Genomic DNA, 50,598 nt, shown 5'->3' on the forward strand with positions numbered 1-50,598 from the left:
GGGCGCGCCGGAGGCGGACGCGCATCTGCGGATGTACCGGCCGTGGGGCTGGTACCAGCGGATCGACCTCGGCGAGCGCTTCCAGGTGAAGCGGATCCAGGTGGTGCCGGGCGGGCGCCTGTCGCTGCAGAAGCACTACCATCGGGCGGAGCACTGGGTGGTGGTGCGCGGCACCGCCGAGGTGACGATCGACGAGCGGGTGGTGCTGGTCCACGAGAACGAGGCGGTCTACCTGCCGATCGGCTCGATGCATCGCCTCGCCAACCCCGGCAAGATCCCGCTCGAGCTGATCGAGGTCCAGGTCGGCTCCTACACCGGCGAGGACGACATCATCCGCGTCGAGGATATCTACGGACGATAGCCGCCCGAGGCCGGGCGCCCCTGCGACCCGATCACCCGCATGCACGTCCGGAACATGCGGCCGCCCCGATCGATAGCCTAGCGCGTGGCCGCTCCGGTGCGGCCGCGCCGCAGCGTCGGGGATACCGCATGAAGCACAAGCCGCTCCGCGAGCAGGTCATCGTGATCACCGGCGCCTCGTCGGGCATCGGCCTTGCCACGGCCCGGATGGCGGCCGAGCGCGGCGCCCGGGTGGTGCTGGCGGCGCGCAGCGGCGACGCCCTGGCGCGCATCCGGGCCGAGATCGAGGGCGTCGGCGGCAAGGCGATCGACGTCGTGGCCGATGTCGGCCGGCGGGCCGACGTCCAGGCAGTCGCCGACCGGGCCGCGGCCACCTTCGGCGGCTTCGACACCTGGGTGAACGTGGCGGGCGGCTCGATCTACGGCCGGCTGCGCGAGATCAGCGACGCCGACCACGAGCGCCTGATCCAGACGAATTTCTGGGGCACCGTCTACGGATCCCTGGTGGCGACCGAACATCTGCGGCAGCATGGCGGCGCCCTCATCAACGTCGGCAGCATCGCCTCGGACCTCGCCTTCCCGTACCAGGGCATGTACGCGGCCTCGAAACATGCCGTGAAGGGCTTCACCGATGCCCTGCGCATGGAGCTGATGGACGAGAATGCGCCGATCTCGGTGACGCTGATCAAGCCGGCCTCGATCGACACGCCCCTGCCCCAGCGGGCACGCAACTACATGGACCGCGAACCGAGTCTGCCGCCGCCGATCTACCCGCCCGAGGAGGTGGCGAACGCGATCCTGCACGCGGCCGTTCACCCGCAGCGGGACATCTTCGTGGGCGGGGCCGGCAAGGCTTTCGTGGCGGGGAAGGAATTCGCCCCCGGCGCCTACGACTATCTCGGCCCGGCGATCATCGCGCTGCAGAAGCGCAAGAGCGCGCCGCGTAACCCGGCCGGTGCCCTGCACGCGCCCGTGGCGGCGGGCGAGATGCGGGGCGACCCGCCCGTCCCGGTCATGCGGACCAGCGCCTATACCCGCGCGACGCTGCATCCTCTTGCCGCGGCGGCCGGTCTCCTCGGCGTCGGCGCGGCCACGGCCTTCGCCGTGCTCGGCACGCCGTCCGGACGCCGGCGGCGCCTGTAAGTGGCCGTCGTGATGGAGACCCTGCCCGGCCCCACCCGGCCGGAGGCTGCGCTCGGTGGAGGGTGCGCCTGCCGGAACTACCGGATCACGTGTCAGCGTCGGGACCATCGGCCCACGCGCGACATGCACAGCCCGGATTCCGCGCTCCTGAATAAAATAGCCTCGGAAATGCAATGCCCCATGGACGGCCGAAGGGCGCGCGCAACAAGGCTACGGCGGAGATCAAGACGCTCTGCCAGGAGCACGGCCCGAAGATGGTCGCGCGCCTCGTGGCCATCGCCCGCAACGCGAAGACGCCGGAGGGCGCGGCGGTCGCGGCGATCCGGGAGATCCTCGACAGGGGCTACGGCAAGCCGACCCAGGCCCACGAGCACGGCGGCGGCGGCGGTGGTCCGATCGCGGTCGACCTGACGGGCGCAACCGATGAGCAACTGGCCGCGCTCGCAAGTCTCTTCGGTCCGCTTGCCGCCACCGGCGCAGCTGCTGACGGCGATCCGGGCGGAACAGGCGCGGCGTAGCGAGAGGGCCGAGCGCGAGCGGATCCGGGCCCGCACCGCAGCGCTCGCCGGCTTCGTCCAGGAGGCGTGGCACGTCCTGGAGCCCAACCAGCCCTACGTGCACGGCTGGCACATCGAGGCGCTCTGCGCGCATCTCGAGGCGATCACCCACGGGCGCTTCCTCGCTCTCGGGCTGGAGAACCGGCTGCTGATCAACGTCCCGCCGGGCACGATGAAGTCGCTCATCGTCTCGGTGTTCTGGCCGGCCTGGGAATGGGGGCCGTGCGGGCTCGCCGGCCTGCGCTACCTGACCACCTCGTACAAGGAGGATTTCGTCAAGCGCGACGCGCGGCGCATGCGCGACCTCGTGTCGAGCGCGTGGTACCGGGCGCTCTGGCCACACGTCGCCCTGTCCCGCTCTGGTGAGATCTCGTTCGCCAACACGGCGACCGGCTCGCGCGAGGGCATGCCGTTCGCCTCGCTGACCGCGGGCCGCGGCGACCGGGTCATCATCGACGATCCCCACTCGACCGAGACGGCCGAGAGCGAGACCGAGCGCGAGCGGACCCTGCGCATCTTCCGCGAATCGGTGACGACGCGCCTCAACGACCCGGCGCGCTCGGCGATCGTGGTGATCATGCAGCGCCTGCACGAGCGCGACGTCTCGGGCGAGATCCTGCGGCTCGGCCTGGGCTACGTCCACCTGATGCTGCCGATGGAGTTCGAGCCGGACCGCGCCTGCCGGACGCCGATCTTCGCCGACCCGCGCACGCTCGACGGCGAATTGCTGTTCCCCGAGCGCTTCCCGCGGTCGGTGGTCGAGCGCGACAAGGTCCCGCTCGGTGCCTACGCGGTGGCCGGCCAGTTCCAGCAGCGGCCTGCCCCGCGCGAGGGCGGGCTGTTCGACCGGGCGGGGTTCGGGATCGTCGACGCGCTCCCGCCGATCGAGAAGTGGGTGCGCGCCTGGGACTTCGCCGGCACGAAGAAGCGGCCCGGCGCCGATCCGGACTGGACCGTCGGCGTAAAGATGGGCCGCGGGACGGACAAGCGGTTCTACATCGTCGACGTGGTTCGGGTGCGCGAGACGCCGGGCAAAGTCCGCCAGAGGCTGATCAACACCGCGGGCCAGGACGGGGCCGCGGTCGGCATCCGGATCCCGAAGGATGCGGGGCAGGCCGGCATCGCGCAGGTGGAGGATTACGTCACGGCGCTCGCGGGCTTCATCGTCAGCGCTGTGGCTCCGACCGGCGCGAAGGAGGTGCGCGCCAAGCCGCTCTCCAGCCAGGTCGAGGTCGGCAACGTGCTGCTGCTGCGCGGGCCCTGGAACGAGACGTTCCTGGAGGAACTTGGCATGTTCCCGACCGGCGGCCACGACGATCAGGTGGACGCGGCCGCCGACGCGTTCAACGAACTGGCGGGCGTGCTGCCCGGCGAGGGGCTGATCGAGTTCTACCGGCGGCAGAGTGGGGTAAGTCCGGCGCCTGAATTGCCGCGCCACGGGTGGTCCATACCGAGCGGCGCCGGCGCCGGCGCCGGCGAGGGCTCGAGGATCGAGCTGTTGGCACCGGCGGGCACAGGAATGGTGATCGGCCTGTCGGGGACACGCTATACGCCTGATACCCATGGGCGAATCACGGTCTTGCGCGCGGATGCCGGGCCGCTGCTGGCCTCTGGGTTCAGCTATGAAGCCGAGGCAACCTGAAGGTCTCTCTTGGGTGGATTTCTGCCCGTCCGCTTCCGAGCAGCAAAGGCATCAGCGTGGACCCTCAAGCGTCGAACTGCGCTTCGACACGGCCCAGATGTAGGTAGTTCGGGGTGAACAGCGCCGCTCGCTCCAGAGCCTCCAGATCTGGAATGGTCAACCTGCGCCCCCTAAGCTCAACCAGCTTCTGCCTGCGCAGCGTCTGCAGCACGCGGTTGACGTGCACCGGCGTCATGCCGATCACGTCGGCCAGTTCGGTTTGCGTCAGAGGCATCTCGCAGCTGTCCTCCTGCGTCAGCCCGATTGCGCGCAGGCGGTAGAACACCTCGCAGAACAGATGGGTCAGTCGCTCGACCGCAACGCGCCGGCCGAGGTTCAGCACCCACTCCCGCTGCATCGCCGCGTTCACCAGCGACGCCCATCCCAGCGCCCGCGTCACGCGCGGGTGCACGGTCATCACCGCTTCGAACACCGCCGGTGGGATCTCAACCAGCGTCACGTCGTTGAGTGCACCGATCGAGTGATCCATCTCGGATAGCACGAACACGTTGTCGACGCACAGGTCGCCGGGCAGGATAAGCGCTACCACCTGGCGGCGCCCGTCCGGCAGTTGCTTGTAGCGGTAGGCCCAACCCGAGAGGACGAGCCGGATGGTCTGCGGGACGTCGCCCTCACACACGATGTCCGTGTCCGGCTGGTAGCGGCGCACGGGCTGGCTCGTCAGCGTGTGCAGAGCCCGCTGGTCCTCATCCGAGAGGCGTGCGAACTGCTCAAGCTTGGTGACGAGGGGGTTCTGCATAGGGATCCTCCACACCGTGAGCCGAATGCGCTGAGTGCCGCAGTATTTGCCCCGTCTAACGCATGTGAAGTTGGATCGTCCCAACGTGTGTTACGGCCGAGGATCGTCGCTTGCGTTGCACGGTCGCCGCGAGGCTCTGGTGCCCCTGTTCTTCTTCCATCTGCGCACGCCCGACGGCCTCGATCCCGACGAGGACGGTCTCGTCTTGGCAGACCTGGAGACCGCCTATCTCCAAGCCTGCGCCTCGATCCCCGACATGGCGGCCGAACTCATGCACACGGGCCACAGCCCGATGCCCTACAGCTTCGTCATCGCCGACGCCGCCGGCGAGACGCTGATGGAGGTGCCCTTCGGCGAGCGGCTGCGCAACCCGCGACGGCTAGCCCGGCCGAACCAGCATGCCCGTGCGCGACGGCTGTCCAGCGAGATCGCGGAGGCGATCGGCGCGGCGCGTGAGACGCTGCAGCACTCCCGCGAGATCCTCGCCCGCGCCCGCCGTGAGCCTTGAACGCAGCCTTGACCGGACGATCGACACGCGGCACCCCGCTGACCAGTGAGACCTTTTCCTCACCGACCTGGATCGTGCTGACCGCCTCCGCCGCGCCGCCGGGCTCCTCTCAACGAGATCGTAGACCCCGCTGATGGCCGACGACACACCCCGCTTCCCCATCGTCGGCATCGGTGCCTCGGCCGGCGGCGTCGAGGCGCTCGACACCCTGTTCTCCGGCCTCGGTCCCGACGGCGGCCTCGCCTACGTCATCGTCACCCATCTCAGTCCGGACCGCGAGAGCCTTTTGCACGAGGTGCTCGGCCGCTTCACTCAGTTGACGATCGCGGTCGCAGCCGACGGGATGCAGATCGAGCCCGGGCACGTCTACGTGCTGCCCGCCGGTGCCATCCTGGGCCTCAAGGACGGACGCCTCACGAGCCGCGAGCCCGACCCGATCCGGCGCGAGCGCAACCCGATCGATCTGTTCTTCAGCGACCTGGCCAAGGAGTGCGGCGAGTACGCGATCGGCATCGTCCTGTCGGGCGGCGGCTCGGACGGCACGCTCGGGATCAAGGCGATCAAGGAGCGCGGCGGCCTGACCTTCGCGCAGGTTGCTGACGGCACCAAGCCGCGCCACCCCGACATGCCACGCAGCGCCATCGCCACCGGGCTCGTGGACTTCGCGCTCCCCGCCGACGAGATCGGCGCCAAGCTCGCCGACTACGCCCGCAGCTTCGGGGTTATCGAGGATCTCGAAGGCTCCTCCGCTGAGGCGGCCACCGCCGAGATCTACGCGCTGCTGCGCGATCAGCTCGGCCACGACTTCTCCGGCTACAAGGCCAAGACCTTCACGCGTCGAGTGCAGCGGCGCATGCAGGTCGCCCGCATCACCCGGGTCGAGGAGTACGTCGAGCGCCTGCGCCGGGACGGCGATGAGGTCGCGGCGCTGTTCCGCGACCTCTTGATCAGCGTGACCAACTTCTTCCGCGACGCTGGTGCCTTCGAGGCGCTCAGGACGGAGGTGCTGCCACGCGTGTTCGAGGGCCGCGGGGCCGGCAGCACGATCCGGGTGTGGGTGCCCGGCTGCGCCACGGGCGAGGAGGTGTACTCGCTGGCCATGCTGATGCGCGAGTACATGGACGGCCTGCGCACCGTGCCGCGGGTGCAGATCTTCGCCACCGACATCGACGATCCGGCGCTGAGCGTGGCCCGCGCCGGCCGCTACCCGGAGGCGCTGCTCGACAGCGTCTCGCCCGAGCGGCGCCAGCGCTTCTTCACGGCCGAGGGCGGCTCCTACGTGATCACCAAGGAGGTGCGCGAGCTATGCGTGTTCTCGCCCCACAGCGTGATCCGCGACCCGCCGTTCTCGCGCATCGACCTCGTCTCGTGCCGCAACCTGCTGATCTACTTCGGTCCGGACGTGCAGGCGCAGGTCATCCCGATCTTCCACTACGCCCTGCGCCCGCGCGGGCACCTGTTCCTCGGCACGGCCGAGAACATCAGCCAGTTCACCGACCTGTTCACGACGCTCGATAAGAAGCACCGCATCTTCCAGGCTCGGGAGACCGACCGGCTCGCCGGACCGCTGCCGCTGGTGGTCACCGGCACGCAGCCCGCCCCGTTCGGCCGCACCTCGTCCTTCAGCCGCGGACTACGGCCGGTCTCCCCGAGCAACGAGGCCGGCCCGCCGCTGCGCCAGGTCGTGGAGAGCCACGTCGTCGATCGGTTCGCGCCGCCACACGTCGTGGTCGACCGCGACGGTGACGTGGTTCACTACTCATCCCGCACGGGCAAGTACCTGGAGGCGTCTGTCGGCCTGCCGAGCCGGCAGCTGCTGACACTGGCGCGCCGCGGGCTGCGCCTCGACCTGCGCTCGGCGCTGCGCGAGGCGATCGAGACGCGCAGGTCGGCCAAGCGCGAGAACCTCTCCGTCGAGGGCGAGGAGGGGCGGGTTCAGGTGGTGTCGGTCACGGTCGAGCCGCTGCCGCAGGGGGACGGCGCCGAGCCGCTGCTCCTGGTGCTGTTCCACGACCAGGGCCCGTCGCTGAGCCGGGCGGAAGCCGAGCAGCGCGACGCGCGGCTGCACCCGGACGCGGACGCGATGCAATTGGAGCGCGAGCTGCGCGACACACGCGAGCGGCTGCAATCGATGATCGAGGAGTACGAGACCGCGCTGGAGGAGCTGAAATCGTCTAATGAGGAGCTGATCTCGGTCAACGAGGAGCTGCAATCGACCAACGAGGAGCTGGAGGCATCCAAGGAGGAGCTGCAGTCGCTGAACGAGGAGCTGCAGACGGTCAACCATGAGCTGAGCGGCAAGATCGACGACCTCGACCGGGCGAATGGCGACCTGCGCAATCTGTTCACCGCCAGCGGCTTGGCCACGGTGTTCCTCGACCGCAACCTGGTGATCCGGACGTTCACGCCGGCGGTGGCGCGGTTCGTCCCGATCCAGGAGGGTGACCGCGGCCGGCCGCTGACCGACTTCGCCGTGCGTCCGGCGTATCCAAGCCTCGCGGAGGATCTGCAGAGCGTGTTAGCCGGCGGACAGGAGATCGAGCGCCGGATCGAGCAGCCTGAGCAGGAGGCTGGCCAGCACCACCTCGTGCGGATCGTGCCTTACCGAATACAGAAGAATGCGATTGAAGGCGTGATCGTCACCTTTGTGGCGGTATCGTCGGTCGGGTGAAGGAGTCCGTAAGTCGCCACTGCGCGACGGGGCCTCAGGATGGGCCGCTTCAAAGGGCTTGCCGACGATCGAGAGCTTTGGCGCGAAGGTCGGCATTCCACCCCGAGTGGAAGATGCCGGAGGGCTGACGAACGGCTGCTTTGGAGAAGCGCCGACGGCGCTCCGAACGACCGGGTTGGGTCGCAAGCAGACAGCCCTGATTCTCGGCCTTCGATCGCAGACTTAGCGCTCTCCAGGCCCCTCTTCGCGCTCCGCCAAAGGGCAACCGCACTTGGCCTCACCCTCACGCGGCGGCGTACCGGGCATCTCGCTCGCCCCGCTGGCCTACACCCTCACCTATGGCAGCGCGGGCTCTGGCTCGACGGCTGGCCAGGGCTTCGGCTGGTTCGGCCCGTCCGCGCCGATGCGCCCCTCCGCACCCGCAGAGATCGCCGGCCGCCGCTTCGACTACCCGACCGGCTACAACCTCAACACCACGGCGCGTGCCCACGAGCCGGTCTCGTTCGGGCAGTTGCGCCGGCTCGCTGACGGCTACGACCTCCTGCGGCTCGTGATCGAGACCCGTAAGGACCAGGCTGCCCGGATGAAGTGGGCAATCAAGCCGCGCGACAGCGGGAAGCCGGCTGCCGCGAAGGCCGCGGCAGTCACGGCTTTCCTCGCCGAGCCCGACGGCATCCACCCCTGGACCGACTGGCTGCGCATGGGCCTGGAGGACGTGCTCGTCCTCGACGCCTGGACGAACTTCAAACAGCGCTCTCGCGCCGGCGATCTCCTCGCACTGGAGCCGATCGACGGCGCCACCATCAAGCCGATTCTTGGCGAAGACGGCCGCGTGCCGATGCCGTGGGTGCAGAGCGGCGAGACCGTCTGGCCCGAGGCCTACCAGCAGATCCTCAAGGGCCTTCCGGCGGTGAACTACACCGCGCGCGAGCTGCTCTACCGCCCGCGCAACCTGCGCACCGACCGCGTCTACGGCTTCTCGCCGGTCGAGCAGGTGATGACCACCGTCAACATCGCCCTGCGCCGGCAGGTGATGACCCTGGAGTACTTCACCAGCGGCACCGTGCCGGACGCGCTGATCGGCGTGCCCGAGACCTGGGGGCCGGACCAGATCGCGACCTACCAGACCTACTGGGACTCGCTGTTCACCGACAATCTGGCCGCGCGGCGGCGCGCCCGCTTCGTCCCCGGAAAGGTAGCGCTCCACCAGACGAGCGAGCCGCAGCTCAAGGGCGAGTTCGACGAGTGGCTGTCGCGGGTGGTGTGCTTCGCCTTCTCGATCTCGCCCCAGGCGCTGATCAAGCAGATGAACCGCGCCTCGGCCGACACGCAGAAGGAACTCGCCGAGGAGGAGGGCCTCGCCCCACTGCTCGACTGGATCAAGGGCGTCCTCGACGAGGTGATCGCCGACGACCTCGCCGCGCCCGAGCTGGAATTCGCGTGGCAGGCGGACGAGCAGATCGACGAGGCCGCGCAGGCCGAGCGCCTGCGCGGGCTGACCGCGGGCGGGCTGATGCGCGTCAACGAGGGCCGCAAGATCCTGGGGCTCGATCCCGACCCGAGCCCGGCCGCCGACGTCCTGATGGTGATGACCGGCGCGGGCCTCGTGCCGATCGAGGCGAACACGCTGGCGGGCAAGAAGGCGGCGCTCGACGCGTTCGGGCCGCCCAGGGCGAACGGATTCGGTAGCTCCGGGCAGGACGCCGAGGAACAGGACGACGGACTGTCGGAGCCGATCGCCAAGTTGCTCGGCAAGTTCGACGAGACCCAGCCGCGGGATGCGCGCGGCCGGTGGACCGACGGGAGCGCAGGCGGTGATGCGGGCGAGGCCGCGGAGCGCGCCGCGTTCAAGCGCACCGTCCTGCGCACCGCGATCGGCGGGGCGGTGATCGCCGGGGGCGCGATCGTCACGGCCGCGTCCGGCGGCACCGTGCCTGCCGCGGTCGAAGCTGCGGTCTGGATCGCCGAGAACTACCTGCTCGGCGACGCGCTGGTCACGGCAGGCCGCCACATCGGCGCGCACCTCGGCTACGACGACGACGAGGTCGCGCGCATGCTCGACCACCTCGCCGGCGCGGTCGGGTTCGGCAAGGCGGCTGGGAACGCCGCCGCGGGCGAACGGATACGGGACCGGCTCAGCGAGGTGGCGGGCGCCGCGCTCGACGCGATGATCGCCGCCGTCCGCGACGGCGGCCTCGACGCCGCCCGCCGCAGCGCCATCGCGGCTGCCCTGGAGGATCTGCGCGGCCGCCTCACGACGCAGATCGCGTATCTGCCGGCGCCGACCCAGAAGGCCGCCGGTGCGGAACTCGCCAAGCGCCGGGTCTGGAGGCCGGCCGATCCCGTCCCTTTCGACCGACCGGCCACGCGCCGGGCCATGCGGGCGATCACGAAGCAGCTCACGACGGCGCTGGACGCTACCCGCTCTGAGGTGGTCGAAGGCCTGCGCGGGCTCGGCAAGCTCGCCAAGGCCGGCCCGGATCCCGACAACGCCGACGCGCTGCGCCACGCGCTGGACGCGTTCCTCGACGAACTCGACTTCGCTGACCTGCGCGCGGTCGCGCCGGAGGTGGCCGACGAACTCGAGGCCGTCGCGGCCGATGCCGGTCGTCGCGCGCTGGCGCAGGTGGGCGCCGCCAGCCGCGCGGAGCTGGTCGATCGCGTGAACACCCGGGCGGTCGCCGCGGCGCGGGCCCGCGCGGCCGAGATGGTCGGGATGCGCTTCGACGCCGACGGGCGGCTCGCGCCGTCGGCCGATGCGAGGATGGTGATCACCGAAGCGACCCGCGACCGGCTGCGCGAGACCATCGCGTCCGGGCTGGAACGCAACCTCGGCCTCGATGCCATCGCGGAGGCGATCGAGGCGGACTACGCCTTCTCGGAAGAGCGCGCCGCGCGCATCGCCGAGTACGAGGTGGCCAGCGCCAACAGCGCGGCGTCGCTGGAGAGCTACCGGGAGGTGGTCGCGGACGGCATCGCGGTCCGCAAAGCCTGGTGGGCCGAGGAAGGTTGCTGCGCGGTCTGCCAGGCCAACGCGGATGCCGGCGCGATCGATCTGGAGGACGCGTTCCCGAGCGGGGACGAGGCGACACCCGCGCATCCGTCCTGCCGCTGCGTGGTGGTGCCAGCCGTCGAGGTCGGCGAGTCGATCGGCAAGGCGTTCGATCCGTCAAAGCACCCGCGCGGCGGTGACGGTCGGTTCTCCGGTGCCGGTGGTGCGGATCGGCGGGCGCGCCGCCTCGCCCAGCGCGCCATCGCGGATCGGCAGCACCTCGACAACGTCGATCTCGGGCGCGTGCCGGGGCACCGCTTCTCCGCTCATGCAGGCCGGGATGTCGATGGGTGGCGCTTCGAGTTGGACGGGGTTGGCGCGCGGCACACCGACAACCATCACGGACCGGACAGCAGCGATCGAAACCCGATCCAGGCCGCCGATTTCGAGCGGCTTCGGCGCGTTCTCCAGAGGGGGATCGTGAGGGCTGGTGAAGGCCGCACGAAGGCGGAGAATCTGCCCGTCGTGACCGTCGATCACACGGTGCGGGGCGAGACCTACCATGCCGTCCTGACGGTCAGGAAGCGGTACCGGACACTGCGCCTGCACAGCTTCTCGAAGCGCGGCACGTAGGGCGTGAGGAGCGCGGGCCGTGACGACCGCGTGCCGACCACGTGGCCGACCTTGGGCGAAACGTCCGGGACGCACCACGGTCCCGCGCTGACCGAAATCTAGACGGTCGCGGGCTCCGGTTCAACGACCGCGACACCCACCAGCCCTGACCTCAGCCACGGTGCGCCACCGCGTCTCCGTCGGAGCCCATCATGCCCGAGCTGTCCCTGTTCCTGCCGCTGACGAAGGTCGATGCGGCCAACCGGCTCGTCTACGGCCTGGCGACCGCCGAGACCCCTGACCGCGCCGGCGAGGTCTGCGACTACGCCTCGACGAAGCCGCTCTACGAGAAATGGTCGGGCAGCATCGCCAAGGCGACCGACGGCCGCTCGCTCGGCAATCTGCGCGCGATGCACGGCAAGGTCGCGGCCGGCAAGGTCACGCAGATCGCGTTCAACGACGACGCCAAGCAGATCGAGATCTGCGCGAAAGTGGTGGACGATGCGGAGTGGAAGAAGGTCGAGGAGGGCGTCTACACGGGGTTCTCGCAGGGCGGCGCCTACGCCAAGCGCTGGCGGGGTGAGGACGGCCTGATGCGCTATACGGCCGATCCGAGCGAGGTCAGCCTCGTGGACCTGCCCTGCCTGCCCTCCGCGACGTTCCAGGTGCTGAAGGCAGACGGCGCGGCCGAGATGCGGGCGTTCGCGGAATCGGTGCGGATCGCCCCGCCGCCCGAGCCGACCAATGCGGACGTCCTCGCCAAGGCCGAGGATCTCGCTGCGGCCGCCGGCCGGCCGGGCGAGATCGGGGACTTCGTGGCGCCGGCGCGCGAGGCCCTGATGAAGGCGGTGGAAGCGGCGGCGCTGGCCGAGGCGCATTCCGTCCTCGAGCCGTCGAACCCCGCGCCGCCGAGTGATGGTGAGGTCGAGCAGGTCTGGAAGGCGAAGGACGGCAGCACCTTCGCCAAGAAGGTCGACGCGCTCGCCCACAACGCCCGCACGGAGGCCGAAGCCTCCGCCAGGGTCGCAGCCGGGCCGGTGCTCGACGCCCTGTCCGATCTCGGCAAGCGGCTCGGGGCCGCCGACGGGGCAGCGACCGCCTCCGAAGTCGAGGCGCAGACGGGACGGCCGCGCAGCCGCCCGCGTGCCGATTTCGGCAAGGCGACCGACGGATCGGATCTCGCGAAGGACCTCTACGGCGTGTCGCGGCTCGCGGTGCTGCTGAGCGAGATCAAGAGCATGGTCGGCTCGGCGGTGTTCGACGTGGTCTACGCCAATGGCGACGCGGCGCTGCCCCGGCAGATGAAGGCCTGGGCCACGCAGGGCGTGGCGCTCCTGCAGGCCATGGTCGCGGCCGAGATGGCGGACCTGATGGACGACGCGCCGACCGACACCGCGATGGCGCTGGCCGCGGGACCGCTTTCCGACGCCGCCTACGACGCGCTGGTGAAGGCGGTCGCGCCCGACAGCCCCGCCGGTCGGGCGCTCGCCAAGGTCGGCGCACGCAACAGCCGGGCGGACCAGGAGCGGATCCAGCGCATGCACGACGACGCCTGCGGCCTTGGCGCGACCTGTGCATCGGCCGAGAAGGCTGCCGGCGCCGACCTGACCAAGGGCGGCGATGCGATCGAAGCAGTGCGGGCCGAACTTGCCAAGATGACCGGCCAGCGCGACGCGCTGCAGAAGACGCTGACCGACGAGGTGCTGCCGCAGATCGCGGCGCTCGCGAAGATGGTGGGGGATCAGCCCGTGCCGCGCCATCTCGTGGGCCGCGCGGTCACGAAGGGCAACGAGGGTGATTCCGGTTCATCTGACATCCCGTCCGCGGACGCGATCCGCGACCACCTGGCCAAGATGAGCCCGGAGGCGCGCGCGGATCTGCTGATCAAGGTCTCACACCAGACCCCGCAGCAGCTCGCGCTCGCCCGCTGAGACGGTCAGATCGGCTGCATGCGTAAGGTCACTCGCGACCGCTTGCGACCCAAATCGGCCGAAGAAACGTATCAACGCTCTTCTCGAAAGCGGACGCGCTGGGGAAATCGTTAATGCGGCCATAAGCGCCGACATCGAAAAACAATCTATGTCCAGGATGGCACAATTTAGTACTCGCTAACGCTCCGCGCAGTAAATTACGCAGCCAATCAGCGGGGTCGCAAAATTCATTCTCTAGAGATTTGATTTGCATTATGAGCTCCCCATTCCAAGGGGTCTCCTTGGGATACCGAAGAGGACAACCCCTGTGGCATCAGCATACATGTTCGGCGGGATCTTAGTGATCGGCGCGCTCACCGGCGCGGCAAATGGAGCAATAGCTGCTTGCAACGTTCAGTTACATATCGCGAACACTTGTCTGGGAAATTTCAAGTCCGCGACCGGTCGTGGCAGTGATCTTCTAAAATCGACGGAGGAGCGCATCGGCGCCGATGTGAAGATCGGGGCTTGTTCATCCACTGACCGGGCCGAGATCGGCCGCGCTTCGTGGAACGCTGGAGAGCGGGCAATGCAGCTCTCTAAAGATGGGCAGCTCAAGTCGACCGGAGAGGTCCAAGAATTTTGTCTAAATTCTGCTCGAAAACTCCCCAACTAGATCGTTTGATCCAGAAGTTAGAGTGATTGATACGTGTTCTAAAGACGACGAGTTGTTTGATTTATGGGATTTTGTTATGGATGATGACTGTAAATGGACCATTGGTTTCCTGTCCCCGGCGCGACAGATTTTCTGGTTTACAAAATTCCTGGCATCTCGAGGCCATTTCAGTGACCGTTAACGCGTTCGCTGAAGGCAGGCGGTCGCACGGCTGGGCCGAGGCTCCTGACGTCTATGGTCCCCTTCGATACCTACGGCTTGCTGTCGGAAGCATTCAGGATGACGTGCAACTCTGACGGCCGAACCGTCGCCACGCCAGCACCGCCGAGCGGCCCGACAAGCCGCGCCACATCCGCGTCAATCTGCCAGTGACCGGGTAGAAGCCCGTATGCTGCCAGCCGTGCGCCGGCGCTCGGTTAGATAGAACTCGTCGAAGCCTCCGCGCGGCTCATCGCCAAGGCGCACTAAATGATCTCCCGGCTTCCGCCGAACATCCGCGACCAAACCCCACCTGCGATAGCGGACTTGTCGAGGTCGTGGATGTCCTGGCTGTAGCGGCCTGTGTAGAGCTTGACGATCATGCGGTCGCGGCACTCGCCTTCGAGTTTGAAGCTGAATTTTACGCTGACGGGCTTGCTCGCCTTGGGACCCGCGACCTTCTCGACTGTGCAGCGCAGGTGCGGGAAAGCGTCCATCTCGACCCACATGTGGTCACCGGTCCGCAGGCCTGGAGGCGTGGCGAACTCAACTATGCCCCCTTCCAGCGAGAGACTGACAATGCGCGCCTCGCGGTAAGTCTCACTCACATCGAGCACGAGTGCGCGCTCGTTCGTGGAGAAGGACTCTACGAGGGGACGTGGCTTCTCGAAGCAGATCAGTGCCGCGATCATCAGAACCACGATGTTGACCACGGCCCAATAGGCCGACACCACCGAGAATTCGCCCTCACCGATGCGCGACCATTCGGGTACGATGTTGACGATGAGACCGAGTGACGTGATCGCGATCAAGGAAGCGATCCAGAAGAACGTGTAGGCGTCGAACTCGGACTCCTCGTTGCCCGAGCCCTTGGGCGTCACCTTGAAGGGCACGCCGAAAGGCTTGATCAGGCTGGAGAGCACGACGGGCAGCATGCGGAAGGTCGCGAAGGTGCCGACTGCCGAGGAGATCAGGGGCAGGTACCGCGTCGGCGTGAGCCAGCCCATTAGCAAGAAATAGCCGACCAGCACAGGAAGCTGGTACCGCACGATATCCTCGGTGCCGGTGAAGTAGAGCGGAGCCGCGCCGGTCCACAGGTAGACCGCAGGCACGATTAGGATGACAAAGCGGACGGTGTACTGAACCAACCAGGATAGAGGTATGAACATCACCCGCTGGAACAGGTTGAGGCCAGGACCACGCAGCGGGCCGTTATGGAGGTAGATCGTCTGGATGCCGCCCCGGCACCAGCGCCCGCGCTGCACGAAGTAGCCCTTAAGGTTCTCGGCCGCCAAACCCATCGACAGTCGCTCGTTGAGGTACCGGGTCTTGTAGCCCTTATTGAGCATCGCGAGCGTGGTGAGCAGATCCTCAGTGATTGAGTCGTGCGGGAAGCCGCCGATCGCGTCGATGGCGGCCCGTCGAGCGATGGAGCAGGAACCACAGCAGAAGCTAACGTCCCAGGCGTCGCGCGATGTGGCCATCTCGTCGAAGAACAGCCGCTGCTCATCGGGCCAGACCTTCTCGAGATTGAGGTTCGACTGTACCGGGTCCTTGTTGAAGAAGTGCTGCGGCGTCTGAACGATGCCGATGGTCGGGTCCCGGAAGAAGGGCAGCGTGCGGCGCAGGAAATTGCGGTACGGCACGAAGTCGGCATCGAAGATCGCGACGAACGCACCCGAAGAGACCTTCAGGCCGTTGTTCATATTGCCTGCTTTGGCGTGGCTGTTGTCCGGGCGCGTGACGTGGATCGCCCCCTTCGACTCACAATAGGTGCGCAACCAGTCGCGGCGCTTGTCGTCGAGGACATATACTTTCAGCTTCTCTCGCGGATAGTCGAGCGCGAGAGCCCCAACGATGGTCCGTTCCAAGACATCCAGAGGCTCGTTGTAGGTCGGAATGAACACGTCGACGGCGGGCAGGCCGTCAGGGCAGGCGGCGAAAAACGAGCGCTCTAGGCGGTCGGCCTCGGCGTGCCGATCCACATAGCGGCTCATCGCCACCAGGAAGAGCAGGATGTCGGCGAAGGCGCCAATCTCGACGAAGAACACGAACCACGTCCAGAAGAAGCCGAAGCTTCGATCCGCCGGGTAGGGCAGGACGGTGTGGAAGAAGCGCCACCAGAGATAGCGCACGGCGACGAGCAGCACGAAGGCGCAGGTAACCGCGCGCGTCCACGTGCGGTCTCTGGGCCAGTTCAGGGCGAAGATAAAGAAGAAGGCCGCAACGAAAAGCGTCGGCCCGAGGCTTACGAGATGCTGAACCACAGGCCCTTCACCCAATTCACGACCGGATCGAGGGCGGTTTGAAGGGACGACCCGGCACGCGCGAACCGAACCTGAACCGTGCGACCGACCTGGCAGAAATTGGCGTAATCGGTTTGCATATCGCTCGGGTCGAGCGCGACCCGGATGCGGGCATTCTTGCCCCGGCTCTGCGGCGGGATAGCTGCCAACACCACCTCTTCGACGGCGGCGGCCGACCCGCGCACCGATAAAACCCGACCACCGATCACCTGGGACGTTCCGAGTAGCCGCACATCGGCGCTATCGCCCGGCTTGATCTCATCGTAGTTCACCTCGTCCACGAGGATATCCACGAATAGGTCGCGACAGTCGAGCAGGCGCATCAACTCGTTGCCGACCAGCACGTTTGAGCCCGCCACGACGTTATTGCGCCAGATGACTCCCTTGAACGGAACCTGCACTGCGGCGAAGGAGAGCCGGTCGTTGCGGGAGCGCTCCAAAGAAAGTTGGAGGCTCAACTGCTGGGTGCGAGCTTTCTCGATCCGGATCTGAGCCTCGACGTTGGCAAGCTGGATCGTGACCTCGTCGGTACGCTGCTGCGAGTAGGGCACGTCATTGCGACCCTCGCCGACGAAGGTGCCACGCTTGAGCGCATCCAACTGGCGCTGGAGCCGCTCCAGCTCGGCCTTGGCGATGTTCTGCTCGCTGCCGGCCCCGACCGAGGCAGCGCGGGCTTGCTCGACCGAACTCCCTGCCACCACGCCAGTCGCGCCCAGCGTCTGCTTGCGCGCAAGGTCCGCCTCGGCGGACGTCTTGTTCGCCTGCGCTGTCGCAATGCGCTGCTGACGGATAATGATCTCTTGCTGGATGCTCACTATGCTCGCCTGCTGGTATTCTTTGAGGCGACCAACGAGATCGGTTTTCAGTGCGGATAGATCCTTCGCCTGCAGCTCGAGTGCCCGCAATTTTTCCTTGGATGCAGCCAAGTCAGCATCTAATTGCGCTTCAGCGGTCCGGGCGATGCGGCCGTTATTGATGAAGAACACCGAGGTATCCTCGGGCAGCGCCGTGCCGACCTTAGGCGGCGTATCGGAGACGACGCCCTCGATGGGCGCTGAGACGACGGCGAAGCGTGCGTTCACGGTGCCGTCGAGGCTGGTGTAGCCTGTGAAGCTTGGAAGGACCGCTAGGATGGCAGCACTCAGAAGAAGCACGCCGACCAGCACGCGCATCCAGCGACTGTTCCAGGGCATTCGGCGCCTCAGGTTTGTATGATTGTCGGCAAATCCGGTATGGTTTCTGTCCGTATCGAGCACAACTACGCGAGTTCGGCGACGGTTCCGGCTCGAGATACATCTGGCAAGCTTGCAATGTCACTCCGGATTGCCGGATTTGCTATAGTTAACGAATTATTATTTTGGGGCTTTAATCGATGTGGCGAACATTGCGAGCCTTTGAAATGACTATCAGCACCCCGAAGCGAACACGGAGGCGACGTCCGCTTCAACGCATTCGCCCCCGAAAGCGGAACAGCGGATATCCACCCAATGCAGACCGTTGGTATTGAGGCCGGCAACTTGACGTAGACCGACCGGCACACCGCACACTGACCACTCTCGACGCGCCGCGGGTCCGGGGACGGATCACGCACGCCGTCCCGTCGGGCTCGCATGGCCCACCATCCCCATACGTCCGATGTCGAGCGCCCCGGGGACGGGTCAGCGCCGGCGCGGCCGTGCATCCGCACCGGATCACGCTCCATGACCCAGCACGTCGACGTCCTCGCCCTCCTCAAGGAGGCGCAGTCCAAACCGCTCACCGACCCGATCCTGGCCCAGCTCGGGATCGACCTGCAGAAGTCCACCTTCGCGCAGGGCACCTCGCCGACCTCTGGCCTGACCTTCTACGACCTCGAACTCGGCGCGAAGTCGCTCTACCCGGTGCTCACGCCGCTGCGGAACGCGATCCCGCGCGTCTCGGGCAAGGGCGGCATACAGGCCGCGTGGCGCGCGATCACCGGCATCAACGTCTCCGGGATGCGCATCGGCGTCTCCGGAGGCAACCGCGGCGGCGTGCAGGTCGTCGCCACCGCCGACTACACCGCCAGCTACAAGGGCATCGGCATCGAGTCGAACGTCGAGTTCGAGGCGCAGTACGCCGCGCAGGGCTTCGACGACGTGCGCGCCATCGCGGCGCGCACCGGCCTCCAGAGTCTGATGCTCGGCGAGGAGGCGATGCTGCTCGGCGGCAACACCTCTTTGGCGCTCGGCACCACGCCGACCCCGACGCTGTCCGGCTCCGCCACCGGCGGCGCGCTCTCTGAGCGGACCTGGTCGGTGGTCGCGGTCGCGCTCGCCCTCGACGGCGTGATCAACGGCACCGTCGCGGGCGGCATCCAGTCGACCATCACCCGCACCAACGCGGACGGCTCGATCGACGTGTTCGGCGGCGGTGCGGCGGCCCGCTCTGCGGCCGCCACCGTGGCGACCACCGGCGCCACCGGCTCGATCGCCGCCTCGGTGACCCCGGTGCCCGGAGCGCTCGGCTACGCGTGGTTCTGGGGCGCGGCCGGCGCCGAGGTGCTCGGCGCGATCACCACGATCAACTCCGTCCTGATCACGGCCGCGGCCGCGGGTACCCAGACCGCCGCCTCGCTCGGCACGGTCGACCGCTCGACCTCGGCCCTGTCCTTCGACGGGCTCCTGACGCAGGCGTTCAGGCCCGGCTCCGGTGCCACCATCGTCACACTGCCCCCGGGCAGCGCGGGGATCGGCACGCCGCTCACCGCCGACGGCGCGGGCGGCATCGTCGAGGTCGACGCGGTGCTCAAGGCGATGTGGGACGTCTACCGGCTCTCGCCCGATACGATGTGGGTGAACAGCCAGGAGGCGCTCAGCATCTCGCGGAAGATCCTCACCGGCAACGCCAGCTCGGCCTACAAGTACGAGATCGCGGTGACCCGGGACCAGCTCGGCGGCGGCTTCATGGCCCGCACCTACCTCAACCGCTTCTCGATGGCGGGCGGCTCGACCCTCGACATCAAGGTCCACCCGAACCTGCCGGCGGGCACGATCCTGTTCACCACCGGCACCCTGCCGTACCCGATCAACAACGTTGGCAACGTCATGCAGGTGCGGGCGCGGCAGGATTACTATCAGATCGAGTGGCCGCTGCGGTCCCGGAAGTACGAGTACGGCGTCTACGCCGACGAGGTGCTGCAGCACTACTTCCCGCCATCCCTGGCGGTGATCACCAACATCGCCAACGGCTGAGCGCCCATGGCCGCGCCGCTCGCCCGCATGCTGCCGCCCGGGGACGGGCGCCCGCACACCACGGTCGCCAACGGCCGACCCTACCGGGGTACGGCCGGCACCGTCCTCGACGTGCCCGTCTTCGACGCGCAGGTGCTGGAGGCCAACGGCTGGATCCGCGCCGGCGCGCACGCCCTCGCTGGCCCGACCGCGGGGCGGCCGAGCGCGCCCCTCGTCGATCAGCTCTACTTCGACACCACCCTGTCGCTGCCCGTCGTTTGGGACGGGCTGGCCAAGGTCTGGCGCAACGTCTGGACCGGCGCCCCGGCCTGACGCCCGCCCCTCGCAGCAGGAACCCCGACATGATCAAGATGCGCGCCCCCGCCGGGCTGACCGGCTTCTCGCACCAGGGCCACGCGCTGGAGCTGGACGCGGACGGCGCGGTGCACGTCGATCCGCGCCATCGGCTCGACCTAGAGGCCCACGGCTTCACGCCGTGGGATGCGCAGGAACCGGCCACAGCTTCGGTTGCTGTGTCTCTCGGACCGCTCGACGCGGACCGGGCCCAGCTGGTTGCGCTGTTCACCGAGACGGTCGCGGCGATGCCCGACGACGATGTGGCGCGCATGATCACCGAGGCCGATCAGCGCCGGCGCCTGGAGCAGGAGGATGCCGAGCGGATCGATCCGGCGAAGGTCACCGCCGCGGACATCGACGTGATGAAGCGCCACGAGCTGTTCGCCTTCCTGAAGAAGCGCGGCATCCGCGTCGTGCCGCCGGTCGACAACGACACGCTGCGGGCCAGGGCCCGGGACGCCCTGGCGCCCGCCGTCTGAACCATGATCTGGCCGAGTTCCCACGACCTCGTCCGGCTCGCCGATCTCGGCGTGCAGGAGGATACCGATGGCTCGGTGCAGCGCCTGATCACGGCGGTGAGCCGCATGATCCTGACCGCGCTGAACCGCCCCGCGATCCTGCCGCGGCGCTACACCGAGGTCCGGACCGGGGGAGCGGGTCGCATCCTCCTCGCCAACTGGCCGGTCACGGGGATCGAGACGGTCACCGTCGGTTCGACGGCGGTCCCGGCCGCCGAGGACGCCGGGTCGCGCGCGGGCTACACGCTCCAGCCCGCCGATGACGCCCCGCCCGGCCGGCCGCAGGTGCTCACCCTTCCGGGGCGTCCCGGCTGTGCGGCCGTCTCGGTGACGTACACGGCCGGCTACCAGATCGCGGTGGGGCCCGTGCCGCTCCCGGGCAGCGCGCCGTGCACGGTGTATCCGGACCAGCCCTACGGCGCCTGGGCGTGCGATCTCGGCGTAGCCTTCGGCACCGGCGCGGCGCTCACCCAGGTCGATCAGAACCCCGCGCAGGGGCAGTACGCCGTCAATGACTCGGGCGGCTACCTGTTCTCGGCCGAGGACGTGGGCGAGGCGGTCGCCATCACCTACGGCTACGTCCCGGCCGATCTCGCCAACGCTGCCCTGGACTGGATCCGCGACCGCATGGCCTACGCCGAGCGAGTCGGCATGCAGTCCAAGTCGCTCGGCGGCCAGGAGACGGTCTCCTTCCGGATCGCGGCCGTGCCCGAATTCGTCTCGGCCGCGCTGCAGCCCTACCGTGCGGTGGTGCCGCCGTGCTGACCGAGATCCAGATCGCGGAGACCCGGGTCGTCGCCCGGTTCGACCGGATGCCCGACGCCGTCCGCGCCGAGATGGTGAAGGCGGTCCAGGTCGAGCGGCTGGTGCTGGAGGCGCTGATCAAGCGCAAGCTCTCCGGCGAGGTGCTGAACGTGGTCACCGGCCGCCTGCGCCGCTCGATTTTCTCGGAGGTCGAGGCCCGCGACGACGCGGTGACCGGCACGGTGAGACAGTCGGGCGACGTGACGTACGGCGCGCGCCACGAGTTCGGCTTCACCGGTCAAGAGACCGTCGCGGCCCATGTCCGCACGATCACGCAGGCCTTCGGGCACGCCATCGCCCCGCGGGCCGTCGACGTGCGCAGCTTCACCCGCACCGCCAACACGCCGGAACGGTCGTTCATGCGCTCGTCTCTCGCCGACCGGTCGGAAGCGATCGTGGCGGCGCTCAAGGGCGCCGTGGCCCGGGGGATCGCCGGATGACCGCCCCGCTCGGGCTCCGCAACGCCGCGGTCGTCGCGCTCCAGACCGTCGTGGCCGGGGCCTATCGCTGGAGATCCGGCCCGACCCGGCGCCTCAAGCTGTTCGCCGACGTGCCGGCCGTGCAGCGCCCGGCCGTGTTCCTGCACGAGGGCGGCGACGAGAGCTACGCGTGGTCCTCCGGCGCCGTGCCGCGGCGGACGATCGAAGTGAAGATCTTCGTCTACATCGACGCCCGCGACCCGCGCGTGGTCGGCGCGGCGCAGCTCAACGACATCATGGACGCCCTCGACGCAGCATTGGCGCCCGCCGGCGCCGACCTGGCGCTGGGCCGCACCACGCTTGCCGGCACGCCGTACATGGTCCGCATCGCCGGCCGGCCGGTGAAGGTGCCGGGCGACCTCGACGGCGACGGCCTCCTCGTCGTGCCCGTGGCGATCGAGCTTCCCTGAAGGAGCCTTCCATGCCGACCGACGACGATGCGGGCGCCGCCGCGGCGCCGCAGCCCGCGACATTGCGCGCCGACACCCCGCCGATCCGCGGCGACGCGCTGGCGGCGCGCATCGACAACCTGCACGCCGACATGCTCGGCGGCACCGCGCTCGGCCACCACACCGCGCTGTGGAACCGCGTCCACGCCTTCAAGGAGCGCGTGAAGGCGCTGGTCGCCGGGCTCGAGCGCGCCGCGCCCTGACCGCCCCTCCTGAGAGGAGACCCGCATGTATTCCTTCGGCTCCGGGGTCCTGATCGGAACCCGCACCGACATCGCCAACGCGACCCCGGTGAACTTCGGCCTCGTCCAGGAGGTCACCATGGACGAGACCGCCACGATCAAGGAACTCTACGGCCAGCAGCAGCACCCGCTGGCCATCGCCCGCGGCACGATCAAGACCACCGGCAAGGCCAAGGTCGCCCGCATCTCCGGGCTGGCCATGGCCTCGCTGTTCTACGGCGTCACCCCGGTGCCCGGCCAGCTCATGACCGCCTTCGGCGAGTCCGGGACGATCCCGGCCGGGTCGCCCTACACGGTGAAGGTGGCCAACGCCGCGACCGCGGCCGACGATCTCGGCGTGCTCAACGCGCTCACCGGCCTGCCCTTCACGAAGGTCGCCAGCGCGCCGGCCGCCGGCCAGTACAGCGTGGCAAGCGGGGTCTACACCTTCGCCGCCGCCGATCAGGGCAAGATGCTGCTGATCAACTACACCTACGCGCTGGCCGGCGCGGGCCAGCACTTCACCGTGACCAACCAGCTGCTCGGCACCACGCCGACCTTCCAGGCGCAGTTCTACACGACCTTCCAGGGCAACGCGGTCAACGTGCGCTTCAACAACTGTACGTCCTCGAAGCTCGGGTTCGGCACCAAGCTCGAAGACTTCGTCATGCCGGAGTTTGATTTCAGCGTGTTTGCCGACGCGGCCGGCAACGTCGCGACGTGGTCGTTCGGGGATGTCGGATGAGCGCCGATCCGCGGCCGCTTCCGGCCACCATCACGCTCGGGGCCAAGAGCTGGATCGTCCGTCCGCTCACCCTGCGCCAGGTCGAGGCCCTGGAGCCGCTCGTGGCGCAGGGCTCGGGCGAGAGCCCGTTCGCCTACGGCCTCGCCGTGGTCAGTGCGGCACTCGCCCGCGACCACGAGCCGGACATCGCGGGCCTGCGCGATCTGGAGGCCACGAGCGCCGATCTCGCGGAGGCGACGCGGGCCGTGCTGATCCTCGCGGGTTACTTGCCGAGCCCCTTGCCGGGTGCCGACACGGGGGAAGCGCGGGCGGCGCAGGGCGCCGCCTCGACCTCGACGCCGTCTACGGGCGGATCTGCACCGTCACCGGATGGTCCCTCGACGCCGTCGGCGAGCTGACGCTCTGGGACGTGCGGCGGCTCTACCGCTACTGGTCGGCCCATCCACCGGTCCACGAGCTGGTGGCGGCGTTCATGGGCGTGAAGGCGCAGGCCGAGCTGCCGCCCCCCGCTGCAGCGGCCGGAGCCCAGGCTGACGACCCGAGCGGCATCGGCGCGATGATCCTGCACTTCCCCGACGGGCAGGTGAAGGCGCATTAGGGCCACAGGTCGACCAGCCCCGCTCTCGGTCCGGCCGCTTGCGACCCAACCCGGTCGCGCCGACACCTATCGACGCTTCTCAAAAGCAGCCGTTCGTCAAATTTCCAGTGACTTCGGCTCGGTGGCAACCGAACCTTGGCCTTTCGTCCCGAAGCAAACACTGAGCTTCCGGCCTGCGGCGGTCGATACCCGTGGTCCAAGCCTGCGCTGAAGCAGACGTCGTGTGCACTTGCCCGGTCCGACAGGGCGTATCCGTTCGCGTCACCGGATTAGCTCGGCGGCTACCGGTCTTGTCCACCAAATAGTTTTGCCAAATCTGGTTGCCAGCAATCTGTGGAACGATCCAAACTCATCATCGAATGCATTATTGTCAAGGTTACACGTCGATGCGGGTGTCATTGAGATTTCGCTTTTTGCACTCAGGGCATGAAACCTTTCAAGCTGAAGCCCGCTTCGGACGAAAAGATCTTACGCAGGGGAATGAAAAAGCTCATACATGTTAGGAGATGTTCCATGAGAGCGCTGGTTTGGCACGGCACTGAGGACATCCGCTGCGACACGGTCCCGGACCCCAAGATCGAGGATGATCGCGACGCGATCATCAAGGTCACTGCCTGCGCGATCTGCGGCTCGGACCTGCACCTCTACGACCACTTCATGCCCGGCATGGAGAAGGGCGACGTCATGGGCCACGAGTTCATGGGCGAAGTCGTCGAGACCGGCAAAGGCGTCAATGGCGCGCTCAAGAAGGGTGAGCGCATCGTCGTGCCGTTCACGATCATCTGTGGCGAGTGCGACCAGTGTAAGCGCGGCTACTTCTCCGTCTGCGAACGCTCGAACCGCAACAAGAACATCGCCGACAAAGCCTTCGGGCACACCACCGCGGGCCTGTTCGGGTACACCCACCTCACGGGCGGGTACCAGGGCGGGCAGGCCGAGTACGTCCGCGTGCCGTTTGCCGACAAGACCCACATCAAGGTGCCGGAAAACCTGAGCGACGAGCAGGTGCTGTTCCTCGGCGACATCTTCCCGACTGGCTGGCAGGCAGCGGTGCAGGCCGATATCCAACCGACCGATACGGTCGCGATCTGGGGCGCTGGCCCCGTCGGGCAGATGACGCTCCGCTCCGCGCTGCTGCTCGGGGCCAAGCAGGTGGTCTGCATCGACAGCGTGCCCGAGCGCCTGGAGATGGCGCGCGCGGGTGGTGCGATCACCATCGACAACAGCGAGGAAAGCGTAGTCGAGCGGCTGAACGAGCTTACGGGCGGCAAGGGCCCGGAGAAGTGCATCGATGCCGTCGGCATGGAGGCGCATTCACCGCGCGCGCTCGAACACGCCTACGACCGCGTCAAGCAGGCGGTGATGCTGGAGAGCGACCGCGCTTCAGTGCTGCGCGAGATGATCTATGTCTGCCGTCCCGCCGGCATCCTCTCGATCCCGGGCGTCTATGGCGGGCTCATCGACAAAGTGCCGATGGGAGCCCTGATGAACAAGGGACTGACCATCCGAACGGGGCAGACCCACGTGAACCGATGGACCGACGACCTCGTCAAGCGCATCGACGATGGTCAGATCGACCCGTCCTTCGTCATCACCCACCGGGCCAAGCTCGATCAAGGGCCCGAGATGTACAAGACGTTCCGCGACAAGAAGGACAACTGCATCAAGGTGGTGCTCAGACCTTGAGTGGTTCCGCGGCCCGTCGCGCTGCGGCGGGCCTGCTCCCTTCGCGCTCCCTGGTGCAGCGAGGAAGTCAGCATGTCCGACGCTAGGTCTCAACGCCGCCGGAGCGGCGCTCCTGATCGCTCTGAGTTGCCGAGCTATTTCGTTTCAGACCCGCGCCGCAGACCAGATCCCGCTACTAGGGAACTCGCCCGCGGCTTAGGCTGGTTCTCGATCGGTCTCGGGCTGACTGAAGTGGCGTGCGGGGACGCCATCGCTCGCTGGCTTGGGATGCCGCGCTCGGCCCCAGTCATCCGAGCCTACGGCGTGCGCGAACTCCTGCAGGGGATCGGGATCCTGGGTGCAAGCGACCCAACCCCGTGGATCTCGGCACGCGTGGCCGGTGACGCGCTCGACATCGCCACGGTGCTGCCAGGGCTTGAGGGCCATAATCCGCGCAAGGACAACGTGGCGATCGCCCTCGTGGCTCTGGCCGGCGTCACCGCAGCCGACGTGATCTGTGCGCGGAGCCTCTCGGAAGCCCCTCTCGCTCCGTCTGAGAGGGTCCGACGCGATTACCGCCGCCGCAGCGGCTTCCGCCGTCGTGCCGAGGCGATGCGGGGCGCGGCACGCGGCTTCAAACCGCCGCCCGACATCATCGGCCCAGAAGCGATGCGTCCTTGGACCCTAACCAACGCCTGAGGTCGGAAGGATGGCTGGCCTGATCTTGCCCGTCCTCGAACAGGCATCGGGCGTGCTCGTCATGGGCCTCGTCCTCGCCGACATCTTCCTGACGGTCCTCTACGCGCGCATCGGGACAGGTCTGATCGCGGACAGGGCCGCCCATCTCACCTGGGCGATCTTCCGCGCCGCCGCCGATGCGGCCGGGCAGAAGCGGGGCGCCGTGCTGTCCTTCTGCGGCCCGGTCATCCTCATCGTCTACGTCCTGCTCTGGGCCTTGGGGCTGACCCTCGGAGCCGGCCTGATCATCCACCCCGCGCTCGGTGTGGCGGTTCGCGCGAGCAGTGGCGAGACGCCGGCCGACTTCATGACCGCGCTTTACGCGGGCGGCAGCAGCATGGCGATCGTGGGGGCCAGCGACTTCAAGCCGGTCACCGATAGCTACCGCGTCCTCTATCTCGTGAACTCCCTCGTCGGCATGTCGGCGACATCGCTGGTCCTGACCTACGTGATGCAGGTCTACAGCGCCCTTCGGCAACGCAATGCCCTTGGGCTGAAGCTGCATCTCCTGACGGGTGAAAGCGCCGATGCGGCCGAGTTGCTGGCGCGGCTCGGGCCACAGGGACAGTTTAGTTCAGGCTACACCCACTTGGCCGATCTGGCGGCATCCTTGTCTGAGATGAAGGAGGCGCATCATTTCTACCCCGTGCTGTTCTACTTCCGCTTCCGTCAGCCCTTTTATTCGGTCTCGGCGCAAGTCTTCGTCGCGCTCGACACGGTGTCGCTAATCCGCAGCGGGATCGGAGGCCGTCAGGCGGCATGGCTGAAGGAGGCTGCCGCCGTCGACGCAATCTGGCGCGTCGCCATGCTGCTCGTGGTCACGCTTGAAGCGACATTCTTACCCGGAGATATGCCCACGCCAGCGGACGTCAGCAGAGCCGAGAGCGAGGCGTGGCGCACCCGCTTTGCAGAAGCTGTCAGGCAACTCTCTTCAGCTGGGATCGAGGCGATGCCCAACGAGGCAGGCGCCGAGATTTATCTCGCGCAACGGGCACGATGGCAGCCACACATCGCGCGACTGGCACCCTCGATGGCGTACCACATCGACGAACTGAGACCCGGCGGAGACAATCGCCGATGATATGTTCTCTCCCTGTAAGCGCGCGTAGACGATGTCCGTTTCGATGCATCCGCCGTCCAGAAGCGGACGGGCGGAAAACCACCCAACCTTGTCATTCAGAACGCAGTCGAACATTCCCAGAAGCAGTCACTCGTCGGCCATTCGACAGCTTCGGATCGGGGTGCCGAGTAGGCTTTGTTAGCGCGGCCGAAGTCAAACGCTTCAACTTCGGCACAGCTAAGCCTTTGATCCGGCATTGGAGCACCCTCAAAACCAGACATCAATCCTGGACGAGGCCGGGCAGCGTCGCAAGCGAAGCGGCGAGCGCGTCTATCAGCATCCGAACGCGCCTGATGCGCGTCCGACCGGGCACGACCAGCAGCGATAGCGGCACGGGCTCGGGAGTAAAATCAGGCAGGATCTGTTCGACAGTCCCGGCCGCTAAGAGATCGTCGATCAGCCAGATATGCGCGGCCACGATCCCGCGCCCCTGGGCCAGAGCCTCGCGGGCCGCCAAGCCGTGATCGACCCACAGACGGCCATCGAAGGGAGCAAGGATCGCTGAGCCGTCCCTTCCGCGCAGCGAGAGCATCGCGCCGCCGACGAGGTTGCTCATGCGTATCGCGCTGTGGCTGGCTAGATCGTCCGGCGTTTCCGGCCGCCCTCGCTCTGCGAGATAGGAGTGGGATGCCGCCAAGATGCGGCGAGACCGACCGATGGTCCGGCACTGCATGGTGCTGTCGACCAAGGGGCCGAGCCTGATAGCGACGTCGACCGCCTCCTGCACCAGATCGATGCGGGCATCGGACAGGCTGAGATCCACCACGATTTGCGGATGGTGATCCTGGATGGAGAAGAGGATCCGGCTGACGTGGCGGACCCCAAGAGCCGCGGTACAAGAGATGCGGATCGTCCCAGTCAGATCGCCGCCGGCGCTCCGCGCTCCATCTGTCGCCTCGTCCACCAGACGCAGGATGGTGCGCGCCTCGGCGTGGTATCGCCGCCCTTCATCGGTCAGGGTAATACGCCGTGTCGTCCGGTTGAGGAGCGTGACGCCGAGTGCGGCTTCAAGTTCCGCGACGTGCCGCGAGACCGTCGATTGTCCCACGCCATGCTCCCGCGCCACCGCCGACAGGCTGCCGCGCTCCGCGACGCGCACGAAGCTGCGCATCCGCTCCAGTGTGACATCCGATCTATCCATTCGGCGGAATGATCCTATCCTTTTCCCTCTGCTACCGGATGAATCGAGGCGAGCCTAGCTTCGCGGCTCCTTCCTCCGGTGAGCCGCAAGCATGAAGATCCTCGTCGTCTCCGCCCATCCCGAGCCGGCCTCTCTCACGAACGCCCTGCGCGATGTGGCAGTGGCCGAACTCCAGGCCGCTGGTCACGCGGTCCGCGTGACTGACCTCTACGCCATCGGCTGGAAGTCCGAGGTCAACCGCCGCGACTTCCCCACCCTGTCCGCCTTTACGCGCCTGCGGGTGCCGGCTGCGTCGAGCGAGGCCTTTGTGGCCGGGAGCCTGACGAAAGACGTCATCGCCGCACAGGACGATCTGCTCTGGGCTGACGCGCTCATCCTGGCGTTTCCCCTCTGGTGGTTCTCCATGCCGGCGATCCTGAAAGGGTGGATCGACCGGGTCTACGCGTTCGGCTTCGCCTACGGCGTCGGCGAGCACAGCGAGACGCGTTGGGGCGATCGCTACGGAGAGGGCACGCTCGCGGGCAAGCGCGCGATGCTCATCGTGACAGCCGGAGGCTGGCCAACCCACTATGGCCCCCGGGGGATCAACGGGCCGATCGACGACCTTCTCTTCCCCATTCACCACGGGGTGCTGTTCTATCCGGGTTATGACGTGCTGCCGCCATTCGTGCTGTTTCGCGCTGACCGCACCGATGAGGCGACGTTCGACGCGACAGCAACGGCGTTGAAGGGCCGGATGCGAACCCTGTTCGAGACGCCGCCCATTCCGTTTCGGCGCCAGAACGGCGGGGATTACGCGATACCGTCGATGGAGTTGCGTCCCGAGCGGGTCCGACCGGACCTCGCCGGCTTCGCCGCCCATGTCGAGCCGCCGGCTCTCAAAGACCGGCAAGTCGAGGGTCTAAGCTGATAGCTGGCCAGTAGAAAACCACTCGATCTGGTTTTCATCCTTCCGCTTCGTCGACAGCCTGGAGGCGGACCTTCCCAGGTCCCGCACCGGGTCGGGCGGGCACGAGGCCAATGTCCGCTTCCATCGATTGACGCTCAAAAGCAGACCGACAAAAAACTACCCTTAACAGCCGTCCGCTCGGTCATCCCGTTCGCGTTTGAGCTCGACCATGGCCGACGACATCCAGGTCCGCTTCGGCGGCGACGTGGGCGGCATCCGCACCGCGGCCGACCAGGCCAAGGGCACGATCCAGGGCTTCGCCACGGCGGCCCGCGGGCAGAACGCGACCGCGCGCCAGAGCTACGACGAGCTGAAGGCCGCCATCGACGCGGCCAACGCGGCGCTGCGGCAGATCCAGGCGAGCGCCGAGAACACGTCCGCGCTGGCCACGCAGGCGCGCGCCGTGGCGGCGCTGGTCGCCGCCTACGAGAGTCTGCGCGCCGCCGACGAGGCCGTGTCCGGCGCGACCGGGCGGACCTTCGCGGCGGTCGGAACCGCCATCGCGGCCACCGCGACAGCGGCCCGGTCCGGCGCCACCGCGCTCGTGGAATACGCCTTCAACGCACTCTCGGCCTCGCGTGCCCTCGACGTCACGGCCCTGTCGACGCAGGGGCTCACCGGCGCGATCGAGCGGCAGCGCGGCGCCTTCCAGGAATGGCGGCGCGGCTCGCAGATCTACGGGTCCGGCCTGCTCGAGGTCGAGGGCCGCACCATCGCGGCCGCCGGCAACATGGACCGGCTCCAGGCCGCCGCGCAGGCGCGCGGCTTCGAGAACGCGACCCGGATGCTCCAGGCCTTCACGCTGGAGCTGACCAAGGTCCCGGGCATGACCGACCAGGGCGCGGCCTCGATCGAGGCCATGCTCGCCTCCGTTCCGAGCTACACCGGCTCGGCCAACGCCTCGATCGTCTCGCTGATTGCCATGATGGCGTCCTCCGAGGACGAGGCGAAGCAGATGGCCTCCGCGCTGACCGGGGCGCTGCGCGACCCCGCGGCCGCCGGCGGGCCGTATCTCGCGGCGCTCGGCGGCGTCTCGCGCGAGCTGCGCGCGCAGTTCGACCTCGCCCGCCAGAACGGCAACGCCAACCAGATGCAGGCGGCGATCCTGTCGGCCCTGGTCGAGCGCGCCCGCGCCTACGGCAACGAGATGACCCGGTCGCTGCAGGAGCAACTGAAGAGCTATGCGGCCCTGGGCCCGCTCGCCGGCCTGTTCGCCTCGCGCCTGCGCGGGCAGGTCGACGAGGCGAACCGGGTCACCGAGGCGCTGGAGAAGCAGCTGGAGACGATCGAGCGCCGCAACGCCACCCTGGCGCGGACGCCGCTCGACGCCGGTCAGCTCACCGACGCCACCGCGAACCTCCTCGGCAACACCGCCCAGGCCGGGATCGATCAGGCGACCGGCCGGATCGACCTGCTGCGCCAGCGCCTCCAGGGCGCGACCGGCGACGCCGCCGCGCTGATCCGGAAGTTCGAGGGGTTCAGCAGCGCGGCCTACCGCGACAACGACGGGCGCTTCCGCGTCGGCTTCGGCTCGGACACGATCACCGGCGCCGACGGTCGCGTCAGTCCGGTGACCGCCGACAGCGTCACGACGCGGGAGGATGCCGAGCGCGATCTCGCCCGCCGCCTCGTGGAATTCCAGACCGAGGCCGCCGCGCAGGTGGGTGGCGCCTGGCAGGGCCTGTCCGACCGGGCGAAGGCCTCCCTCACCTCCGTGGCCTACAATTACGGCTCGCTGCCGCGGGACGTGACCGCCGCGGCGCGCAGCGGCGACGAGGGCGCGCTCGCCGCCACGATCCGCGGACGGTCGGGCGACAACGGCGGGATCAATGCGGGGCGGCGCAATCAGGAGGCCGACAACATCACGGGCGGCGCAACGGCCGAGGCTTTGCGCACGCAGCTCGACCTGCGCCAGCAGCTCGAGGACCGTCAGGCCGGCGGCAACGCGCTCGACCGCGAGGCGCTCGCCACCGCGCAGGCGAACGCGGCAGGGCGGCGCGACGAGGTCGCCGCCCAGGAGCGGGCGAACGACGCCCTGCGCCGGCAGCTCGACGCGACCACCGACCTCTCGGCCCGCACGGCGCTCCAGACCCGGCTGGCGCAGGGCGAGGCCGCGCTGGCCGAGAAGCGCGTCGCGCTCACCCGATCGGAGGCCAGCCTCCAGACCGCCGAGATGGAGACCGGCACGCGCGAGCGGCTGCGCATCCTCAACGACGCCCTGACCGTCGAGCAGGGCCTGCACGCCCGCGGTACGGCGGCCTGGAACCAGCTCGAGGCCTAGAAGATCGCCAACACCCGGGCGGTCGAGCAGGCCGAGGCGCAGGAGCGCGCCACCGCCGAGGACACGGCCTACCAGAACGCCAAGCGCGTCCTGGAGGACCGCATGCGCGACCTCCGCCAGGAGGCGCAGGAGCGCGGCCTCGGCTTCGCGGAGCGCCAGGCCGAGACCGGCGCGGTGCTGGGGCAGATCGAGGATCTTGAGCGCGAGCATCAGCGCAAGCTCGCCGAGATCTGGGGCCAGGGCACGAGCCAGTACCGGCAGGCGATGGCGCAGCTCGACCGGCTCGCGTCCGAGTCCGCTTCCCGCCGCGCGCAGGCCGAGCGCGAGATGCAGAAGGCCGAATATCAGGACACCAAACGCACCTACGAGCAGATCGGCTCGACGCTCACCGGCAACGTCTTCAGCGTGATCCAGGGGCAGACCACGATCGCCCAGGCCGCCCGCAGCACGGCGCTGTCGATCGTCCAGAGCTACGTCCAGGCGCGGGTGAAGCTGATCGCCGACTGGCTCGCCGGGGTCTCGGCCCACCAGGCCGGCGAGGTCGCCAAGACCGCCGCTACCACCGCGGGCGTCGCCGCCCGGACCGGCGCCGAGGAGACGGGCGCGGCGTCCGCCTTCGCCACGCAGGCCGGCGCGATGGTCAAGTCGATCATGGCCTCGGCCTCCGAGACCTTCGCGGGCATCTTCGGGTTCCTGTCGCCGGTGCTCGGCCCCGCCGCGGTCGGCCCCGCGGCCGCCGGCGAGGCGACGGTCGCGGCGGCCGCCGCGGCGATCCCGTCCTTCGCGGTCGGCGCGTGGTCGCTGCCCAACGACATGGTCGCGCAGGTCCACAAGGGTGAGATGATCGTGCCCGCCGGGCCGGCCGGAGCCCTGCGCGCCGCGATGGGCGGAAGCCCCGCCCCGAGCCTCGCGCTCAACCACACCACGCAGATCAACGTCTCCGCCCTCGACGGCGCCTCGGTGGCGGACTTCTTCCAGAATCATTCGCGCCCACTGATGCGGGCGATCAACCAAGCGGTCCGGCAGGGCGCGCATCTCGGCCTGTCGCGGCTCGGACCGGGCTGAGCCGTGATCGACTACATCACCGGCTTCAACCTGCTGCCTTCGACCGGGGAGTTCGGCTACGACCCCTTGCCCTATCGGGCCTCGCGCTGGCCACCCTCCGCCGCCAAGCGCCCGTTCAAGCCGATCAACACCTACGCCACGCCGGGCTCGGGGCGCACGGATTACAGCCTCGCCCTCGATGCGCTGGCCGAGCAGGTGCCCGGCTGCACGACAATCAACCTGCTCGTGGCGTGGTTCGGCTCCTCGATCGACGCGCGCGTCTGCAAGATCTACCCGTCGACGATCTACATCGACGGCTCGTTCCAGCGCGTGGACGGGCCGGAGCCCGTCGAGGAGAACTGGCAGGTCTCGGGCCTGACGCAGCTGTCGCGGGGCCCGGGCGGCGCCCCGATCCTGATCCCGATCACCGTCGTCGAAGGCCACGCGGTCTACGGCGGCACGCCGTCCGACCAAAGCGTGGTGCGCTGCCTGCGCGACCTGAAGGCGCGCGGCTACCGGGTCGTGTTCTACCCGTTCCTGCTGATGGACTGCCCCGGCTTCCCGTGGCGCGGGCGCATCGGGCTCGACGCGGACGGGACCGCGGCCGCCGCCGCTACATTGGCCCGGATCCTAGGGCCGGCGACGCCGTCGCTCTTCACCCGCGATACAGCCAATCTGACGGTCGCCTATGCCGGGCCGGCCGACGACTACAGCTTGCGCCGGATGATCCTGCACTACGCCAACCTGTGCGTGCTGGCCGGCGGCGTCGACCTGTTCCTGCTCGGCTCCGAGCTGCGCGGCCTGGAGGCGATCCGCGGACCGGGCTGGACCCGGGCCGGCACCACCGGTGCCGACGGCAGCGTCACCTGGGACTATCCCTTCGTCGACGGGCTCGGGCGGCTCGCCGACGACGTGCGCGGGATCTTCGACGCGGCCGGCCTGACCCGGGACGCGGCGGGCCTGCGCAACCTGATCACCTATTCGCCGGACTGGTCGGTGTGGATGGGCGTGCAGCATCCCGGCGAGGCCGGGCAGTGGCCGCATCTCGACCAGCTCTACGGCCGGGACAGCATCGACCTCGTGGCCTTCGACAACTACCTGCCACTGTCGGACTGGACCACGGAGGGCGGCCTCGACGCGGCGAACTGGACGGCGCCGGCGCCCGACCGAAGCCGCTGGCCGCCCGGGCCGGACACGATGAACGGCCTCGGGCTCTCGGGCGAGCCGACGCTCTATTCGATGGCCTACTTGAAGCGGAACATCGAGGGCGGCGAGAAGTACGACTGGTTCTACGCCGACTCGGACAATCTCGGGATCGGCCTCGACCCGCTCGGCTCGGACCAGCAGGTGTCCAGGCCGACCGGCGACCGCGTGACCCAGACCCGCAGCCGGTACTATCCGGGCCAGGAGATCCTGGCGAACAAGCAGCTGCGGTGGTGGTGGAAGAACCCGCACCGCGCCGTCTACGACGACGGCGACGGCCGCGGCTGGGTGCCGCGCGGGCCCGCCACGCGCTGGGTGCCGCTCTCGAAGTCGATCACCACGGTCGAGTACGGCTTCGGCTCGATCGACCGCGCGACCAACCAGCCCAACGTGTTCTACGACCCGAAGAGCACGGAGAGCTTCACCGCGTTCTGGTCTGTGTGGGACAGCGCAGACGGGGCGACCTACACGCCCAGGCGGGACGACACGCTCTGCGCGATGGCGCTGCGGGCGGTCCACGAATACTGGTACCGCGACGGCCACAACGAGGTCTCGGCCGCCGGGTTGCCGATGCTCCAGACCGCTTTCTTCGCGGCCTGGAACTGGGACGCGCGGCCGTTTCCGACCTTCCCGCTGCGCTCCGACGTCTGGGGCGACACTTTCAACTGGCCCGCTGGCCTGTGGATCGGCGGCAAGGGACCGGCGCTGCCGCCGCCGCCCCCCGATCCTCCACTGGTGCCGGGGCCGTACCCGACCTTCCCGACGCTGTCCGGACTCACATGGTCGGTGCGCTACGCGCCGACGTTCCGCACCGGCGCGGCCGCGCACGTCTCGGGCCGCGAGGCGCGGGCGGCGCGCGTACGGTCGCCGTCCTGGGAGATCGAGCTGTCCTACGACGTGCTGGCCGCCGACGGGTTCGCCGCGAGCGGCCTCGCCGGAGACTTTGAGCGCCTCGCCGGCTTCTTCGGCCGGGTCGCCGGGCGCGCCCTGCCGTTCCACGTCGCCGTGCCACCCGAGCTCGGCGCGGGATCGAGCCTGCTCTGCCGCTTCGCCGACGACGACCTCGATCTGGAGGCGTTCATGGCGCTCCTGTTCGCCACCCAAGCCTTCCGGCTCGTGAGCGTGCGCGGGTGAGCGAGACCCCGCCCGCCTTCCCCGCGCTGCCGGGCCAGGGTTGGTCGGTGCACAAGCGCCCGACCTTCGCGACGCGGCTTGCCCCGCACGTCTCGGGCCGGGAGGTGCGCGCGAGCCTCTACGCGGCGCCCTTGTGGGAGTTCGAGGTGACCTTCGACGGGCTCGCCTCGGGCTCGGCCTTCCCCGGGCTCGGCGTGAACTCTCTCCAGGCGCTGCTCGGCCTGTTCCTGCGGTGCCAGGGTCGCTTCGGGACGTTCCTGTACACCGATCCGACCGACAACGCGGTGTCGGCCGGTGCGATCGGCATCGGTGACGGCCAGTCGCTGGCCTTCCCGGCACGCCGAACGCTCGGCGGCTTCTCCGAGCCGGTCGGCTGGGTCACCGCGCTGCGCGCCGTCACCATCGATGGCGAGCCAGCCAACGGCTGGAGCCTCGCCGCGCCGAACCGGATCGTGCTGCCGGCCGCGCCTGGCGTGGGCGCGGTGATCGGCGCCGCGTTCAGCTTCGCCTACCTGTGCCGGTTCCTCGACGATGTGCAGGACTTCGAAAACGTCATGGCCGGGCTGTGGAAGGCGGAAGGGGTCAAGTTCCGGAGCGTGCGGACGTGAGGGCGGCCGACCCTGCCCTCCTGGCCTACCTCGCCGCGATGCGCGCGCGGGCCGACAAGCGGCTGCTGATGGCGGACTGCTTCACCTTCACGCTGCTGTCGGGCCTGATCCTCGCCTACACCGACGCCGACGTGCCGATCGCGCTGAACGGCACCACCTACCGCGCCGATTCCGTGCTGGTGGACGGGCTGCGCTACCGATGCACCACCGGCCTCGACGTCGATCAGCAGCGGATCACGGTCTCGGCCCGCCCGACCGACACGGTCGGCGGCGTGCCGTTCCTCGTGGCCCTGCGCGAGGGCGTGTTCGACGGCTGCACGATCCGGCGCGACCGGGCCTTCCTCAGCGCCTGGGACGCCCCACCGATCGGCGGCGTGACGCTGTTCACCGGGCGCTTGGCGAGCGTCGATCAGGTCGGGCGCACCGGCGCGACCCTCACCGTGGCGAGCGAGCTGACGCTCCTCGACATCGACCTGCCACGCAATGTCTGGCAGCCGACCTGCAACCACACCCTCTATGACACCGGCTGCCGGCTCGTGCGGCAGGCCTACGCCTCGGCCGGGGCTGTCGGTGACGGGGCGAGCGCGACGTTCATCCCCTGGGCCGGCGCGAGCGAGGCGCTGACGCAGGGCACGGTGACGTTCACGTCGGGCGGCAACAGCGGGGTCTCGGCCACGATCAAGCTGGCGGACGCGACCGGGTTGACGCTCACCTACCCGCTGCCGGCGCTGCCGGTCCCGGGCGACAGCTTCACGGCCTACCAGGGCTGCGACCACATTCTGGCGACCTGCCGGTCCAAGTTCGCCAACGAGGCGAACTTCCGCGGCTTCCCGTTCGTGCCGACGCCGGAGGCAGCTTTTTAAGCAAAGGGCACCTCTGTTCGAACTCGCCGAATTTTTGAACAGGAAGCATATAGTCTAATGATAGCAAATGTATCAGTATGTCGTCAGGCCGCATCGCGCTATCATTTTTGCGACCATTGCCACGTGACGCTGAGGCGCAATGACGTCTCGCGTGAAGCGGTTCTTGCCGATACCGGGAGAAACCTTCTCCGCCTCCTCGACGAGGCAGGTGCATTGAGAAGCCGAGCGATCGAGCGCGCAGGTGCGAACCATCAGAGGAGCTCGCACAAGGGTCGCATCCGGCGATTGCGACTCAGCCACGAGAGCGAAAAATTTCTCCAAGAAATCGGTTGGGCATTGCAGCATCTCGACGAAAGACGCGCCTTCGAGCACTTCGACCGTATTGGTGACAATGCGACTACCGCCTACAGCAGGACTTGCATCCCAGGGTATATTGAAGCTGACCAAAGCGCCATCAATCAATAGGCCGGTCAGCCGCAGTCGGATGGAAGCGGCGGGCTGCTGGCAGCGGCGGGCAGCCTCTTGAAGCATACCCGTGATGAATTGCCGATCTGAGATGGAGAGCGTCTCAGCCCGTCCCTCGACCACGCGCCGCACGAGATCGACGCGACCAGGGGGCACAAGCGGCCACGGAACAGATGTGCCAGCCATGACCTCTGCAGCCTGCTGGGATCGCTCCGCCGACCTCGCGGCACCTGAGGCCGTGTAGGCCTCATCCAGGGCAGCACGGAGAGGCTGAAGTCGCTCCCGCAATTGCGCGATCGGAAGTTCCGAAAACTCGCTGGCATGATGACGGGCGTAGGCCAGGATTTCGGATAGCGTGACGAGTTGGTTTGTGTCTCGGACGATCGTTGCGAGACGATCATTGGCCAAGGCAAGCTTCCGGCGTAGCTCGGCCTCGGGAACAACCTGAGCTTGTGGATAGTCGAGTGGACGAATCGCGTTCTCGTGCGCTTCGTAGAGGCGCACAACGGCGGCATCTAGCAGAGCCTGATCGATAAGAGGTTCCGCTCCCACAATGGTCTTGCCATCGCGCTTTACTTGGCCGGTCAGAAAGCAATCGAATAGACGTGCCATATCGATTGACCCTTCGGCGAAGCTAGCCTGAAGAATGGCCGGTCGATTCGTGTCCCACCCATCCAGGGCCGGGAAGAATTCCACTTTCAAGTCTCGAGCATCGTTGAAGGCCTTTACGTAAGCCTCAAACCACCGCGCGATCGGACCTTTGCACTGAGTTTCCAAAGATGGCGCGCCAGGCTTTCGGCGCCGCAGCACCACGCGATACGGGACAGCACGGGTGAAATTCCAGAGGCTGCCAGTTGCCTCCCAGGTCTCCGCGTCGCCCGTCGGAAAGAACCCGAGGCTGCCGACCGGAAACGTGGGGTTGGGCCAACCCTGCTTGGCGAACATGGCGAGACCCGGCAGCGCCTGGAATTTGTGGCTACCGCGTAGCTCCATTTCGTATTCGGTTTCCTGATAGCGAGCTTTGGCGGCATAAGTGCCGGGACCGCTCGGTTTGATGTCGAGGGCAAATGGCTCCAGCGTCACAAGATTGATCTTGCCGCGCATCGGTCCGACGGCGTTGCCATCGTCGCGCATGACGGCGCCATCCCAAGCGCCTTCAATGGAGCCGATTGCGGCTGGTACATGGGCGTGTGCGTTCGGCGGGGGCACGGGAGTATTTGAGCGCCAAGCTCGAAAATTTCCTGAGCAGGAAGATAGTCGCCCCCACATTTCTCCCTTAGAGTCAACGGTGGCTAGATAATTCACGGGTTCTAGCCGGTACATCCTAGGACCCACCTTAGCCTTGAACTCGAATGAATATTTCATAGTATTTATGTCGACATAGCCTTGTTGAACGGCTCCGTCGATTGACATGATTAATCGTGGATTGTTGTTGAGTTCGAAGGTTATTTGCTCCGATTTTCCATCGCATTTGTAGGATCCGCGCCAAGTTCCTCGGATATTTTCCGGAATAACAGCGTCTTTGGCCCCGCTCGGCCTTTCATAGATCCCGTGTGTGATCGAAGTCGCGACTTCCGAGACTTGAGGTTTGGTCGGAAGACGTCCTACGGCAGCTGGCTGGGATTGGCTTGGTCGAGCATCCGCAGCGACGATGGCAGGATCGACGGGCACGAAACGCAAAGATCCACTCCAGCGCCCATAAGCACGGGACGTAATGCCGTTGCGTGTCGAAGCTTCATAGGCGGAAAGACCGGGTGATCGGCGGACACTGATTGGGCCGCCAACTTCGCCAATGGCCCCTGCATGGCGTGCAGCGATGCAGAGCGTGCTGTCATCGGTATACAGTAGCGTTCCGTAGGCGTTGCCTCGCCTCATCTGCTCTGCCGAGCACCTGCAGGTCAGCTCCATCTCTCGTGTTCGAAATGTAGACGGACACGCTTCCAGTCCGAAAGCTGAGTCGTTCGCCGACAATACGAAGAGCGCGGCCAAGCCCGCGAGCAGTGAGCCTGCTCGCGCAGGTGAGCGCACGGACATGAGTAATCATTCCTGTTAGATACGATCGGCTGTGCCGGATCCTTCCCGAGGTCAATATTTCAATCAATATATATCAAATGGCCTAAGCGGAGCGACATCCGCTGAGGTGGACCGCATATTGATACCCCGTCGAAGTTCAGGATTATTCGACTTGTTGTATCTGTTTTTAAAATCACACCATATGTTTGATAAATTATGTATATATGTAATATTATCTCAGATTTCTCCGGTATTATTTCTTAATATTTACGATATGAAGGTGATTTTGTGGCTCCATGAGCATTCAGTCCTCGAACATTCGGCAGGAAATGCCGATTTGTGACGATTGGTGTCGGTCTTATTTTAACAGGACTCCGGGCGAACGACCTGAGGGGGCCTCTTATGTTCACTGCATCCAAAGACCGCGAACTCATCGTCCGCGAGGCCCGGAGCTGGATCGGCACGCCCTACCACCCCGGCGCCGACCTGCGCGGCGTCGGCGTCGATTGCGGCATGCTCCTCGTGCGCGTGTTCGTCGATGCCGGCCTCGTGCCGGCCTTCGATCCGCGCCCCTACCCGCAGGATTGGCACCTCCACCGCGGCGACGAGCGCTACCTCGGCTTCGTGTTCGATCGCGCCGCCGAGGTCGTTTGCCCGCAGCCCGGCGATGTTGCGCTCTTCCGCTACGGTCGCGCCTATGCCCATGCCGGCATCGTCACGGGGACCGCGCCGCTGACCTTGGTGCACGCCTTCTCGCCGGCCCAGGCCGTGATCGAGGAGCCGATCATGCGCAATCCCGTCCTCGCCGAGCCAGGCCGGCGCCCCCGCTTCTTCAGCCTCTGGGCCGCCCGCGCGACCGCCGAGGCTGATCCGGTCTGAGGCCTCCATGAGCCTGTTCGGCGGCAAGAAGCGCACCGTCCGGCCGGACTACACCGGCCTGCAGGTCCAGACCGCCTCGAGCGCGCTGCCGATCCCGATCGTCTACGGCACCAACCGCATCGCCCCGAACATCATCTGGTCCGACGGCTTCCAGACCCACGCGCAGCGCGGGAAGAAGGCGGGCGGCAAGGGCGGCGGCCGACACGGCGTCACCGGCTACACCTACTCGACCTGGATCATGTTCGGCCTCGCCGAGGGGCCGGTCCAGGGCATCGGCGAGGTGTTCAGCGGCCAGTCGGTCACGCCGTTTCCGACCAACTTCCTCAGCCTCATCCCCGGCGACACGCCGCAGCAGCCCTGGGGGCCGGCGCTGGCCCGCTATCCGGCCGCCGCGCTGCCCTACAACGGCACCGCCTACCTCGCCTCGCCCTACTTCGACCTGGGCACCAGCGCCACCATCTCGTCGGTCGCCTTCGAGGTGGTCGGGCGGCTCGCCGGCACCGCGGGGCCGCTCGGGCAGGATGCTGACCCCGCCGCGTTGATCTCGGACTTCCTGACCAACGCGCAGTACGGTGTCGGCCTGCCGGCCTCGGCGCTCAGCGGCGCGGCCCTGTTCGGCGCCTCGGGGGATTCGTCTTACCAGACCTACTGCGCCGCCCTCGGCCTCGGGCTGAGCCCGGCGCTCACCGACGCCGAGACCGCCAACGCGATCCTGGCGCGGTGGCTGCGGCTCACCAACAGCGCGGCGGTGTGGTCGGGCGCGCGGCTCAGGATCGTCCCCTACGGCGACCAGGTCGTGACCGGGGTGACGCACGCGGGCGCCAGCATCACCTACGTGCCCGACGTCGCGCCGGTCTACGACCTCACGGACGACGACATCCTGGCCGCCGAGGGCGACGATCCGGTGCGGGTCGCGCGCAGCGATCCCTACGGCCTGCCCAACGTCCAGCGCGTCGAGTGCTCAGACCGGAGCCACGGCTACACCGCGACCACGGTCGAGGCGCGCGACCAGGGCGCGATCGAGCGCTACGGCCTGAAGGTCGGAGGCACCATCACCGCCCGCGAGATCTGCGCGCTCTCCATCGGTCGGCTCGTGGCGCAGCTCGCCCTGCAGCGGGCCCTCTACATCCGCAACACCTACACGTTCCGCCTGTCCTGGGAGTTCTGCCTCCTGGAGCCGATGGACGTCGTGACCCTGACCGATCCGCGGCTCGGGCTCGCCCGGACGCCGGTGCGCATCACGGCGATCGAGGAGGACGAGGACGGGCTCCTGACCGTCACGGCTGAGGAATTCCCGCGCGGGACCGCGACCGCGGCGGCCTATCCCACAGTCGGCGCGACCGGATCGGCGGTCGACCGCGACCGGGCGCCCGCGCCCGTCAACGCGCCGCTGATCTTCGAGCCGCCCGCCGCGCTCACGGCCGGCGTGGCGCAGGTCTGGATCGCGGCCTCCGGCGCCAACGCCGACCCGTACTGGGGCGGGGCGAACGTCTGGGTCTCGCGCGATGGCGCCAGCTTCGTCGAGATCGGCACGGTCACGGGCGCGGCCCGCCAGGGCGTGCTCACCGAAGACTTGGCCGCCCCATTCGGGCCCAACCCCGATCGCGACAACACGCTCGTGGTCGATCTCGGCCGATCCGGCGGGACGCTCGCCTCAGCCAGCGAGGCCGACGCGCGGGACGGCGTCACCCTCGCCCTGGTCGGCCAGGAACTGGTGTCCTTCTCCGCCGCGACGCTCACCGCGCCGCACGTATACGCCCTGACCTATCTGGAGCGCGGGCTCTCCGGCTCGCCGACCGGCGCGCACCCGGCTGGGACGGCCTTCACCCGGCTCGACGAGGCGGTGTTCCGCTACAGCGTGCCGGCGGCCTATATCGGCACGCCGCTCACCGTGAAGCTGCAGGCGTTCAACATGTTCGGCGGCGCGGCCCAGGACCTCGCGACCTGCACGCCCTACACGGTGACGCCGATCCGCTCGGGCCGGTTCGGTCCTGTCGCCGAGACCCTGGCGGTCGGCAGCGGCGCGGATCTGGGGCTCGCCTCGCAGGCGGCCACGCGGAGCGACGATCTCGGCCGCGCCTCCGACCCCTATCCCAACGGTCTCGATCTGGGGCGCGCATCCGCATGAGCATCCGGCTGCAGTTGCTTCGCGAGGCCTGGGACTTCCTGCGCACATTCACCGGCCGTGCCGGCGAAGTGGTGGTCGACACCACGAACAATCGCCTGGTCGTGCATGACGGCGCCACGGCCGGCGGCTTCCCGGCGGCGAAGCTCTCGGACCTGACGGCGCCGCAGAACCTCACCCGGCTCGGGATCGGCACGACGGCCGATGCCGCCACCCCCTTCGCGGCCAAGCTCGACGCGGCGTTATGGACGGCGTTGACCAAGGCCGAGGGCGGCAGCGGCGACCTGCGCTACACCCTCAACAAGGAGGCCGCCGGCAACACGCTCTCATTGCTGTTCCAGTCCGGCTGGTCGGGACGGGCCGAGATCGGCCTCAGCGGCGATGACGACCTGCACTTGAAGGTGTCGAGCGATGGTACCGCCTGGACGGAAGCGCTGCGGATCGATCGGAAGACGGCCGCCGTCACCGTGCCCGGTCCGCTCGTCGGCGCTGCAGCGTCACTGACGAACCTCGCGCTCTCCGGAACACCCGATCAGCTCGTGATCAACGGCGGCGGCAACTTCGCGTCGATCGCCTTCACCGACGGCAACCTATCGTCCAAGTGGTCGTTCGGGCGTGACCCCAGCGGCGCCCTGATGATCTACGACGCGGTCGGGGGGCGCAACCCGATCGTGCTGGCGCCGAACGGCCCCGTGGCCTTCTCCGCCCCGATCACGGCGCGATCGGCCAGCTTCGGCGGCGCGCTCGGGCTCGGCTCGTTCACGGTCGCGACGCTCCAGGCGGGGAGCGCCGGCCAGGTCGTCTTCGTCAGCGACGGTCGAAAGGTCCTCGAAGGGGCCGGCTCCGGCTCGGGTGTGATGACCTGCTACTCCAACGGCGCGTGGCGCCGCCTCTCCGACGACGCGGCAGTGATGGGATGAGCACCAGCGACCTCTTCCTCTACGAGTTTCTGTATCGCGGCCGGCCGCCGGGCGATCCGCAGCCACCGGCCTGGCACGTGGTGCTGGCTCAAGTGGTGACGCTCCCGGGCGGCGGTCCGGCGCAGGTCGTCGCCAGTGTGGCGCTGTCGCCCACACAGGCTGAGGCTGCAGGCTTTCCGCTGCCGGCGCTGCTGTCGGCGATCGATGGCGCCGTGCTGGCGGATCGGGACGCGAAGGCGGCGGCGCTATCAAAGGTCGAGGCCGACCTGGACGCCCTGCGCGGGGACCTCGCGGCTGTGACGGCCGAGCGCGATCAGCTTCGGGACGCGACGCGCCCGGCCTGACCGACTCGGCAGACGAAGCTCCATCATCGACGCCTCGGCCGCGCTGCGCTCACGGCACGCGTCGCTGCCGCCGACGTCCGTCCCGCAGGGCAATCCGTTCCCGACCCTGTCAAGCGAGGCTCCCCATGAGACCCCTGCTCCGCGCGGCAGCTCTGCTGCTGGCGCTTCTCTCGGCGTGCGCGCACGCCATCGCCGCACCGCGCCCTCATCGACCGCGCGCCGTGTCCGTCCCGGTGTTCCTCCCAGGCGTCGGCCGGGTGTGGATCTCCGCCCACCCGGCCTCCGGCCGCCGCCGCTGATCGGGAGGAGCCCATGGATCTCTCACCCCTCGGACACGCGGCCCTGGCGGCGCGCGAAGGCTGCCGGCTGCGCGCCTACCGCGACAGCGTCGGCGTCTGGACGATCGGCCGGGGCCACACCAGCGCGGCCGGCCCGCCGGCCGTGACCGAGGGCCTGACCCTCACCCAGGCCGAGGCCGACGCGCTCTTCGCCGCCGATCTCGCGCCCTACGTGGCGGCTGTGCGCGCCGCCCTCGCCAAGCCGGTGCCGCAGCCGTTCTTCGACGCCTGCTGCTCGCTCGGCTTCAACATCGGCCAAGCGAACGTCGCGCAATCCGCCGTCGTTCGCCGCGCCAATGCCGGCGACCTGCCGCGTGCGGTCGACGCCTTCCTGCTGTGGGACCGGCCGGCCGCGATCCGCGCGCGCCGGCAGGGCGAGCGGGACCAAGCGGCGCTGCCCGCCTACGGCACCGTCTATGCTCGGCGGGGCGATCCCTCGCCGGTGCGCGCGTTGGAGGGATCGATACCCGCCGCGCCGGAGAGGCCCGACCCGCTCGCGCCGATGACCGGCACGGCGAACGCGGCGTCTGAATCCTGGTGGCTGCGCCTGCGCGACGCCATCCGCCACAACATGCAGACGGGTGCCTGACCATGGGGTTCCTCGCGCTCCTTCCGGCGCTGCTCGGCGCGCTCGGTCCGATCCTCCAGAAGGTGCTGCCCGACGCGGGCCAGCGGCTGCAGGTGCAGCTGGAGCTGCAGCGGGCGCTGATCGAGCAGCAGGCCGATCTCGGCCGCGCCATGGCCGAGGTGATGAAGGCCGATGCCGGCTCGGAGAGCCCGCTCGCCCGCAACGCCCGGCCGATCACCGTGCTGTGGGCGCTGGCGATGATCACCTGGGTGGGCGTGATTTCGCCCATGGTGGGTCTACAGGTCGAGGTGGTGAGTGCGCTCAAGGGCGTGCCGGCCGAGCTGTGGTCGCTGCTGACCGTCGGGATCGGCGCCTACATGCTGGCCCGCTCCGTGGACAAGATCGTGCCGCAGGTGGTCGGGCCGAAGGGTTGAGACCCGAAACCGCCGGTGCGCACCGATGACGGACCAGACACCGACTCGGATGCGGACAGCGCGTCCGGGCCGCAGCGAGCGAAGGGCCGGGACCATGACGGATCATCTGCCCGAGTGGATCGGGCGCCTGATCGAGCGGGTCGAGGCCACAGGCCGCCAGATGGACGCGCTCGGCGGCAAACTCGACCGGATGGACGAGAAGCTGGAGGGCGTGGCCTACCGGCGCGACATCGAGCACTTCGTGGCGCGCGACGAGATCGAGCGGCGGATCGACAAGGCGGTCGACGGCGCCAAGGCGGAGGCCGCCAAGGGGCTCGCCGAGGTCGCGGGGCAGGTGCGGGACCTGCGCAAGATCGGCTGGGGCTTGGCCTCGGCGGCGCTGCTGGCCTTCGGGGGGATCGTCCTGGCGAAGGTCGGGCTGGCGGGGCGGTGAGCCGGATCGGCAACTGGAACCGCGCCTGCTTGGCCGCGCGTACCCTGGGGTTCGACATCCGGCGAAGTAACCATCTTGAATGACCCGGCTCTGACCGGGGCGGCTTTTCCTGCCGTCACGACCTCAAATGAGGGATGACCGATCGAGACGAGCCGTTACGGTGATCGCAGCCCGAGACCCAAGCCTTCAGCCCCGCCGGCACCGCCGCGCGGGGGTTTTTCGCATTCTGCTCTGGTCTTCAGATGCGCTCTAATTGCAGGTCAACTTCCGGCCTTCGGCCATCCCGACCTTGCGGTAGTGTTCCAGACCGGACTTGATCGCTCGGCCTATGACCGCCCGGCGCACGTCCGGATTGCAGCGCAGATACTCCTCCTCGTTGAAAGCGTAGTCGCCACGCCCGCCTCGTGAGCCTCGGTCATAGTCCCGATCGTAATCGCGGCGGTCACGGTCGCCGTAGCCTCGATCTCCGTAGCCTCGGTCGCGGGATCCGTAATCGCCGCGATCGTAGCCGTAGTCGCGTCCGCCGTAGGGCTGTGCGAAAGCAGGAGCCACTCCGCTGAGTAGCGCCAGGCCGAGGACGCTCGCCGAGATCACCTTCATGTCGTGCTCACCGTTGTTGAGGAGCGTAAACGCTTTCACCGGCGGGTGGTTCGATTTGCCTGGGCGGGTGTCGCGCCCTCGCTCCCTGCACCACGACCGTCAGGGGCTTTCCTTTCCCCGCGTCTGGCCTACCCTCAGTGTCAGGTTTGGCTGAACTATCCCCCCATTCGGTGCCCGACCCGAGAAGCCCGCCCGGTCCGCCGGCGCGGGCTTTTTCGTGCCCGACCTCCCCCGAACAGGTGATGTCGCGGTGGCTGACGCGCTGCTATCCCGTCTCCGAGACTCCAAGCCTTCAGCCCCGCCGGCGCTGCCGGGCGGGGCTTTTTCGCAACCGACTTGGCTTCGTAAATATCGAACCATCTCTCAAGCGCGCGCGTTTGTCAGCCTTCAGTTCAAAGGAAGGTTCTCATGCGCCATCGCGTTCTCGCAGCCGCCACCGTCTTCACTCTTCTTGCAGGCGGAGCCTCTGCACAGGCTCCCGCAGCGACTCCTGTTGCGCCCTCCGCTCCTGGCGCTTCAGGCGTAGTTGCGCCTCAGAACAGCACGACCGGTAGCAATGGCGCAGTCACGGCTTCGCCGACCGGACAGCCGGCCGACACGATTTCTAACAGCTCGTCGTCGGCCGGGAATGCCAATCAGCCTGAGCGCGCTGTTCCTCAGGGCGGCGGCGGTGGCGGCAGCAGCAAGTAGCCGCGGATCGCCTCATCGGCGTGCGCTTTTTTCGGCCCCGCCGGCCATGCCGCGCGGGGCCTTTTTCGTGCCCGGAATCCCCGGGCGGGACGCGCGCCCGGCCGGCCTCGCACGGCCCGGTAACCGGCACCGACCATCCTGCTGCCGAGCCAAGTTGCGTATCGGCTCGGCTCACTCGTTGGTGAGATCGGATGCTCCCCGCCAGGTCTGCCAGTGCGGGCTTCTTCGTAAGCTTGCTTCTGACATAGGTGAGTGCAGGCCGGCACCGATCCTGCGATCGTTAGATGATCGTTGGCACGACGTTCCGGGCGCTGGCGGCTGGGAGAGGCCTGTGCTCCCGCCCCCAGCGGAGAGGGTCATGCCGCGATACTTCTTCAACGTCCACGACGGCCACAGCTCGCTCGACCAGGAAGGCATTGATCTACCCAGCCCGGACGTGGCGCGCGTCATGGCGATCAGACTGGCCGGTGAGATCTTCCGGGATGAGGCCGAGAGGATGCTGCTCGGCCCGGCGTGGCGCCTCGCGGTCTTGGACGAGGCCGGCAAGTCCGTCTTCAGTGTCGATGTCCACCTGTCCACGAGACTCGATGGGCAATAGGCGTTTGACCCGAAAGCATTGGCGGGATCGGACGTTCCCCCGCCCCGTGAGCAGATCGGGGCGGGGCCGAGCGGCAGCGACTCGGGCAATCTCGTAGCTTCTGATCGACCCTGTCGCCCTGGCTTCGGCCCAGACGCCTTTCGTTGTTTTGTCCCCGCCGGCACTGCAGTGCGGGGCTTTTTTGCGCTCACGAACGCATTACCCTCGACACAGATTCGGCCGGACATCCCCCGAGGCTCGGATCTGGGAAGGCCCGCTCGGTCCGCCGGCGCGGGCTTTTTCGTGCCGAGCTGCAAGCCAACTGCGAGTTGGCCCTTTTCGGCCTCCCGGTTCGGCTCGGGTTTTCATCGAACGTCACCGATGTTCGGCATCGCGAAGTGCTTCAGGCGAACCTTTAAGTGCCGTTAATCTTGAACCTCACTATCGCCGATCGAACGCATCCGACGCGATATAATCTTCCGGTTGCAGCGCTCGGAGTTTCCGATGAACGTGGTGGAAATGCTCGCCTTTTCTATTCTGTCCGCCGGCTTGATCCGGGCCGCCATAGCGTTCAATCGCTGAAGAGCCGATCGGAAGTCTCGCCAGCGCTCAACCTCTGCGATTGCAGCAGGCTATTTCAATGGCGATTATACCGTTCGCACATACGACGGACCGAGCCTTCGCCGCAGTTGGAGTCTGGCCTATGCAGAGTCAGCAATCCATGCAAGACTGGATGATCGCCGGGTGAAACCTTTCAGGCTCCGGTGACTGAGCGACAAGTGCGCTGGCCTGCATTGGACAGGCGCAACCATGGACCAGATCCCGTCTTCTGACGTGCGCGAGGCTCGTCGCACCGAAAATGGACTGAAAGTGGTGCCATTTCGCGATTTGGCATCTTTGGTCGAAATCAAACTCAGCAAAGCAGATAAGCTGAGCGAATTACGGGATCAGCTTTTGACCCGTCGTCGAAGCATCGTCACGGCTGCTGCCGAAATGAGCACTACTCCGTCTCATAGCGCCATCCGGCAGATTGCTGAGATACAGATCGCTATCGCAGCAATTGAGTCCGTACAGGACGAGGATACCTTGCCGTAAGTCGGTATGCGAGGCTAGATCACTGCCCGTTGGCCGGGGCGGCTTCGCCTTTGCAATTTTCTTCGTCGCCGCATCGAACTCAGCTTCATCCTCGCTGGCACCAGCTTCACGCGCGGCTTCGATGAACTGGCGGCGCTGTTCGTCAGGCGTCAGCGTCTCGGCGTCGAGCTTGGTGGGCTTAGGTTTGCCCGGTTTTGAACTAGTCATGATATCGGCCAAGCCTTAACCGCGAGACTTGCAAGAATTTCTTGCCGTCTTTCAATTGCGTCAAAATCCCAAATATCCTCGTTCGCAACCATGTTCGTTATCGCATACGGCGCGTCTGAAAAAGACGGCCGCTTATCTCAGCCATAGCCACCTCGTAGTGCAAACCACACTACCGCACGGCTCAACGCGCCGTATGTAGTGCAATCTGCACTACTTGGAGCAGCGGATTGTCAGGCCAAACGATAGGTTAGCCGCTGGCCAACCGCGCCCCTGAGCGCTCGCTCTGCATGCTCCGCATCGTTCACGCCGAGCTTCACACGGTTGTTGTGCCGGAAGTCGAACTCCGCGAGGTAGCGGTGCGGGCGCCGATCATCGAAGCGCCACCCGGCAGATCGTTAACTACTCGCCGCAACCCCGCCGGCATGTCCACTCTCCCGCCCGCCGTTGCCTCTAGGCGCGACCAGATCGAGCGCCTGTCCGAGCACGCCGTACCCCGGTCCCCTCGCCGTTCTCGTCGATGAAGATGATGCCGGCGGCTTCTGGGGCGCTCACCGCAGCAGCCGGACCGTCATGCTTGCACTGGTGATGAACGGGACCGCCCCGAAAGCCGCGACGCTGAACCACCACAGCACGCGGTCGTACATGGTGGGTTTGTGGTGGCCGATGAACGGATCCTCGATCCACCCAATCGGCTGGTTGGAGTCGCTAAGCAGCAGCCGGTTGAGGCTTTCGGGTAATGGGCACACTGACCGGTTGGGGACGTTCCGATCCTGGGCCATGCTCTCCCCTTTCTGCGAGCACGGCGCCTGCAGCGCCTCCTGCACGAGCCGGGGTTCGGGTCAGACAGGACTGGCGAGGACATAGTCGATTATAGCGGCGAATGTGTAGGGCTCGCTCGACAGGTATCCGCTCCCTGCGCCGGGCATCACGTCAAAGGCACGTTGCCCTACCTGCCCAGCCGCACGCATCGCTTCACTGGGTTCCCGCAGCTCTTTCAAGACGGCGCGGACGATGGCTTCGGCATCTTCACGGCCGGCCAGCGGTGGTCGGCGCTCGCAAGCATCGAAGGCTGCTGCACATAGACGCTTCATATCTGAGTTCATCACCGAACGCCTTTGCCATGGCCGCTCCGCCTTCGGAGCTATCTCTACGTGCGGCGGACGACTTCAGGAGCGGTACCGCGCGGCCTCAAGGCCCTTTAGCGGCACGCCGGTCCTGAACCGATCGTATTTGCGGCCGAGCATGTCGAGCGCGGGACCCGTTGAAACCAAGACAAGCGGGCGATCAACCTCGCTGGCAACGCGGAGCGATCTATCGTGGAAGGCAGAGTCTGGTTCGGGATCGCTCATAGCTCACCTGGGGCGATTTTGCCTTCAACGCATCGCCCAAGCAGCAGCGGTCATTGTAACTGTAATCTATAAGCAATGCTCAGAGTTCTTCATCAGAGCTCGGGACATACATCTTCCGAAGATCCTCTGGCCCTATGATCCGATCTCCAACTCTGATCCATGGCAGGTGCTCATCTGACCGGGGCATATGCATTGCGCTGCGAAATGCTTCGTCGAAATGAGGCCATATATCCGGCCCGTGAGTGAGGTCAGCCGGCCGGGCCCGAAACATTTGCGTGGTCGCAACGGCTCCTTCTTCAAGCCAAATCAAGGTAGCCGGAATGTCCTGATCAATGTGAGTGCTCATAGCGCCCTCCTGTTAGGCGCGAAGCATACGCCTGCGAGAGTGAGTTAGCGAGCGAATACGGACGCGGTGCAGGTCCGCGTGCGTTCGTAGTCGGATGCCGACCCAGGCCGCTATCGGATCGGCGGCTCGGCCATCTCCAGCGGCCTTATTTCAGATAGCCCTTCGCCTTCAGGCGCTCATTCGGCGTTGATGCATACGTGGGGATGAACACGTCGAATAGCTTGTTCGACCGGTTCTCCGGCTACCGGACGAAGCCTGGGCAGACCTGGGGGCCGCCGGTCTGGGAGTTCGCGGCCAAGGGGCGCTGACACGCTGCTTCACCGCCGAAGCTCACCATGTCCTGATATCTCGACGCTCGTCCCATCCAGGGCCTGCTTGCCGCTCGACGAGCCCCCGCGAGACGAGCGCGCTCCAGACTAGTGCAGTGACGCGGACGGAGGATTCACGCAGGCGGTGAGGCGTGCGAGTCTGGGCCATGGCTCAGACGGTATGCGTTCTTCTCGATGCGAGCGACGCGGCACGGCTGGCTGCGATCGCCAGCGACCGCTCTCGCCCGCTCAAACATATCCAGCGCGCCCGCATCGTCTTGCTCTCGGCCGAGCGCCTGAGTGTCCAGGACGTCGCCCGGCGAGCGGGCGTCAGCCGTCCGGCCGTGTGGCGCTGGCAGCGGCGCTACGCCGAGGCGGGCGTCGAGGGTCTGCTGCGCGACAAGACGCGTCCGCCCGGGACACCA

At 67.6% G+C, this 50,598-nt stretch carries 46 protein-coding genes and 1 pseudogene; 37 read left to right on the plus strand and 10 right to left on the minus strand.

Annotation, left to right across the window (positions count from 1 at the left end; all coding sequences use genetic code 11):
* The 4 genes from BLT59_RS27500 to terL form a co-directional block, all read left to right on the plus strand.
* A partial coding sequence (locus tag BLT59_RS27500) for a cupin domain-containing protein (protein WP_139174128.1) occupies positions 1 to 361 on the plus strand: 361 nt, incomplete at its 5' end.
* A gap of 128 nt (positions 362 to 489) precedes the next feature.
* Positions 490 to 1,503, plus strand: a complete 1,014-nt coding sequence (locus BLT59_RS27505; RefSeq protein WP_091788544.1) for an SDR family oxidoreductase — start codon at positions 490 to 492, stop codon at positions 1,501 to 1,503.
* Between the two features lie 173 nt (positions 1,504 to 1,676).
* On the plus strand, positions 1,677 to 2,021 hold the full coding sequence (locus BLT59_RS27510) for a hypothetical protein (RefSeq protein WP_175544156.1): 345 nt from the start codon (positions 1,677 to 1,679) through the stop codon (positions 2,019 to 2,021).
* Complete coding sequence (gene terL, locus BLT59_RS27515; protein ID WP_348272296.1) at positions 1,966 to 3,702, plus strand: phage terminase large subunit; 1,737 nt, start codon at positions 1,966 to 1,968, stop codon at positions 3,700 to 3,702. Before BLT59_RS27510 ends, terL begins: the two co-directional genes overlap by 56 nt.
* 64 nt (positions 3,703 to 3,766) lie before the next feature.
* Here terL and BLT59_RS27520 read toward each other — a convergent pair whose 3' ends face one another.
* Positions 3,767 to 4,501: a Crp/Fnr family transcriptional regulator gene (locus BLT59_RS27520; RefSeq protein WP_091788550.1), complete on the minus strand. Its 735-nt coding sequence runs from the start codon at positions 4,499 to 4,501 to the stop codon at positions 3,767 to 3,769.
* Positions 4,502 to 4,616: 115 nt separating this feature from the next.
* Here BLT59_RS27520 and BLT59_RS27525 point away from each other — a divergent pair, with 115 nt between their 5' ends.
* The 5 genes from BLT59_RS27525 (at position 4,617) to BLT59_RS30875 (ending at position 13,870) form a co-directional block, all read left to right on the plus strand.
* Positions 4,617 to 5,009 carry a DUF6894 family protein gene (locus BLT59_RS27525; protein WP_091788553.1) on the plus strand — a complete coding sequence of 131 codons (393 nt, stop codon included), beginning with the start codon at positions 4,617 to 4,619 and terminating at the stop codon, positions 5,007 to 5,009.
* A gap of 133 nt (positions 5,010 to 5,142) precedes the next feature.
* Complete coding sequence (locus tag BLT59_RS27530; RefSeq protein ID WP_091788556.1) at positions 5,143 to 7,680, plus strand: CheR family methyltransferase; 2,538 nt, start codon at positions 5,143 to 5,145, stop codon at positions 7,678 to 7,680.
* Between the two features lie 271 nt (positions 7,681 to 7,951).
* A complete protein-coding gene (locus BLT59_RS31635) occupies positions 7,952 to 11,305 on the plus strand; it encodes a phage portal protein (RefSeq protein WP_139174129.1) in 3,354 nt (1,117 codons plus the stop codon).
* A gap of 191 nt (positions 11,306 to 11,496) precedes the next feature.
* Positions 11,497 to 13,215 (plus strand): hypothetical protein, encoded by a 1,719-nt coding sequence (locus BLT59_RS31545; RefSeq protein WP_175544157.1) that lies wholly within the window; start codon positions 11,497 to 11,499, stop codon positions 13,213 to 13,215.
* 307 nt (positions 13,216 to 13,522) lie between these two features.
* On the plus strand, positions 13,523 to 13,870 hold the full coding sequence (locus BLT59_RS30875; protein ID WP_139174130.1) for a hypothetical protein: 348 nt from the start codon (positions 13,523 to 13,525) through the stop codon (positions 13,868 to 13,870).
* A 464-nt stretch (positions 13,871 to 14,334) separates the two neighbouring features.
* On the opposite strand, the gene BLT59_RS27545 is transcribed toward BLT59_RS30875, so the two are convergent.
* Together BLT59_RS27545 and BLT59_RS27550 are read right to left on the minus strand one after the other, a co-directional pair.
* Positions 14,335 to 16,335: a glycosyltransferase family 2 protein gene (locus tag BLT59_RS27545; protein ID WP_091788559.1), complete on the minus strand. Its 2,001-nt coding sequence runs from the start codon at positions 16,333 to 16,335 to the stop codon at positions 14,335 to 14,337.
* Entirely contained in the window at positions 16,317 to 17,567 is a 1,251-nt protein-coding gene (locus BLT59_RS27550) for an HlyD family secretion protein (protein ID WP_091788562.1), read from the minus strand. Before BLT59_RS27550 ends, BLT59_RS27545 begins: the two co-directional genes overlap by 19 nt.
* A gap of 507 nt (positions 17,568 to 18,074) precedes the next feature.
* On the opposite strand from BLT59_RS27550, the gene BLT59_RS27555 reads away from it, so the two are divergent.
* The 13 genes from BLT59_RS27555 (at position 18,075) to BLT59_RS27615 (ending at position 27,220) form a co-directional block, all read left to right on the plus strand.
* Positions 18,075 to 19,586 (plus strand): hypothetical protein, encoded by a 1,512-nt coding sequence (locus BLT59_RS27555; protein WP_091788565.1) that lies wholly within the window; start codon positions 18,075 to 18,077, stop codon positions 19,584 to 19,586.
* A 6-nt stretch (positions 19,587 to 19,592) separates the two neighbouring features.
* Positions 19,593 to 19,898 (plus strand): hypothetical protein, encoded by a 306-nt coding sequence (locus BLT59_RS27560; RefSeq protein ID WP_091788568.1) that lies wholly within the window; start codon positions 19,593 to 19,595, stop codon positions 19,896 to 19,898.
* 29 nt (positions 19,899 to 19,927) lie between these two features.
* Positions 19,928 to 20,401, plus strand: coding sequence for a hypothetical protein (locus tag BLT59_RS27565; protein ID WP_091788571.1), 474 nt, complete (start codon positions 19,928 to 19,930; stop codon positions 20,399 to 20,401).
* A gap of 3 nt (positions 20,402 to 20,404) precedes the next feature.
* The gene (locus BLT59_RS27570; protein WP_091788574.1) at positions 20,405 to 21,205 is read left to right on the plus strand and encodes a hypothetical protein; all 801 of its coding nucleotides are present in this window, start codon (positions 20,405 to 20,407) and stop codon (positions 21,203 to 21,205) included.
* Positions 21,199 to 21,684 carry a phage virion morphogenesis protein gene (locus BLT59_RS27575; RefSeq protein ID WP_091788577.1) on the plus strand — a complete coding sequence of 162 codons (486 nt, stop codon included), beginning with the start codon at positions 21,199 to 21,201 and terminating at the stop codon, positions 21,682 to 21,684. Before BLT59_RS27570 ends, BLT59_RS27575 begins: the two co-directional genes overlap by 7 nt.
* Entirely contained in the window at positions 21,681 to 22,133 is a 453-nt protein-coding gene (locus tag BLT59_RS27580; RefSeq protein ID WP_091788580.1) for a hypothetical protein, read from the plus strand. Before BLT59_RS27575 ends, BLT59_RS27580 begins: the two co-directional genes overlap by 4 nt.
* Before the next feature lie 11 nt (positions 22,134 to 22,144).
* Positions 22,145 to 22,375, plus strand: a complete 231-nt coding sequence (locus BLT59_RS27585) for a hypothetical protein (protein WP_091788583.1) — start codon at positions 22,145 to 22,147, stop codon at positions 22,373 to 22,375.
* A 25-nt stretch (positions 22,376 to 22,400) separates the two neighbouring features.
* Positions 22,401 to 23,138, plus strand: a complete 738-nt coding sequence (locus BLT59_RS27590) for a hypothetical protein (RefSeq protein ID WP_091788585.1) — start codon at positions 22,401 to 22,403, stop codon at positions 23,136 to 23,138.
* Positions 23,135 to 23,536, plus strand: coding sequence for a hypothetical protein (locus tag BLT59_RS27595; RefSeq protein WP_091788588.1), 402 nt, complete (start codon positions 23,135 to 23,137; stop codon positions 23,534 to 23,536). The genes BLT59_RS27590 and BLT59_RS27595 overlap by 4 nt, the downstream gene beginning before the upstream one ends.
* 11 nt (positions 23,537 to 23,547) lie before the next feature.
* Positions 23,548 to 23,736, plus strand: coding sequence for a hypothetical protein (locus BLT59_RS27600; RefSeq protein WP_091788591.1), 189 nt, complete (start codon positions 23,548 to 23,550; stop codon positions 23,734 to 23,736).
* 513 nt (positions 23,737 to 24,249) lie between these two features.
* Positions 24,250 to 25,422, plus strand: coding sequence for a zinc-dependent alcohol dehydrogenase (locus BLT59_RS27605; RefSeq protein WP_091788595.1), 1,173 nt, complete (start codon positions 24,250 to 24,252; stop codon positions 25,420 to 25,422).
* 72 nt (positions 25,423 to 25,494) lie between these two features.
* A complete protein-coding gene (locus BLT59_RS27610) occupies positions 25,495 to 26,100 on the plus strand; it encodes a cyclase dehydrase (RefSeq protein WP_091788598.1) in 606 nt (201 codons plus the stop codon).
* Between the two features lie 22 nt (positions 26,101 to 26,122).
* Positions 26,123 to 27,220 carry a hypothetical protein gene (locus BLT59_RS27615; RefSeq protein WP_091788674.1) on the plus strand — a complete coding sequence of 366 codons (1,098 nt, stop codon included), beginning with the start codon at positions 26,123 to 26,125 and terminating at the stop codon, positions 27,218 to 27,220.
* A gap of 259 nt (positions 27,221 to 27,479) precedes the next feature.
* Here the strand turns inward: BLT59_RS27615 and BLT59_RS27620 are convergent, their stop codons facing one another.
* Complete coding sequence (locus BLT59_RS27620; protein ID WP_091788601.1) at positions 27,480 to 28,400, minus strand: LysR family transcriptional regulator; 921 nt, start codon at positions 28,398 to 28,400, stop codon at positions 27,480 to 27,482.
* Positions 28,401 to 28,491: 91 nt separating this feature from the next.
* Between BLT59_RS27620 and BLT59_RS27625 the strand changes: the two genes are divergently transcribed.
* The 6 genes from BLT59_RS27625 to BLT59_RS27650 all read left to right on the plus strand — a co-directional run bounded on the left by BLT59_RS27625 (position 28,492) and on the right by BLT59_RS27650 (position 36,482).
* Positions 28,492 to 29,310 carry an NAD(P)H-dependent oxidoreductase gene (locus BLT59_RS27625; RefSeq protein ID WP_091788604.1) on the plus strand — a complete coding sequence of 273 codons (819 nt, stop codon included), beginning with the start codon at positions 28,492 to 28,494 and terminating at the stop codon, positions 29,308 to 29,310.
* A 208-nt stretch (positions 29,311 to 29,518) separates the two neighbouring features.
* Positions 29,519 to 31,630, plus strand: coding sequence for a glycoside hydrolase family protein (locus tag BLT59_RS27630; RefSeq protein WP_091788607.1), 2,112 nt, complete (start codon positions 29,519 to 29,521; stop codon positions 31,628 to 31,630).
* 102 nt (positions 31,631 to 31,732) lie between these two features.
* Positions 31,733 to 32,695 carry a hypothetical protein gene (locus BLT59_RS27635; protein WP_091788611.1) on the plus strand — a complete coding sequence of 321 codons (963 nt, stop codon included), beginning with the start codon at positions 31,733 to 31,735 and terminating at the stop codon, positions 32,693 to 32,695.
* A 3-nt stretch (positions 32,696 to 32,698) separates the two neighbouring features.
* A complete protein-coding gene (locus BLT59_RS27640; protein WP_244514179.1) occupies positions 32,699 to 35,011 on the plus strand; it encodes a baseplate megatron protein TIM-barrel domain-containing protein in 2,313 nt (770 codons plus the stop codon).
* Positions 35,008 to 35,619 carry a DUF2460 domain-containing protein gene (locus BLT59_RS27645; protein WP_091788613.1) on the plus strand — a complete coding sequence of 204 codons (612 nt, stop codon included), beginning with the start codon at positions 35,008 to 35,010 and terminating at the stop codon, positions 35,617 to 35,619. The genes BLT59_RS27640 and BLT59_RS27645 overlap by 4 nt, the downstream gene beginning before the upstream one ends.
* Complete coding sequence (locus BLT59_RS27650) at positions 35,616 to 36,482, plus strand: DUF2163 domain-containing protein (protein WP_091788616.1); 867 nt, start codon at positions 35,616 to 35,618, stop codon at positions 36,480 to 36,482. The genes BLT59_RS27645 and BLT59_RS27650 overlap by 4 nt, the downstream gene beginning before the upstream one ends.
* A gap of 72 nt (positions 36,483 to 36,554) precedes the next feature.
* Here the strand turns inward: BLT59_RS27650 and BLT59_RS27655 are convergent, their stop codons facing one another.
* Complete coding sequence (locus BLT59_RS27655) at positions 36,555 to 38,081, minus strand: hypothetical protein (RefSeq protein WP_244514180.1); 1,527 nt, start codon at positions 38,079 to 38,081, stop codon at positions 36,555 to 36,557.
* Between the two features lie 1,281 nt (positions 38,082 to 39,362).
* Between BLT59_RS27655 and BLT59_RS27660 the strand changes: the two genes are divergently transcribed.
* The 7 genes from BLT59_RS27660 to BLT59_RS27690 all read left to right on the plus strand — a co-directional run bounded on the left by BLT59_RS27660 (position 39,363) and on the right by BLT59_RS27690 (position 45,001).
* Positions 39,363 to 39,839, plus strand: a complete 477-nt coding sequence (locus tag BLT59_RS27660; protein WP_091788622.1) for a C40 family peptidase — start codon at positions 39,363 to 39,365, stop codon at positions 39,837 to 39,839.
* A 7-nt stretch (positions 39,840 to 39,846) separates the two neighbouring features.
* Positions 39,847 to 41,967 carry a phage tail protein gene (locus tag BLT59_RS27665; protein WP_091788624.1) on the plus strand — a complete coding sequence of 707 codons (2,121 nt, stop codon included), beginning with the start codon at positions 39,847 to 39,849 and terminating at the stop codon, positions 41,965 to 41,967.
* Entirely contained in the window at positions 41,964 to 42,884 is a 921-nt protein-coding gene (locus BLT59_RS31550) for a hyaluronate lyase N-terminal domain-containing protein (protein ID WP_175544159.1), read from the plus strand. The genes BLT59_RS27665 and BLT59_RS31550 overlap by 4 nt, the downstream gene beginning before the upstream one ends.
* Positions 42,881 to 43,228: a hypothetical protein gene (locus tag BLT59_RS27675; protein ID WP_091788627.1), complete on the plus strand. Its 348-nt coding sequence runs from the start codon at positions 42,881 to 42,883 to the stop codon at positions 43,226 to 43,228. Before BLT59_RS31550 ends, BLT59_RS27675 begins: the two co-directional genes overlap by 4 nt.
* Positions 43,229 to 43,540: 312 nt before the next feature.
* Positions 43,541 to 44,155, plus strand: a complete 615-nt coding sequence (locus BLT59_RS27680; RefSeq protein ID WP_091788633.1) for a lysozyme — start codon at positions 43,541 to 43,543, stop codon at positions 44,153 to 44,155.
* 2 nt (positions 44,156 to 44,157) lie between these two features.
* On the plus strand, positions 44,158 to 44,568 hold the full coding sequence (locus BLT59_RS27685; RefSeq protein WP_091788640.1) for a 3TM-type holin: 411 nt from the start codon (positions 44,158 to 44,160) through the stop codon (positions 44,566 to 44,568).
* 94 nt (positions 44,569 to 44,662) lie between these two features.
* Positions 44,663 to 45,001: a hypothetical protein gene (locus BLT59_RS27690; RefSeq protein ID WP_058606360.1), complete on the plus strand. Its 339-nt coding sequence runs from the start codon at positions 44,663 to 44,665 to the stop codon at positions 44,999 to 45,001.
* A gap of 249 nt (positions 45,002 to 45,250) precedes the next feature.
* On the opposite strand, the gene BLT59_RS27695 is transcribed toward BLT59_RS27690, so the two are convergent.
* Entirely contained in the window at positions 45,251 to 45,601 is a 351-nt protein-coding gene (locus BLT59_RS27695) for a hypothetical protein (RefSeq protein ID WP_091788684.1), read from the minus strand.
* Between the two features lie 1,048 nt (positions 45,602 to 46,649).
* Between BLT59_RS27695 and BLT59_RS27705 the strand changes: the two genes are divergently transcribed.
* Positions 46,650 to 46,889: a DUF6894 family protein gene (locus BLT59_RS27705; RefSeq protein ID WP_091788652.1), complete on the plus strand. Its 240-nt coding sequence runs from the start codon at positions 46,650 to 46,652 to the stop codon at positions 46,887 to 46,889.
* A gap of 918 nt (positions 46,890 to 47,807) precedes the next feature.
* Here BLT59_RS27705 and BLT59_RS27710 read toward each other — a convergent pair.
* The 4 genes and pseudogenes from BLT59_RS27710 to BLT59_RS30890 form a co-directional block, all read right to left on the minus strand.
* Entirely contained in the window at positions 47,808 to 48,182 is a 375-nt protein-coding gene (locus BLT59_RS27710; RefSeq protein WP_139174131.1) for a hypothetical protein, read from the minus strand.
* A gap of 218 nt (positions 48,183 to 48,400) precedes the next feature.
* Positions 48,401 to 48,529, minus strand: a pseudogene (locus tag BLT59_RS30880) (IS1595 family transposase); the annotation flags it as partial.
* Positions 48,530 to 48,718: 189 nt separating this feature from the next.
* On the minus strand, positions 48,719 to 48,994 hold the full coding sequence (locus tag BLT59_RS31555; RefSeq protein ID WP_091788665.1) for a hypothetical protein: 276 nt from the start codon (positions 48,992 to 48,994) through the stop codon (positions 48,719 to 48,721).
* A 15-nt stretch (positions 48,995 to 49,009) separates the two neighbouring features.
* Positions 49,010 to 49,273, minus strand: coding sequence for a hypothetical protein (locus BLT59_RS30890; protein ID WP_139174132.1), 264 nt, complete (start codon positions 49,271 to 49,273; stop codon positions 49,010 to 49,012).
* A 1,067-nt stretch (positions 49,274 to 50,340) separates the two neighbouring features.
* On the opposite strand from BLT59_RS30890, the gene BLT59_RS27725 reads away from it, so the two are divergent.
* Positions 50,341 to 50,598 (plus strand): helix-turn-helix domain-containing protein (locus BLT59_RS27725; protein ID WP_139174133.1); only part of this gene is annotated, 258 nt, incomplete at its 3' end.

The organism is Methylobacterium sp. UNC378MF, from assembly GCF_900103195.1.
In the GTDB taxonomy this organism is placed as follows: Bacteria; Pseudomonadota; Alphaproteobacteria; order Rhizobiales; family Beijerinckiaceae; genus Methylobacterium.

Excerpts from the sequence above, each read along its gene's own strand:
- BLT59_RS27655 (WP_244514180.1), bottom strand. The coding sequence starts at position 38,081 with ATGCGCGACGATGGCAACGCCGTCGGACCGATGCGCGGCAAGATCAAT.
- BLT59_RS27570 (WP_091788574.1), top strand. The coding sequence starts at position 20,405 with ATGATCTGGCCGAGTTCCCACGACCTCGTCCGGCTCGCCGATCTCGGC.
- BLT59_RS27630 (WP_091788607.1), top strand. The coding sequence starts at position 29,519 with ATGGCCGACGACATCCAGGTCCGCTTCGGCGGCGACGTGGGCGGCATC.
- BLT59_RS27690 (WP_058606360.1), top strand. The coding sequence starts at position 44,663 with ATGACGGATCATCTGCCCGAGTGGATCGGGCGCCTGATCGAGCGGGTC.
- BLT59_RS27565 (WP_091788571.1), top strand. The coding sequence starts at position 19,928 with ATGATCAAGATGCGCGCCCCCGCCGGGCTGACCGGCTTCTCGCACCAG.
- BLT59_RS27705 (WP_091788652.1), top strand. The coding sequence starts at position 46,650 with ATGCCGCGATACTTCTTCAACGTCCACGACGGCCACAGCTCGCTCGAC.
- BLT59_RS27685 (WP_091788640.1), top strand. The coding sequence starts at position 44,158 with ATGGGGTTCCTCGCGCTCCTTCCGGCGCTGCTCGGCGCGCTCGGTCCG.
- BLT59_RS27695 (WP_091788684.1), bottom strand. The coding sequence starts at position 45,601 with ATGAAGGTGATCTCGGCGAGCGTCCTCGGCCTGGCGCTACTCAGCGGA.
- BLT59_RS27605 (WP_091788595.1), top strand. The coding sequence starts at position 24,250 with ATGAGAGCGCTGGTTTGGCACGGCACTGAGGACATCCGCTGCGACACG.
- BLT59_RS27580 (WP_091788580.1), top strand. The coding sequence starts at position 21,681 with ATGACCGCCCCGCTCGGGCTCCGCAACGCCGCGGTCGTCGCGCTCCAG.
- BLT59_RS30890 (WP_139174132.1), bottom strand. The coding sequence starts at position 49,273 with ATGAACTCAGATATGAAGCGTCTATGTGCAGCAGCCTTCGATGCTTGC.
- BLT59_RS27635 (WP_091788611.1), top strand. The coding sequence starts at position 31,733 with ATGCGCGACCTCCGCCAGGAGGCGCAGGAGCGCGGCCTCGGCTTCGCG.
- BLT59_RS27555 (WP_091788565.1), top strand. The coding sequence starts at position 18,075 with ATGACCCAGCACGTCGACGTCCTCGCCCTCCTCAAGGAGGCGCAGTCC.
- BLT59_RS27560 (WP_091788568.1), top strand. The coding sequence starts at position 19,593 with ATGGCCGCGCCGCTCGCCCGCATGCTGCCGCCCGGGGACGGGCGCCCG.
- BLT59_RS27590 (WP_091788585.1), top strand. The coding sequence starts at position 22,401 with ATGTATTCCTTCGGCTCCGGGGTCCTGATCGGAACCCGCACCGACATC.
- BLT59_RS27510 (WP_175544156.1), top strand. The coding sequence starts at position 1,677 with ATGCCCCATGGACGGCCGAAGGGCGCGCGCAACAAGGCTACGGCGGAG.
- BLT59_RS31545 (WP_175544157.1), top strand. The coding sequence starts at position 11,497 with ATGCCCGAGCTGTCCCTGTTCCTGCCGCTGACGAAGGTCGATGCGGCC.
- BLT59_RS27620 (WP_091788601.1), bottom strand. The coding sequence starts at position 28,400 with ATGGATAGATCGGATGTCACACTGGAGCGGATGCGCAGCTTCGTGCGC.
- BLT59_RS27585 (WP_091788583.1), top strand. The coding sequence starts at position 22,145 with ATGCCGACCGACGACGATGCGGGCGCCGCCGCGGCGCCGCAGCCCGCG.
- BLT59_RS27680 (WP_091788633.1), top strand. The coding sequence starts at position 43,541 with ATGGATCTCTCACCCCTCGGACACGCGGCCCTGGCGGCGCGCGAAGGC.
- BLT59_RS27530 (WP_091788556.1), top strand. The coding sequence starts at position 5,143 with ATGGCCGACGACACACCCCGCTTCCCCATCGTCGGCATCGGTGCCTCG.
- BLT59_RS27610 (WP_091788598.1), top strand. The coding sequence starts at position 25,495 with ATGTCCGACGCTAGGTCTCAACGCCGCCGGAGCGGCGCTCCTGATCGC.
- BLT59_RS27550 (WP_091788562.1), bottom strand. The coding sequence starts at position 17,567 with ATGCCCTGGAACAGTCGCTGGATGCGCGTGCTGGTCGGCGTGCTTCTT.
- BLT59_RS27505 (WP_091788544.1), top strand. The coding sequence starts at position 490 with ATGAAGCACAAGCCGCTCCGCGAGCAGGTCATCGTGATCACCGGCGCC.
- BLT59_RS27660 (WP_091788622.1), top strand. The coding sequence starts at position 39,363 with ATGTTCACTGCATCCAAAGACCGCGAACTCATCGTCCGCGAGGCCCGG.
- BLT59_RS27520 (WP_091788550.1), bottom strand. The coding sequence starts at position 4,501 with ATGCAGAACCCCCTCGTCACCAAGCTTGAGCAGTTCGCACGCCTCTCG.
- BLT59_RS27625 (WP_091788604.1), top strand. The coding sequence starts at position 28,492 with ATGAAGATCCTCGTCGTCTCCGCCCATCCCGAGCCGGCCTCTCTCACG.
- BLT59_RS31550 (WP_175544159.1), top strand. The coding sequence starts at position 41,964 with ATGAGCATCCGGCTGCAGTTGCTTCGCGAGGCCTGGGACTTCCTGCGC.
- BLT59_RS27595 (WP_091788588.1), top strand. The coding sequence starts at position 23,135 with ATGAGCGCCGATCCGCGGCCGCTTCCGGCCACCATCACGCTCGGGGCC.
- BLT59_RS27675 (WP_091788627.1), top strand. The coding sequence starts at position 42,881 with ATGAGCACCAGCGACCTCTTCCTCTACGAGTTTCTGTATCGCGGCCGG.
- BLT59_RS27665 (WP_091788624.1), top strand. The coding sequence starts at position 39,847 with ATGAGCCTGTTCGGCGGCAAGAAGCGCACCGTCCGGCCGGACTACACC.